The following is a 56633-nucleotide window of genomic DNA, read 5'->3' as shown; positions in this document are numbered from 1 at the left end:
CGAGCGTGACGCCGACCTGCCCCGCACCGAGACCGGCGACGACGTGGCCGTCGGCGCGTACGTGGCGGCCCGGCTCGGCCGCGAGGTCGTCGACCGCCTCGTGGAACCGCTGCTGGGCGGGGTGTACGCGGGCGACGCCTACCGCATCTCGATGCGCTCGGCCGTCCCGCAGCTCTTCCAGGCCGCCCGCGCCCACACCTCCCTCACCGAGGGCGTCCGCGAGATCCAGGCGAAGGCCGCCGCGAACCAGCAGGCCGGGCCGGTCTTCATGGGCATCGCCGGCGGCATCGGGCGGCTGCCGCTCGCGGTCGCCGAGTCGGTGCGCGCCCGCGGCGGCGAGATCCTCACCAACGCCCCCGCCCGCGAACTGCGCCGGGAGCCGGACGGCTGGCGGATCACCGCGGGCGAGCGCGTGCTGCGCGCCGACGCGGTGGTGGTCGCCGTACCCGCCCCGGCCGCCGCCCGGCTGCTGCGCGCGGAGGTCCCGGGGGCCGCCGCCGAGCTGGCCGCCGTCGAGTACGCCTCCATGGCCCTGGTCACCCTCGCCTACCGGCGCGCCGACGCGCGCCTGCCCGAGGGCAGCGGCTTCCTCGTGCCGCCCGTCGACGGCCGCACCATCAAGGCGTCCACCTTCGCCTCCCGCAAGTGGGGCTGGATCGCCGAGGAGGACCCGGACGTGCTGGTCCTGCGCACCTCCGTGGGCCGCTACGGCGAGACGGAGATCCTCGGCCGGGACGACGCCGGCCTGGTGGAGGTATCCCGGCACGACCTGCGGGAGGCCACCGGCCTGGACGCCGTCCCGCTGGAGACCAGGGTCACCCGCTGGACCGACGGCCTGCCCCAGTACCCCGTCGGGCACCACGCGCGCGTGGCCCGCGTCCGCGAGCACGTCGCCAAGCTCCCGGGGCTCGCGGTGTGCGGCGCCCAGTACGACGGCGTCGGCATCCCGGCGTGCATCGCGAGCGCCTACGCCGCGGTGGACCGGCTGGCGGGCGACGACGGGGGCGTCCGGGAGCTGACGGCCAACCCGGTGCAGAGCCTGCACGGCGGAGCGGGAGAATAGGGACCATGAGTGACGACGCCCCCATCACCGAGTCCGGCAGGATCCCGAACAAGGGCAAGCTGGCCAAGGACCTCAACGAGGTCATCCGCTACACCCTGTGGTCGGTCTTCAAGCTGAAGGACGCCCTGCCGGCGGACCGCGCGGGATACGCCGACGAGGTCCAGGAGCTGTTCGACCAGCTCGCCGCCAAGGACGTCACGGTCCGCGGCACCTACGACGTCTCCGGTCTGCGCGCCGACGCCGACCTCATGATCTGGTGGCACGCCGAGACCAGCGACCAGCTCCAGGAGGCGTACAACCTCTTCCGCCGCACCAAGCTGGGCCGCGCGCTGGAGCCGGTCTGGTCGAACATGGCGCTGCACCGCCCGGCGGAGTTCAACCGCTCGCACATCCCGGCGTTCCTCGCCGACGAGACGCCCCGGAACTACGTCAGCGTCTACCCGTTCGTGCGCTCCTACGACTGGTACCTGCTGCCCGACGAGGACCGCCGCCGGATGCTCGCCGACCACGGCAAGATGGCCCGCGGCTACCCGGACGTGCGCGCCAACACGGTCGCCTCGTTCTCCCTCGGCGACTACGAGTGGATCCTCGCCTTCGAGGCCGACGAGCTGTACCGCATCGTCGACCTCATGCGCCACCTGCGCGGCTCCGAGGCCCGCATGCACGTCCGCGAGGAAGTCCCGTTCTTCACGGGCCGCCGCAAGGACATCGGCGACCTGGTGGCAGGGCTGGCGTAGAACGCCCCCGAAGGGGCGCGGGGCTGTATCGAAATGCGGCTCCGCCGCGTGGGCGCGAGAAAGCCACGACGTCCCGCACCCGCCCGACGGGCATGACAGGGCACCCCATCAGGCGCCCTTACCCGGCCGGGCCGCCGGAGGCCGGCGCGGTGCGCACGACGCGTGCCGGGCCGGCACCCGGCCCTCCAGCAGGTACGCGTACAGGTGCCCGTTGACGCAGGCGTTGGGCCCGCCCGCGATCCCGTGCGTGCCCGCGTCCCGCTCCGTCACCAGCACGGACCCGGCCAGCCGCCGGTTCATCGACAGCGCCCCCTGGTACGGCGCCGCGGCGTCCCGCTCGGCCGCCAGGATCAGCACCGGCGGCAGCTCGCCCGGCCCGGTCCGCACGTCCGGCGGCTGCTGCCGGGGCGCCGGCCAGAAGGCGCACGGCAGGTTCGTCCAGGCGTTGTCCCAGGTCTCGAAGGGCGCCACCCGGGCGAGGCGGGTGTTGTCGCGGTCCCACACCGCCCAGTCCGTCGGCCAGGGCGCGTCGTTGCACTCGACGGCGGTGTACACGGCCGACGCGTTCTCCGCCTCGGCGGCCGTCTCCGGGCGCGGCGCGGCCAGCCGGACCAGCGGCTCCGGGTCACCGTGCAGATAGGCCGACAGGGCCGCGGCCCGGCTCGGCCAGTGGTCCTCGTAGTACCCGGCGGTCAGGAACGCGTTGTGCAGCTGGCCGGGGCCCACCTTCCCGCCCGCCGCCTTCCCGGCGAGCCGCTCGCGCGCGATGTCGTAGCCGCGCTGCACCCGCGCTGACGTGGTACCGAGCCGGTACACGTCGTCGTGCCGGGCGATCCAGTCCCGGAAGTCCGCCCAGCGGTCCTCGAACGCCGCCGACTGCTCCAGGTTGCTGCGGTACCAGATCTTCTCGGGGTCCGGGTCCACCGCCGCGTCCAGCACCATGCGCCGCACGTGGGAGGGGAACATCGCCGCGTACAGCGCGCCGAAGTAGGTGCCGTACGAGGCGCCCATGAAGGTCAGCCGGTCCTCGCCCAGCGCGGCCCGCAGCACGTCCAGGTCCCGGGCGTTGTTCAGCGACGTGTAGTGGCGCAGCCGGCTCCCGGACCGCTGGGCGCAGCCGCGCGCGTACGCCCGCGCCCGCGCGACGCGCTCCCGCTTGTACGCCTCGGAGGGGTGTACCGGCGCCTCGGTGGGTGCCTTGAGGAAGCGTTTCGGGTCCTCGCAGGACAGCGGCGCCGAGCGGCCCACCCCGCGCGGCGCGTAGCCGACCAGGTCGTAGACGGCACCGATCCGCTGCCAGCCCGGAACCGTGCCGATCAGCGGGAAGTACATGCCGGAGGCGCCGGGGCCACCCGGGTTGAAGACCAGGGCGCCCTGCCGGGGGACCTTCCGCTTGCTGTTGTGCGGGTCCTTCTGCGTGGCCCGGGCCCGGCTGACGGTCAGTCGGATCTGTTTGCCGTCGGGGTGGGCGTAGTCCAGCGGGACGCTCACCGTGCCGCACCGCACACCGGCCGGCGCCCCCGGCACCTCGGCCGCCGGGCAGGGGCCGAAGTCGATCCCGGTCGCCCGGGCGCGGGCCGCGGCCACCACGGTGCCGCGCAGTTCGGCCGTGCCGGGGGCCGCCGGGGCATGCGGGGCGTGCGGGGCATGAGAGGCCCGCGGGGTGCCGGGGATGCCGGGGGTGCCCGGGGTGCCGCCCGCCGGGGCCGCGCCCAGGGCGGTCAGCAGCAAGGACCCGGCGGCCGAGTAAAGGGCGGCAGCTCTCATCGCGTATCCCTCCGGTGCGCGGCGGCGGTGGCACGGCTGCCACGGCCCGGCGCGAACACAAGGGATATTTGGTACGGCCGTGGGGGAAGGCAAGGACCGCCCGGCCGGTGTCGGTGTCAATGCCCCCTGTGCGCCCCCGGCGTCTGCCGGGCCGCCGGGTTCCGGATGCCTCCGGTCACTCGCGCAAGGGCTGGTCGCGGTGGGTGAAGGCCGCGCGCAGCTCGGGCTCGCCGATCGCGTGGATGCCCCGTACGGCGACGGAGGTGAGGAACGACCGCTCGTCCCCGGCCGGCTTGCCGGTCAGCGCGCGCAGCAGCCGCTGCCCGGCGGGGGAGGCCCAGGGCGAGTAGGGGTGCACCTCGAACCGGGCGATGGCCAGGCTGCCCAGCGTCAGTATGAGGGGCAGCGCGAACCACGCGCCCAGCAGCGGGCGCGGTGTCCCGGTGTCGCCGGGCAGCAGCAGGGCCGTGATGCCGAGCGCCGCCACGGCGAGCGCGGCGGCGCGCACCTGACGGACGGCGGACGCCACCGTGTCCGAGCACTCGGGCACCGCGAGCCCGGCGTGCACCAGGCCGTCGGCCAGGCGGCGCACGGCCTCCGCGTCGGCCGCCCGCCTCCGCACCGGGGCGATCCGCGACTGCCCCCCGGGTCCTATGGCTTCTATGACGGACCGTTCGATCTCGTCGCGGCCCCGGGGGTCCACGACCGTGGCCCAGCCGGTGTGCGCGAGCAGCAGCCGGCGCTCGCGGGCCATGGAGACGAGGGCCACATCGGCGACCCGCGCGGGCCCGCCGGAGAGGAACGCCGCCTCGTACAGCGTCAGATCGCGCTCGGCGACCACCTGCGCGTCGGGCGCGTCCGGCGCGTCCGACGCGTTCGTGCGTACGGCCGCCAGGCAGAGGCGAGCACAGGCCGTACCGGCGAAGGCCCAGGCCAGGAAGAGGAGAAGGACCCAGAACATGAGCTGTTTGTATGCCAGGAGACTGGGCAGGCACCATGCTCTGTTCACTATCCGGACGCACTGTTGCCGGTATGTGACGTTCCGTTTGCCTCGCTGGTCAGGGCCCCGGCCGACCGGACCGGCTCAGGACGGCCGGCCGGTGCGCCGCCGCAGCAGCCGCTCCCACAGCCCCCGCTTCCGGGGCGCCGGGCCCGCCCGGTCCAGCCACCACTCCCGCAGGGCGCGGTGGGCGCGGGCGTCCCCGGGCCGGCCCAGTTTCAACAGGTGACCGGCGAAATCCAGCGCGTCCTGCCGGTAGCCGCCCCGCATCGGGCGCCGCCGCGCGTACTCCAGGAACGCCTCCCGGTACCCGGCCCCCAGGATCACCGGCAGTTCGGGCGCCACCTTCGCCACCACGCCCGCCCGCTTCGCGGCGAGCGCCCGCGCCTGCACTCCCGTCCGGACCCGGTCGAACCCCTCCGGCACCGGCGTCCCCGCCACCAGCGCCGACAGTACGGCGGTCTGCGCCACCCCGAGTCGCTCGCGCACACCGGCCACCGGCCGCGCCAGCACACCGACGCCCCCCGCCCCGGCACCGGCGGCCCCCCGCGCCTCCGTACGCTCCGCCGTCCGCTCCCCGGCGCGCTCGCGCCCGGCCGTCACCGCCTCCCGGATGGCCGTCAACTCACGTTCCAGTTCAGCTGGTTCGGGGAAGTTCTCGTCCCGCTCCAGCAGTACCCCGGGCGGTGCGACCCGGGTGGCGAGGCCGGTCAGGACGTCGAGCACCGGGCGGGGCACGGGGTGCGCGTGGCTGTCGTGCCAGACGCCGTCGCGCTCGAAGCCGCCCGCGACATGGACGTAGGCGATCGCCTCCACCGGCAGCGCGGCCAGCACCTCGGCGGGGTCCTCGCCCCGGTTGACGTGGTTGGTGTGCAGGTTGGCCACGTCGATCAGCAGCCGCACCCCGGTCCGTTCGACCAGCTCCGACAGGAACTGTCCCTCCGTCAGCTCCTCGCCCGGCCAGGAGAACAGCGCGGCGATGTTCTCCAGGGCCAGCGGTACCGGCAGCGCGTCCTGGGCGATGCGGACGTTCTCGCACAGCACGTCCAGCGCGTCCCGGGTGCGCGGCACGGGCAGCAGATGACCGGCCTCCAGCCGGGGGGACGCGGTGAGTTCGCCGCCCGCCCGGACGAAGGCGATGTGCTCGGTGACCAGCGGGGACCCGAGCACCTCCGCGCGCTCGGCGAGCGCCGTCAGTCGCCTGGCGTCGGGCCGGTCCGCGCCGCCGAGGCCGAGGGAGACGCCGTGCGGGACCACCGTCACGCCGCGCTCGCGCAGCCGCAGCAGCGAGTGGGGGAGATGTCCGGGGCAGACGTTCTCCGCCACGACCTCCACCCAGTCGATGCCCGCCATCGCCTCCACAGCGTCCGCGATCTCCGGCCGCCAGCCGATCCCCGTCCCCAGCCGCATGGCACCTCCCCCTCCTCGGCCTGTGCTTCGTGCGTCGAGTGAGGGGGATATGGCCCCGCCGGCCACCCACGAACCCCGCCCGGAGGCGTTCAGAGCAACATTTGAGGTTCGGGTGGCCACGGCGGCCCGGACGCGACCGGGCGCGCGCACCCGGTGCCTCGGGGGGTGCCCGGCAGGGAGCGTGGCCGGGGGGCCGCGTACCGGGGGACGGTGGTGAGGACCGCGCGCATGTCCCGGTTCGTCCGGAGGAACCAGGCCGGCGTCCAGAACCAGCGTGGGGGTGGGCGCGCCGGTGGCCTGGGCGAGATAGGCGATCACAGGAGAGTTCGTCCAGCTGTCCGTGGGGCGGGTGGACGCCGTGGTGCTGTGCGTCCGGAGCGGGTGCTCAGCCCGCCTTGCCGGCCAGCGGGCCACGCAGGCCGGTGGCGGCGACCACGGCGCCGAGCAGGGCCATGGCGCCGGTGGCGGCGAAGGTGGTCGTGAAGTCGCCGGTGCCGGGACGCGCGCCGAGGAGGATGACCAGGACGGCGAGCCCGAGCGCCTGGAAGACGTTCTGCGTGGTGGTCACCAGTGCCGCGCCGACGCCCTGGTTCTCCCCGGGGATCTCGGAGGTGGCCGCGATGAACATGGCCGGGAAGGCGATGCCGTTGCCCAGTCCGGACAGCAGCAGCCCGGGCAGCACACCGGTCGCGTAGCTGTCGCTGTGGACCCCGACCGCGAGCAGGCCGAGGCCGATCGCGGCGAGCAGCAGCCCGCCCGTCACCATGGTCCTTGGCCCGTGCCGCCCGACCAGCCGGTCCGTGACGGCGTTGCCGATGATCACGGTCACCGTCAGCGGCAGGAAGCCCAGCCCGGCGGCGAGGGGGCTGAAGCCCTGCTGGTCCTGCAGGAACAGCGTGACGAGGAAGAACTCCACGCCGATGCTGAGCACATAGCAGGCGTCCACCGCACAGGCCACCATCAGCGACCGGGTGCGCCACAGTTCGCGGGCGATCAGGGGGCTGGCGCTGGTCCGCTCGCGCACCACCCACAGGGCGGCCAGCACCACGAAGCCGGCCAGGCCGACGAGGGTGACGGTGTCGGACCAGCCCGCGTCCCCGAGGCGGGTCAGGCCGAGCACGAGCAGGAGGATCGCGCCGGTGCCGAGGATCCCGCTCAGCGCGTTCAGCGGCGTCGGCGCGGCCGCGTCGGTGCGGCGGCCGGGCAGCAGGAAGAGACCGGCGACGATGACCGCGGCGGCGATCGGTACGTTCACGAGGAACACCCACTGCCACGACACCGTCGTCAGCAGCCCGCCCAGGGCGACACCGCCGACCAGGCCGATCGCTCCCACGGCGCCCCATACGGCCATGGCGCGGTTCCGCTTGGGGCCGGGCGGGAAGACCTGCTGGATCAGGCCCAGGGTGGCCGGGTCGAGCAGTCCGGCCCCGATGCCCTGCAGCGCGCGGGCGACGACGAGCATGGTGAAGTCCTGGGTGAGCGCGGCCGCCAGTGAGCTGGCTCCGAAGAGCGCGGTGGCGCCGAGGAAGACCCTGCGAGCGCCGAAGCGGTCCCCGGTGCGCCCTCCCACCAGGAGGAACCCGGCGAAGAAGATGGCGTAGCCGCTGACGATCCACTGGAGCCTGATCTCGGGCAGCGCCAGATCCTCGCCGATGCTGGGCAGGGCCACGTAGACGATGGAGAGGTCGAGGGTGGCGAGGAACAGCCCGCAGCCCAGGACTGCCAGCGCCCATGCCTGCCGGCCGCTGATCCTGTTGTCGGCCGGCGCGGGAGCGCTCTGGGCGGCGGCCATCGCGCCGGTCGGGTTTCCCGACGTTGCTTCTGTGGTCATGACTGTGCTTTCTCCCGGTGTCTCGTGTCGTGCCTCAGGCACGGACCGGGTCGGCCGGGACGTGTTCCGACAGGGTTTGTACGACTTCGCCGAAGGACCGGCAGATCAGCGCGCCACCATCGGCGAGCTCCTCCTCGGCGCCGACGCCATAGGTGACCGCGACCGGCAGCAACCCCGCCCTGATGGCCATGCGCATGTCAGTACTGGTGTCACCGATACGGGCGCACCGCTCGACCGGCACACCCAGCTCGCTCGCCGCCCGCGGCCCCCTCTCCGGGTCGGGCTTGCCGCGCCGCACCATGTCGTTGCCGACGACCGGGCCGAACAGCTCACGGATACCGGTGGCGGCAAGGAGCTTCTCGGCGCTGCCGGAGATCTTCGACGTGCCCACGGCCAGCGGCAGCCCGCGCCCCCGCAGGTCCCGCAGCCCCTCGGCGACCCCCTCGTACGGCAGGGCGGGGCCCGCGCTGAGGACCTCGGCGTCGAACAGCTCTCGGTAGCGGGCCACCGCCCGCGCGGTGACCGGGTCGTCCACCGCCTGCCCCGGCAGCGCGGCGCCGGAGGGCTCCAGCGGCCTGCCGATGGTCGGTGCCACCTGCGCCTCGGTGACGTCCGCTCCGAACTCCGCGCACACCCGCGTCAGCAGGCGGCCGATCGCGGCCGGGGTGTCGGCGAGGGTTCCGTCCAGGTCGAAGACGGCTGCCTGGATGACCTCTTCCATGGCCTGCGCGTCGAGGGCGTCCGCCTCGGCGATCGGGTGGGTGACCAGGGCGCCGCCGCGGCCGTCCGCGATACCAATGGTGGCGGGCACGGCGCCGGCCGGGCGCACCGCCCGCTCGATGGCGCGGGCCGTCTCCACATTGCCCGGACAGCCCATTCCGCGGGCGATGACCGTGGATTCCAGCGCGACCACCGGGCGGTGCTCGGACAGCGCCGTGGCCACTTCTTCGCCGAGTTCGACCAATTCGTTCACGGTCTCGTTCACCGAGGCAACCTCCGACTCGCTGGGTGAATTCCGATCGCGTGGCAACAATCGTGTTCGGCCGGTGTGTCGCTTGTCCATCGAACGGGGTGGCGAAGAATCGCCTGGCGTTTTCCCGACAGATATCCATGCACGTCGAGCGAGGTGTCGACGGCGAGTGTCAATGGCGAGTACCCGCCTGTCCGGCATTGGCCAACAGGCATTCACGGAACTTACCCGAGTGTTTTTATGACACCGTGGGAAATCGCCTCGGTGAGGGAGCTCCTCCGCCCGGAAGGGATCACGGGGAAGAGTGAAAGAGGCTGTACCGGAGGAACGAGGCAGGAAAGGAGAGAGAAAGGAATGGAAACGGAGCAGGCAAAGAGCGAGGGGCTGGATGTGGGCCGTGCCCTGCGGATGCCGGGGGCGGCGGATTCGGCTTTCTCCTCCAGCCCGGGCAAGACGGAGCTGAAGAATCTCGTCTGGCATCTGCGCCAGGCTCTGCGCCAGGCCGTCGCCTCGGCCCCGGCCGGCGCCGAGGCGACACAGCCGCCCAGACCATGATCGGCCCAGGTCAGCTCAGCAGGCCGAGCTCGGCGGCGCGAGCCCCCGCCTCGAACCGGCTGCGGGCCTCCAGTTCCTCCATCGCGCGGGCCATCAGACGGCTCAGGGTCCGGGAGGACACGCCCATCAGCCGGGCGATCTTCTCGTCCTTCACACCGGAGTTCATCAGCCGCAGCATCGTCAGCTGCTCCGCCGTCAGCCGCTGCCGCGCCCGGGAACCGGGGTGCACCCGCCGCGCTGAGCACCAGGTCCGCTCGAACGACTGCCGCAGCAGGGCGACGTCCCGGGGCGCGCGGAAGACCGTCTCGCCCTCCTCGCCGGGGCGCAGGCCCGCGGCCATGAACACGAACTGCTGGTCGACCACGGCCGTGAAGATTTGTTGGATGTCCACCACGCGGCACTCCACACCGAGTTCCGCCGTCCGTTCCAGATGCTCCGCGCCGCCGTCGACGGCGAGGACGGTGCGCGGGTACAGGGCACGCAGCGCCACACCCTGGGAGGTCAGATCCGCGAACTGGGCCTCGGCGTCCTTCAGGCAAGCCAGCGAGGGAGCAGGGGCCAGCGCCACCCATACCTCGCGACGGGCGCTCAGCACCAGCTCGCGTCCCGGCTCCTCCGGCACCGGCGCGAGCCGGGGTGCCTCCGCGAGTTCGCGCCGCAGGCTGCGCGCGCGGGCGAGCTGTTCCTTCAGGGCCGCCTGGGCACGAGTGAGCGCCGCCTCGACGGCGTCCAGCTCACCCTCCAGGGACGACGGGCCGGCCGTCTCGACGCCGGTCGACGGCAGGGCGCCTCCCACAGTGCGGAGGGCCGTGGTCTGCCGGTGGCCACTGCGTACGGCGGCATCCTTACGCGCGATCCCGACTGAATGCACGAACACTCCCTCATCGACATCGAACGGGCACGCGGTCCGCCCGGGGCACACCACGGGCCGGCCAGCTGTGCGGACACGGCGTGGACAGCCGTGCGGAGAGCTACGCACTCAGAGAATAACAAACAGATCGGTCTGCCTGTTATTGGGCGGGCCACCTCAGCGAGCGACGGGAGACGAAACGAACTCCCCATGCCTGTGGTGACGATCGACTGGTGGCGCGGCGGGCCTGGCGGCTCCGGGGGCGGACTGACCGCCGCCGTTCCGAACCGACCGACCCGTATTGACAGGCCGACTCGGGGTCGCGGCCACCGGACCCGGAGCGCCCTGGTGCCGGCGGCCGCGTACGAAGCGGACCGAACCGGCGACGCCGGCATGAGGGGTGTCTGCCGCAGGGCGGGCGTCAGCCGGGGCGCCCTCAGCCATCACTTCTCCCGGCAAGCAGGACCTGCTGGGGCCCTGCGCGACGAGGCGCGGAGGCGCTGCGCCAGGACGTCGTGCTCCGATCCGGCCTGGCGCTCCTCTGTCGCCTGGTCTGAAGCGCTCGTTCCTGCGGCCCCAGTGCACTCCAAGATGCCTGTTCAAGTACAGACAGATCGGTCTGTATGTTACTGGCGGCAGGTCCGGTCCTGCCGCGATCCGGACCCCTTGCGTTGTCAGGACATAGATGTCAGGACAAAGGTCGAGGGAAGATCAAGGTGACGCTCCCCCCTGTTCCGTCCGTCGCCCGATCTGCCGGCTCTGGCCGCCACCGTGCCCCGCCAGTACGTCTACCGGGCAGCGGTCGCCGAGGTCTTCCTCACCGGCTGGCGGGCGGACGGCCCCGACACGTTCACCGTCGCCGCGCAGTGGCCCCGCGCCCATGCCTACTTCACACCCGTGGCAGGGCGCCTCGACCCGCTGCTGCTGGCCGAGACGGTCCGCCGGACCGGCGCCCTCCTCGCCCACGCCGAGTACCAGGTTCCGACGCGACGGGCTGCCCGGGGCCTGCTCCCGGGCCCTGATCCTGGTCCTGGGCCCTGATTCTGGTCCCGCGCCCTGATCCTGGTCCTGGGAGGGCCCGGGAGCCGTGTCCGCGCCGCACCGTGGCCGCTCGGACACCGGCTCGGCGCGGCGTCGACGTCCGGTCGGGGGAGCAGGTGACGATCAGCTACGCAGACGGCCGCCGCAGCGCCGGATGGTCCGCCACCACCGTGCAGGAACCCGGTGCGATCTCCGTGTAGCCGGCGTCGCGGACCAGGGGGAGTCCGGCGGAGGACAGCCCGGACCAGTCGGCGGGGGCGGCGGTGCGGACGGCCAGCGGGAAGCCCGCCTCGCGCCACGCGGTGCGCTCCGTGCCGGACAGCGCCCACCAGGCCAACTGCGCGCCGTGCCCGGCCTGGGCCATCGCCTTGCCCGCCGACATCTCCAGGTCCGGGTTGAGCCACAGCACCGGCTGCGCCGGGTCGGCGGCGACGGGGGGCTCCGGGTCGTCCAGCTCGGTGCCCGACACCTGGAGCTTCGCCAGGTCCTTGGGCCAGCCGTCCAGCGGGATCGGCGGGAAGACCCGGACCTCGGCCGACTTGCCGGTCAGCGTGATCCCGGGCAGTGCCTCGGCCCGCCGCCACTCGGCGCCCCGGGCCCGCCGGACCACCTTGCGGATCCGCGCGTCCTCCCAGTTGCGCACCGCCTCGGCCCACTCGCCGTCGCCGTGCGCCCGCTCGTCGGAGAGCAGGACGAGCACGGCCCGGGCGGCCGTCTGGAGCGCGTCGGTCCGGGCGGGCGGGGCTCCGCGCTCGATGCGTACGACGAGCGGCAGCACGTACTGCGGCGCCTCGTCACGGGGATCGGACCCGGCGCGGAACGGGCGGGCACTGGCGGGGGCGGGATCATGGCTCACGAGAGCCCAGCCTACGAACCCGCCGACGCACCGATCAACGCGCGGCCCCCGTCGCATCCCGGTCCCCGGCGGAGTCCCCGGCGGAGCCCGGTCCCCAGCGGAGCCCGGTCCCCGGCGCATCTCGGTCCCCGGCGGAGCCTGGTCTGCGGCGGACCCCGGCTCCCGGCGGACCCCGGCTCCTGGCGGACCCCGGCTCCTGGTGGAGCCCGGTCCCCGGCGGAGTCCCCGGCGGAGCCCGGTCCCCGGCGCATCTCGGTTCCCGGCGGAGCCTGGTCTGCGGCGGGCCCCGGCTCCTGGCGGACCCCGGCTCCTGGCGGAGCCCGGTCCCCGGCCGACCCCCGTTCCCGGCACAGCCCGAAGCCCGGCCGGAGAAACCGTGACCGCAGTCGGGGCCGCCGGGACAGAATGACCTCCATGCATCGAGGCCGTGAGCTGCGTCTGACCGCCGTGGGCCGTCGCTACGGTGTGCGCGGGCCCTGGGTGTTGCGCGGGGTGGACCTCGTCGTCGCGCCCGGCGCCCTGGTCCGGATCGAGGGGGCGAACGGCAGCGGGAAGTCCACGCTGCTGCGGCTGCTCGCCCGGCTCGACGCGCCCTCCGAGGGCCGTGTCACCGGCCGGCCGCGCACGGCGTACGTGCCCGAGCGGTTCCCCTCCGCCCTGCCCTTCACGGCCGTCGGCTATCTGACCCACCTCGGCACCCTCCACGGCCTCGGCCGCAAGGCCGCCGCCCGCGCCGCGCACGCCTGGCTGGAGCGGTTCGGCGCGGGCCCGTACGCCGGTACCCCGATGGCGTGGCTGTCCAAGGGCGGCAGCCAGAAGGTCGCCGTCGCCCAGGCCCTGCTCGGCGACCCGGAGCTGCTGGTGCTGGACGAGGCGTGGACCGGGCTGGACGGTGCGGCGCGGGCCGAGCTGGACCGGGCGGTGGCCGAGCGCACGGCAGCCGGGGGCGCGGTGGTGTTCGTGGACCACGACCCGCGCCGGCTCGCCGGGGCGCCGGACGCGACGTACACCGTGGCCGACGGCGGTCTGCGGAGCCGTACCGGAAGCGTGGGCCCGGCGGTGGACGGGCCGGTCACCGTCGTCGCCGTGCAGGGCCCGCCGGGCGGGCGGCTGCCCCCGGAGGTGGTACGGGCCGCCGTCGCCGTGGCGGAGACGGCTCCCGGCGGTCACCGCCTCACCGTCCCCGCGTCCCACTCCGACCTCGTCCTGCGCGCCCTGCTCACGGCCCGCCCGCCCTGGCACGTGGTGCGCGTCGAACCCGCCGACGCCCCGCCCCCCGACCCCGGAAGCCGCCCATGACCGCCCTGCTGCGCTACCAGGCCGACCTGCTGCTGCGCTCCCAGCGCTGGCTGCCCCCGGTGATCCTCTACGCCGCCTTCCTGGCCGTCGGCGTGCGCGGCGGGCAGCCGGTGCTGGACTCGCTCGGCTACACCGCCGCCGCCCTGCTGCCGGTGGCCGCCTGGCTGGTACGGATCTGCGTCACCGGTGAGCCGCCCGCGGCCCGGGCCTGCGTCGCCGCCGCGCGCGGCCCCGCCCGCGCGCACCTCGCCTGCCTGCTGACCGCGCTGCTCGCGGCCGCGCTGCTGGGCGTGGCCGCCGTCGTGGTGGTGACGCTGATCAGCGATCCCGCGAGCACCGGCCACCGGGTGCGCGTGCCGCCGACGCGGGCGCTGGCCGCCGGGCTGCCGGCCGCGCTCGTCTGCGCCCTGCTCGGCACCGCCGTCGGCGCGCTCACCGGCCCGCCGGTGCTGCGCTCCACCGGGCGCGCGGTGCCCGCGATGCTGCTCGGCGCGCTGCTCGCGGCGGTCGCCTCCGGCTCTCCAGCGCGGGCCGCCGTCAGCGGTCTGGTCACCGGCTCGCACAGCGGGCGGGCGCCGGTGCCGCTGCCGCCGCTGGCGGGCGCGGCCCTGCTCGCGGCAGCCGCCTGTGCCGCCGCGGCCTGGCTCACCGGCCGCCGGTCACCCTGAGCAGGCGGTGCGCTGGGCCTCCTGCCACTCGCACACCGGGCACAGCGTGATGCCCTTGTACGACTCCGGGTACTCGGTCGGCTCCCGGCACAGCACACAGTCCGCGTACGGCGGGCCGTCGGCCTTGGGCGGCCGTACCGCCTCGGCGATGGTGCAGTAGTCCTCGTCGCTCATGCCTTCAGCGTAGGACGGCGGTTGTCGGGCGTGGGTCAACGGCCGGTGCCGGTCTCGCCGATCAGCTCGGAGACCTTCACGAACCGGTAGCCGCGCCCGCGCAGCTCCGGTACGACCGTACGCACCACCTGCTCGGTGGTCGGGGCGGCGCTGCGGGTGCAGTGCAGGACGACCACCGAGCCCGGCCGCACCCCGTCGAGCACCTGCCGGGCCACCGCGTCGGCGTCCGTGGCGAACGCGTCACCGCTGACCACGTCCCACTGCACGGCGGTCACCCCGAGCCCGCTGAGCGCGCGCAGCGCCTGCTGGTCGTAACAGCCGCCGGGGAAGCGGAAGTACGGCATGGGGTGCGGCACGCCGGCCGCGCGCAGGGAGGCGTACGCCCGCTCGACGTCCGCCCGCATCCCGGCGGCGTCCACGGTCGGCAGGCCGTAGCAGTCGGCGGTGAAGGCGTAGTGGCTCCAGGAGTGGTTGGCCACCTCGAAGCGCGGGTCGCGGCCCAGGTCGCGGGCCTCGGCCGGGTACTGCTCGGCCCAGCTTCCGGTCATGAAGACCGTCGCCGGCACCTTCAGTTCGCGCAGCGCCCGGATCAGTCCCGGGTTGTCGAAGCGCTCGCCGGAGGCAGCGCGGGGCCCCTGGTCGGCGGTCATGTCGGCGTCGAAGGTGAGCGCGACCGTCTTGCCCCGGGTGCGCGGGCCGTGCTCGAAGACGGGGGTCAGCCCGCCGGGGCCAGGCGCGAGCACCGGCGTACGGGAGGGCGCGGGGGAGCGGGAGGCGGGGGCGGCGGGGTGCTCCTGTTCCGTGGTGCCGCAGGCGGTGAGCGCCGCGCCGAGGAGGCAGAGGGCGGTGAGTCGACGTGCTGGTGGGATCACCCCACGAAGGTAAGGCTTATTGTCCGTTTATATGTATATATGTGTTCGCGTCGCAGTGGTCTCACCCGCCCGGCGGGCCGCCTCCCGCCGGTCAGTCCAGCTCCCGCCGTTCCAGCGGCTTGACCGCCGGGCCCTGGAGCACCGAACCGTCCACCGCGAACCGCGAGCCATGGCAGGGGCACTCCCAGGCGCGCTCGGCGCGGTTGAAGGAGACCAGACAGCCGAGGTGGGTGCAGCGGGCGGACACCGCGTGCAGGGCGCCCTCCTCGTCGCGGTGCACGGCGAGCCGCTCGCCGCCGGAACGGACCAGCGTGCCGTCGCCGGGCGCCAGGTCCGCCACCGAGCCCGGCGCCTTCAGCCGGTCGCCGACGAAGTGCCGGGCCACCTCCGCCTGCGTCTTCAGCAGCGACGGCGCCTCGCGGACCACCGACTTCAGCCGGCGCGGGTCGTACAGCTCCCGCCACAGGCAGTCCCGGCCGGTGATCAGCGCGGTGAGCAGCAGCCCGGCCATGATTCCGTTGCTCAGGCCCCAGCCGCCGAAGCCGGTGGCGACATAGGTGTGCCGGGCGGCCGGGTGGAACGGGCCGACCAGCGGGACGGTGTCGGTGGACTCGTTGTCCTGGGTGGCCCAGGCGTGGTCCAGGCTCACCCCGGGAAAATGCTTCTCCGCCCAGGCGGCGAGCCGGTCGAACCCGGCCTGCGGGTCGCCGGTGCCGGGCGTGAAGTGCTCCCCGGTGACCACGAGCAGCCGCCGTCCGTCCGGGCCGTAGGGGGCGGTGCGCACCGAGCGGGTGTTCTCCTCCGGGGTGATGTACATGCCGTCCGGATCCGGGCCGTCGCCCAGCGGCCCGGCCACGACCAGCTCCCGGCGCGGGGAGAGCCGGGCGAACAGCAGCGCCCGGTCGAACACCGGGTAGTGGGTGGCGATCACCACGTCCCGGGCGGTCACCACGGGGCCCGCCTCGGTGGTCAGCCGGCACGGCTCGCCCTCCGCCAGCGCGGTCACCCGCGTGTGCTCGTACACCCGGCCGCCGAGCCGCAGCAGATCGGCGGTGAGCGCCCGCAGGTACTTGACCGGATGGAACTGCGCCTGCCCGGTCACCCGCACCGCGCCCGCCACCGGGAACGGCAGGCCGGTCTCCGTGGTGAACGACGCCGACAGCCCCGCCTGCCGGGCGGCGTCCGCCTCCGCTCGCACCTCGGCCACCCGCGACGGGTCCCGGACATAGGTGTAGGCGTCCCGGGTCTCCCACTCGCAGTCGATGTCCAGCTCCGCGACCAGCGCCGCCGCGTGCTCGATCGCCTCCGACTGCGAGCGGGCGTACAGCCGGGCGCCGTCCGGGCCCCGGGTGCGCCGCAGCCGGTCGTAGACCAGGGTGTGCTGGGCGGTCAGCTTGGCGGTGGTGTAGCCGGTGACCCCGGCCACCGCCCGCCCGGCCTCCAGCACCGCCACGCGACGCCCGGCCCGGGCCAGCGCGTGGGCGGTGCTCAGCCCGGCGATGCCCGCGCCGACGACGGCCACGTCCACGTCGAGATCCGCGTCCAGGGCGGGGTGGCCCGGCCCGGGAGCGGTGTGCAACCAGTACGAATCGGTGACCTTCCGCTGCTCACGCATGCCCGCCGAGTACCCCGGCCGTCCGGGCTCACATCAGAGGCGGGGCCGGTCGGCGGTCACGTGACCTGCGGCGTGCTGTCGGTGCTGGTCAAGGGGGTCTGTGGCGGGCCGCCGGTGTCGATGACAGGGTCCTGCGGTGGGCCGCCGGTGTCGGTCACAGGGTCCTGCGGTGGGCCGCCGGTGTCGGTCACAGGGTCCTGCGGTGGGCCGCCGGTGTCGGTCACAGGGACCTGTGGCGGGCCGCCGGTGTCGGTCGCCGGAAGCCGAGAGGTGCCGTCGGTGTGCCGCGATCCGGCGTCGGTTCGCTCCTGCGGTCCGCCGTCGGTGTGCCGGGGCGCGGGACCGCGGTCCTGGTCCGGTGGGGCGGGCCGGCCGCCGCGTTCCAGGAAGTGCAGCAGTTCCACCGGGATCGGCAGCACCAGCGTGGAGTTCTTCTCGGCCGCCACCGCCATCACCGTCTGCAGCAGCCGCAGCTGGAGCGCGGTCGGCGTCTCCGCCATCTGCTGGGCGGCCTCGGCGAGCTTCTTCGAGGCCTGGAGCTCGGCGTCGGCGTTGATGATCCGGGCCCGGCGCTCCCGGTCCGCCTCGGCCTGGCGGGCCATCGACCGCTTCATCGTGTCCGGCAGGGACACGTCCTTGATCTCCACCCGGTCGACCTGGATGCCCCAGCCCACCGCCGGGCTGTCGATCATCAGCTCCAGGCCCTGGTTGAGCTTCTCGCGGTCGGAGAGCAGGTCGTCCAGGTCGCTCTTGCCGATGATCGACCGCAGGGACGTCTGCGCCATCTGCGACACCGCGAACTTGTAGTCCTCGACCTTCACCAGGGCGCTCGTCGCGTCGACCACCCGGAAGTAGACGACCGCGTCCACCCGGACGGTGACGTTGTCCCGGGTGATGCCCTCCTGGGCCGGCACCGGCAGCGTCACGATCTGCATGTTGACCTTCTGCAGCCGGTCCACGAAGGGAATGACCAGGTTCAGGCCCGGCGGCCGTACGCCCCCGCTGACCCGGCCGAGCCGGAACAGCACCCCGCGTTCGTACTGCTTGATCACCCGAACCGCCGCCGCCAGATACACGACACCGGCGGAGCCCGCCGCCGCGACGGCCACCAGCAGGTCCTCGACCATGGCGACCTCCTCGCCCAGAGGTCGGTTTTGTCTGCTGTTGCCACGATAGGCCCGTGGGGCCGGGATGCCGAGAGGTTACGGCGTCCCGGCCCCACGGGAGGGCTGTCAGGCGGCTGTGACCAGCTTGACCGGGTCGGTCCCGGCCGTGCTGTGCCGTGCCGCCCAGTTGTCCATGGCCATGCGGCAGGCGTGGTCCACGTGGTGCAGCCCGGACAGGTCGAGCCGGACCGGACGGTCCTGCGGCAGCGACTCCAGGCTGTCCAGGATCTTCGGCAGCCGCAGGAAGGTGGCGTTGCCCGTCAGGCGCGCCTCTATCGGGCCGGTGCCCTCGTCCACGACGTCCAGCTTGACGTGCGAGGCCTCCCAGGCGGACTTCGCCACCGCCAGCGCCAGACCGATGAGCACGCCCTCGAACATGCTGACGGCGACGATGGAGACGGCGGTGACGGCGAGGACGACCGCCTCCCCCCGGTGCTCGCGCCACAGCGAGCCCAGCGACCGGACGGGGATCAGCTTGGCACCCGCGTGGATGAGGATGCCCGCGAGGGCCGGGATCGGGATGTACGCGAGCACGTCGGGCAGCAGCGCCGCGAACAGCAGCAGCCACGCGCCGTGCAGCACCCGGGAGGCCTTCGTACGGGCACCCGCCTGGACGTTGGCCGCGCTGCGCACGATCACCGCGGTCATCGGCAGCGCGCCGAGCGCCCCGCACACCATGTTGCCGGTGCCCTGGGCGATGAGCTCCTTGTTGTACTCGGTGCGCGGCCCGGAGTGCAGCCGGTCCACGGCCGCCGCGCTGAACAGGGACTCGGCGGACGCGATCAGGGTGAACGCGACGACCGTGCCCAGCAGTCCGATGCCGGCGAGTTCGCCGAAGGCGCTCAGCGGCGGCGGCTGGACGGAACCGAGCAGGCCCTGCACCTCGACCGTGGCCACGGGCATGTCCAGCGCGAACACGGCCAGCGTGGCGAGCCCGACCGCGGCGAGCGGGCCGGGCACCGTGCGCACCTTCTCCGGCGCGTGCTTCCACAGCAGCAGCACCGCGATGGTGCCCGCGGCCACCGCCAGGGAGGACAGCGCGCCGGTGTCACCGAAGGAGTCCACGAGCGTGCCGGGCAGTTCGGCGATCTTGTCCAGACCGGAGTCGGGGGCCTTGGCCGCCATCGCCGGGTAGAGCTGCCCGGCGATGATCACCAGGCCGATGCCGGCCAGCATCCCCTCCACGACGGAGACGGAGATGGCACGGAAGTACCGGCCCAGCCGCAGCAGGCCCATGGCTATCTGGATGGCGCCGGAGGCGAGCACGATCACGCCGAGCACCGGCAGGCCGAACTCCTGCACCGCCTCGTAGACGAGCACGGTCATACCGGCGGCCGGTCCGGACACCTGGAGGCTGCTGCCCCGCATCAGTCCGGTGACGAGGCCGCCCACGATGCCGGTGACCAGGCCGAGTTCGGCCGGTGCCCCGGAGGCGACGGACACGCCCACGCACAGCGGGACGGCGACCAGGAAGACGACGAGCGAGGCGGCGAAGTCCTGCTTCAGGTGCGGGAAGCGGGATGTGAGGGTGCGGTTGTCGGTCATGGGCGGACTCACAGGGCCTCGAAACTGTCGGTCTGCTGGCGGTGCGTCCGTACCGTGCCGGTGTGCACCTCGTAGTACCAGGCGTGCAGGCCCAGTTCGCCCTCGGCCACCTTCCGCTCGACGCAGGGGTAGGAGCGGAGCCGCAGCAACTGGGTGAGGACGTGGCTCTGCACGCCCTCGGCGACCTCCGGGTCCTCGGCCTTGCCGGACGGGCGAGGGGTGGCCGAGACCAGCCAGTCGCGCACGGCCGGCACGGCGGTGAGGTCGTCACCGCGCACCAGCGCGCCGACGGCGCCGCAGTGCGAGTGGCCGCAGACCACGATGTCCCGGACGCCGAGCACCTCCACGGCGTACTCGATGGTGGCCGCCTCGCTGGTGGGGTGCTCGGAGGCGTAGGGCGGGACGATGTTGCCCGCGGTGCGCAGCTCGAAGAGTTCGCCGGGGCGGGCGCCCGTGATGAGGGCGGGGACGACCCGGGAATCGGAGCAGGTGATGAACAGGACCTGCGGGGACTGGCCTTCGGCGAGCTTGGCGAACTCCTCAGGGCGTTGTCCGAACGTACGGGCGTTGTCGATGAGGGGCTGCATGTGTGTGGGTTCCTCCTGGCGCGCCTGCCTGGCGCGTCGGACTCGAACGATGGTCGTGGGGGGGTGAGAGCGCGAGGCGCCCGCTTCTCAGCAGCGGAAGACCTGAAGCACTGCCGGAGTGTGGGTTCTGGTGGCTCTCGGGGAAGAGTGGCGTGTTCCGTCGGGCGGTCCCGACGGGGCCTCTCCGGCCCCCCGGCCGGAGTCGAGGATGCTCTCTTCGGGCCATCCGGCCGCCTGGCCGCGATGCCGGTCGCGAAGGTGCGGGGTACCCAGGGGCGCGTCCGGGCTGCCGGGGGCGCGGACGGTGTCCGCTCCGGCACGCGCCGACAGCGCGGAGGGAACAATTCCGGTCTCCGCCTTGAGCAAAGTCTGGCCGAACGTGTGCGCGGATGCGAAGTTTTCGGCGCCCGCGCGCAACTGGAGCGCGAGCAGCACCGAGGCGAGGGCGGCGAGCAGGCCGCGTACGGCTGTACTGCGGAACATGAGCCCCCCCTCCGCCTTGTTCATGTTTCTAGTACGGACCAAGTCTTGGTCAATGGATGGTCAAGAAACACCTTAGCCTGGCAAAGACCTTTGCTGGGTTAACTGGAAGTTAACGGGCTGAGAGAGCGTAAAAAACGCGGGTCAAGTGGCGTGAAGTCGCCCTTGACCCGCGTCAGTTGATGGGTTATTGGATGGCGCCGACTACGCGCCGGTCAGCCCCTTTGCGTCCCGGGCCAGCGCGGTGAGCCGGGAGATGGCGCGGAAGTACTTCTTGCGGTAACCGCCGTTCAGCATCTCCTCGCTGAACAGCCGGTCGAACGGCAGCCCCGAGGCCAGCACCGGCACCTCGCGGTCGTAGAGCCGGTCGGCGAGGACCACCAGCCGCAGCGCCGTCGACTGGTCCGGCACCGGCCGCACGCCGGTCAGGCACACCGCCCGCACCCCGTCGGTCAGGGCGCCGTACCGGCTCGGGTGCACCTTGGCCAGGTGCTCCAGCAGGCTCGGGAAGTCGTCCAGCGAGGCGCCCTCGGTGGCGAACGCCGTCTTCATGACCTCCTCGTCGGAGAAGGGCGCCGGTGCCTCGGGCAGGCCGCGGTGGCGGTAGTCCTCGCCGTCGATGCGCAGGGTGCGGAAGTGGGCCGACAGACCCTGGATCTCGCGCAGGAAGTCGGCGGCGGCGAAGCGTCCCTCGCCCAGCTTGCCGGGCAGCGTGTTGGAGGTGGCGGCGAGCGCCACGCCCGCCTCGACCAGCTTGCCGAGCAGCGTCGACACCAGGACCGTGTCGCCGGGGTCGTCCAGCTCGAACTCGTCGATGCACAGCAGGCTGTGCCCGGACAGCGTGCGCACCGTCTGCTGGAAGCCGAGCGCGCCGACCAGGTTGGTCAGCTCCACGAAGGTGCCGAACGCCTTGCGGGACGGCTCCGCCGGGGCGGCGTGCCACAGGGAGGCCAGCAGGTGGGTCTTGCCGACGCCGTAGCCGCCGTCCAGGTACACCCCGCGCGGGCCGGCCGGGGTCTTGGGCGCCCTGGCCTTGCCGAACCCGAAGAAGCCGCGCCGGCCGGTGCCGGACGCCCGTGGCCCGCCCAGACCGGCGGCGAAGCCCTCCAGGACCCGGACGGCCTCCGTCTGGCTGGGCTGGTTCGGGTCCGGGAGGTACGTGGCGAAGCGGACCGAGTCGAAGCGCGGCGGCGGCACCATCTCGGCGACCAGTCGGTCCGCGGGCACGTGCGGCTCGCGGGCGCACAGGGAGAGGGGGCCCGCGTCGGTCAGGGGGCCGAAACCGGGGGCGGTGCTGGAGGAGGACACGGTTATCCATGCTAAGCGCCGTGTCACACTGCACGGATGCGACGCCTCTTCCCTGTGACCGAAGAAACAGCAGCCCAGGCCCGCACCGACGGGGGAGCACCGGCCGCCCCGGGGGCGGCCGCGGACCGGGAGTGGGGCCTCGCCGAGCTGGCCGCCGCCTACGCCTACCCGGATCCCGGGCCGGGCGCCCCGCGGCCCTGGCTGCGGGCCAACATGGTCTCCTCCCTCGACGGCGCCGCCCAGCACGAAGGCCACTCCAAGCCCATCTCCAGCGCCGCCGACATGCGGATCTTCGGCACCCTGCGGGCGCTCGCGGATGTCGTGCTCGTCGGTGCGGAAACGGTACGGCAGGAGGGGTACCGCCCCGCCCGGGCGCGCGCCGAGTTCGCCGGGGCGCGCGCGGCCGCCGGACAGGCCCCGGTCCCGGCGATCGCGATCGTCAGCGCGAGCCTGGACCTGGACTTCACGCTGCCCCTGTTCACCTCGCCCCTGGTCCCGACGCTGATCCTCACCGGAGCCGCCGCCGCGCCCGACCGGGTCGCCGCCGCCGAGAAGGCCGGCGCCCGGGTGCTGACCGCCGGGGAGGGCATGGGCGTGGAGCCCGCCCGCGCCATCGAGGCCCTCGCCGGCCTCGGACACACCCGGCTGCTCACCGAGGGCGGCCCCCGGCTGCTCGGCCAGCTGATCGCCGCGGAGGTGCTGGACGAGCTCTGCCTGACCGTCTCGCCGACGCTGACGGCGGGCGGCGCGCAGCGCATCGCCGGGGGGCCGGCGGTCGCCGTTCCGCACCGGTTCGCACTCGTGTCCCTGCTGGAGGAGGACGGATTCCTCTTCGGGCGCTACCGTCGGCCTTGAAATCAACGGAATCATCCGTTCCGGTTAGCTTCCGGCGGGCAGACTTAATGCGGCAGTACCCGTGCGATCACGGGGAAGGATGGTTTCCGCAGGGGCCCTGCCGGGCCCTCTAAGGAGAAGAGGCGCCTGGTGTTCACAAGCGTTCTGATGATCGAGAAGGCCATGACGTCCGCCGACGTGGAGTTCGTCACCACCTTGCACGGAGAGGAGCCCGTCTCCTTCCACGTGCTGCTCCAGCCGCGCGGCGAGCAGGCGGACCGGCTGCTGCGGGCCATCGACGACATCGCGCTCGGCGAACTCGACGAGGCGGTGCGGGAGGGCGAGACCCCGGAGGGCCATGAAGCGCGCAGCGTGGGACGGCAGGCCCTCGACGTGTCGCTCCAGGCGCTGCGCTCCGCGGGGAGCGAGGCGGAGGGGCGGCTGGTCGAGGACCACCCGCTGGACGCGCTGAAGGCGCTGGTCGCCGAGGTGGACGCGGACGAGGTGATCGTGCTGACCGATCCGCACTACGTGGAGGAGTTCTTCCACCGGGACTGGGCTTCGCGGGCGCGGCACAAGGTGGGGGTGCCGGTGCTGAAGCTGTTCTCCCACAGCAAGGCGTAGCCGGGGGCGGCGTGCGGCCGGGCGCGCCCGCCGCGACCGGTACGGCCCCTCCGCACGGGCCGGCCCGCGCCCCTTGCGGGGTGTCCGGTGCTCCAGCGCATAGGCTAGGCCTGCTCTAGCTCGTACCGTCTCTGGGGAGAAACGCATGGCACCCGGCCTTCCTACCGCCATGGACCGACCGCACTTCATCGGCATCGGCGGCGCCGGGATGTCCGGGATCGCGAAGATCCTGGCCCAGCGTGGGGCCCGGGTGGCCGGCAGCGACGCCAAGGAGTCGGCGACCGCCGAGGCGCTCCGGGCGCTGGGCGCCACCGTGCACATCGGACACGCCGCCGGGCACCTCGCCGACGACGCGAGCTGTGTCGTGGTGTCATCGGCGATCCGCGCGGACAACCCGGAGCTGGTCCGCGCCGCCGAGCTGGGCATCCCGGTGGTGCACCGCTCCGACGCGCTGGCCGCGCTGATGGCGGGCCTGCGGCCGATCGCCGTGGCCGGCACCCACGGCAAGACCACCACCACCTCGATGCTGGCGGTCTCGCTGACCGAGCTGGGCCTGAAGCCGTCGTACGCCATCGGCGGCGACCTGGACGCGCCCGGCTCCAACGCGCTGCACGGCGAGGGCGACATCTTCGTCGCCGAGGCGGACGAATCGGACCGCAGCTTCCACAAGTACGCGCCCGAGGTCGCCATCGTCCTCAACGTCGAGCTGGACCACCACGCCAACTACGCCTCCATCGACGAGATCCACGAGTCCTTCGAGACCTTCGTGGACCGGATCACCGAGGGCGGCACCCTGGTCGTCTCCGCCGACCACGAGGGCGCCCGGGAGCTCACCCGGCGGGTGCGCGACCGCGCGGTGCGTGTGGTGACCTACGGCGAGGCCGGGGACGCCGACGTGCGCGTGCTGTCGATCGTCCCGCAGGGGCTGAGGAGCCGGGTGACGGTGGTGCTGGACGGGCGGGAGCTGACCTTCGCCGTCTCCGTGCCGGGCCGCCACTACGCGCTCAACGCGGTCGCCGCGCTCACCGCCGGGGCCGCCCTCGGCATCCCGGCCGCCGAGCTGGCGCCCGCGCTCGCCGCCTACACCGGCGTCAAGCGCCGCCTCCAGCTCAAGGGCGAGGCGGCCGGCGTCCAGGTGATCGACTCCTACGCCCACCACCCGACCGAGATGACGGCCGACCTGGAGGCCATGCGCGGCGCCGCCGGCGACGCCCGGATCCTCGTCGTCTTCCAGCCGCACCTGTTCTCCCGCACCCAGGAGCTGGGCAAGGAGATGGGGCAGGCGCTGGCCCTCGCGGACGCCTCGGTGGTGCTGGACATCTACCCGGCCCGCGAGGACCCGATCCCCGGCGTGACCAGCGAGCTGATCATCGAGTCCGCGCGCGCGGCCGGCGCCGACGTGACCGCCGTCCACGACAAGGCGGACATCCCGGCGGTGATCGCGGGAATGGCGAAGCCCGGTGATCTCGTTCTCACCATGGGCGCGGGCGACGTGACCGACCTGGGCCCGCTGATCCTGGACCGACTCGCGCAGTAAAAGGGGCTGAGAGCTGATGGCGTACGACGTCGAGAAGCCGGACGAGCAGTGGCGCGCGGAGCTGACCCCGGCCGAGTACGCAGTGCTGCGCCGGTCCGCCACCGAGCCGGCCTTCACCGGTGAGTACACGGACACCAAGACCAAGGGGGTGTACTCCTGCCGGGCCTGCGGCGCGGAACTGTTCACCTCCGAGACCAAGTTCGAGTCGCACTGCGGCTGGCCGTCCTTCTACGACCCCAAGGACACCGACGCCGTGGAACTGGTCGAGGACCGCTCCCACGGCATGGTCCGCACCGAGGTCCGGTGCGCCCGCTGCGGCTCCCACCTGGGGCACGTCTTCGCGGGCGAGGGCTACCCGACCCCCACCGACCAGCGGTACTGCATCAACTCCATCTCGCTGCGGCTGACGCCCGCGGAGGACTGAGGACGGCACGGCGGCCCCGGTCCCGCTCGACCGGGGCCGGGCGGAGCCACCGCCGCCGACCCCGGCCGCGACGCGCCGTTTTCCCACCAAGCTGTCGCAACACCCGCGGTCTAGACTCTCCCCGCATCAGCCCAGAGCGGACGGACCGAAGGGTACGCGGCGTTTTGATACGGATAGATGCAGTCACCAAGCGGTACCCGGACGGCACGGTCGCGGTCGACCGGCTGTCGCTGGAGATACCGGACCGCGCGATCACCGTCCTCGTCGGGCCGTCCGGCTGCGGCAAGACGACGACCCTGCGGATGATCAACCGGATGGTGGAGCCGACCGAGGGCAGCATCCTCCTCGACGGTCAGGACATCCGGCAGCAGCCGGTCAACACCCTGCGCCGTTCGATGGGTTACGTCATCCAGAACGCCGGTCTCTTCCCGCACCGCACCATCGTCGACAACATCGCCACCGTGCCCCGGCTGCTCGGCAGCAGCAGGCGGCAGGCCCGGGCCCGGGCCGCCGAGCTGATGGAGCGGGTCGGGCTCGACACGGCGCTCGCGGGGCGGTACCCGTACCAGCTCTCCGGCGGCCAGCAGCAGCGCGTCGGCGTGGCCCGCGCGCTCGCCGCCGACCCGCCGGTACTGCTGATGGACGAGCCGTTCTCCGCGGTCGACCCGGTCGTCCGCAAGCAGCTCCAGGACGAACTCCTGCGCATCCAGGAGGAACTGGGCAAGACCATCGTCTTCGTCACGCACGACATCGACGAGGCGATCAAGCTCGGCACCCGGGTCGCCGTACTGCGCACCGGCGGCCGGCTCGCCCAGTACGCCCCGCCCGCCGAACTGCTCAGCGCGCCCGCCGACGCCTTCGTGGAGGACTTCCTCGGCGCCGACCGCGGCATCCGCCGGCTCTCCTTCTTCCCGTCCGCCGGGCTGGAGTTGCAGACCGCGCCCCTGGTGCCGGCCGACGCCGACGCCGGCACGCTCGCCGCCCGGGCCACCGCGGCCCCGTACCTCCTCGTCACCGACCCCGACGGCAGGCCGCTCGGCTGGAGTGAGCCCGGCCGGCTCACCGCCGGCGCCGTCGACCGGGACGAACTCCTCGACTACGGGCGGCCGTTCGTGCCCGGCACCGACTCGCTGCGGGCCGCGCTGGACGGGGCCGTGCTCTCGCCGACCGGATGGGCGGTCGCGGTGGACGGCGAGGGGCGCGCCGTCGGTGTCGTCTCCCAGCAGGTCATCGGCGAGGCGATCCGGGCCGCCCACGGCCGGGTGGCCGAGCGGGCCGGGGAGGCGGCCGGACGATGAGCGGTTTCTTCGACCTCCCGAGCGACCTCGGCCAGAGCTGGCTCGGTCTCGTCGGGCTGCACCTGCGCGAGGCCCTGCTGCCGGTGCTGGCCGGGCTGCTCGTCTCGCTGCCCGTGGCGCAGCTGTGCGTGCGCTTCCGCTGGATCTACCCGCCCGTCCTCGGCATCGCCACGATCCTCTACGCCATTCCCTCGCTCGCCTTCTTCGTGGTCCTCATCGACTACTTCGGCCAGAGCGAGACCACGGTGATGATCCCGCTCGCGCTCTACAGCCTGGTGGTGCTGGTACCGGCGATCGTGGACGGCGTCCGCTCGGTGCCGCCGGAGACCCTGGCCGCAGCCCAGGCCATGGGCTTCGGCGCCGTACGCCGGTACTTCCAGGTCCAGTTGCCCCTCGCCGTGCCCGCCATCATCGCCGGCCTGCGGGTGGCGACCGTGTCCAGCATCTCCCTGGTCAGCGTCGGCATGCTCATCGGCAACCAGGGCGCCCTCGGCAACATGCTCTACGCCGCCCAGACCTACGGGCGCCCCGCCCTGGCCGTGAACGCGGTGCTGACCATCGGGGTGCTGGGCATGCTCGCCGACGCCGCGCTGGTCCTGCTCCGTCTCCTGCTCACCCCCTGGATGCCGCGGAAGGGGGCCGGCCGGTGAACGTCCTCGACTTCGCGCGCGCCTTCTTCGCCGACAGCGCCCACTGGCACGGCTACGACGGCATCCCCACCCGGTTCGCCGAGCACATCGGGTACTGCCTCGAAGCCCTGGCGATCGCCGCCGTGATCGGTCTGCCCGTCGGCCTGCTCACCGGTCACACCGGCCGGGGCGGCAACGCCCTGGCGCTCCTCGCCACCGCCGGGCGGGCCCTGCCCAGCTTCGGCCTGCTGGTGCTGATGTTCATCTGGATCGGCCTGGGGCTGCTGCCGGTGATGATCCCGCTGGTCGTGCTCGCCGTCCCGCCGATCCTGGTCACCACCTACGAGGCGGTCCGCTCCGTCGACCCCTCGCCGGTGGACGCCGCCCGGGGCATGGGGATGCCCGAGGCGCGGGTGCTGTTCCAGGTGGAGGTGCCGGTCGCGCTCCCGCTGATCCTGAGCGGCCTGCGCACGGCGGCCGTCCAGATCGTCTCCACGGCCACCATCGCCGCCTACGTCAGTCTGGGCGGCCTCGGCCGGTACATCATCGACGGCCTGTACCAGAAGGATTACGCGAAGGTCGTCGGCGGCGCCGCCCTGGTCGCCGGGCTCGCCCTGGTGACCCTGGCGGTGTTCTGGGCGGTGGCGCGGCTCGCGGTGTCACCGGGAGTGCGCCGGGGCGGCCGGGGCTGACGGCTGTCGCCGCGACGACGCACGCGGACCGGCGGCGGTTTCCGGCCGACGGCACTTGACTGATCGAGAAGCGGCTGGCTTGGATCGACGGGTGACTTCAACGACCCATATCAGCAGGTCCATCCGGGGGAGCAGAGGCACGGCGGTGGTCGCCCTGGCGGCGACGGCTCTGCTGGCGGGCTGTTCCTCCAGCGCGGACAAGGCCGACAACCCCCTCGTGGGCGGCAAGGCGGACGGCGACAGCGTGGTCGTCGGTTCCAACAACTTCCCCGAGAGCACCCTGCTTGCCGACATCTACGGCGAGGCCCTCAAGGCCAAGGGCATCAAGGTCACGTACAAGCCGAACATCGGCAGCCGCGAGACCACTTACGGCCTGATCAAGAACGGCTCCCTCACGGTGATGCCCGAGTTCAACGGCGCCCTGCTGGCCCACCTCGACAAGAAGGCCACCCCGAAGACGCTTGAGGAGACCCAGGCCGCCATCAACGCCAAGCTGGACTCCCAGCTCACCCTGCTCGACCCGGCGCCGGCGCAGTCCAAGGACTCCGTCACGGTGAACGCGGCCACCGCCGAGAAGTACCACCTCACGGACAAGTCCTCCATCGCCGATCTGAAGGACATCGCGGGGGACCTGGTCATCGGCGGCTCGCCGGAGTTCCAGGCCCGGCAGCAGGGACTGGAGGGCCTGAAGTCCGTCTACGGCCTGGAGTTCAAGTCCTTCAAGGCGTTGGACAGCGGAGGCCCGCTGACGCTGGCGGCGCTGAAGAAGAACGCCGTCCAGGTCGCGGACGTCTTCACCACGGACCCGAACATCACCAAGGAGAAGTTCGTCGTCCTGCGGGACCCCAAGAATCTCTTCGGCTTCCAGAACGTCCAGCCGCTCGTCCGCAAGGGCGCGCTGCCCGAGAAGGGCGTCGACGCGCTCAACGCGGTCTCCGCGAAGCTCGACACCAAGACCCTGCTGGATCTGGACACCCAGGTGCAGGCGGAGAAGAAGGACCCGCTGGACGTCGCCCGGGCCTGGCTGAAGTCCGCCGGGCTCGTCTGACACACCGGCGGTCCATGGCGCCCGCCGCGGGCGTCCCCGGGTACGGGGACACCCGCGGCGGGTTTCCGGCTTGTGCTCAGAGGTCGAACTCGTGCGGCGGCAGGTCCAGCGCGTAGCACGCCTCACGCACCACGGCCTGTTCGCTCTTGTCGAAGTCGCCGTCCGCGCCGCCGATGACGATGCCGATCTGCACGACGGCCCGCGCCTCCGCGGGCTTCTTCTTGGCCTTGGCGATCTCCTGGAGCACGCTCACCTTTCCGAAGGCGAAGTCGGCCGTCAGCTTGTTCAGGTTGTCCTCGAAACGGCGCCGCAGGTCGTCCGCCGGGAAGTTCTGCAACACCTCGTTGGTGGCGATGAGCTGGGCCACCCGCTGCCGCTCCGAGGGATCCACCGTCCCGTCGGCAGCGGCCACCAGCGCGCACATCGCCATGCTCGCATCACGGAACGCGCCGCTCTTCAGGTCGTTCTTCTTCGCCACCAACTGGGTCTGCATCTGCGACGCCGACTCCTTGATGCGGTCCCACAGGGCCATGTCCACTCCTCGCAACAGCCGTCGGGTGCCCTCGCGGCACCCCACGGAATTTCTACAGCACTGTAGAAACTAGCGGACCGGCCGGGAAGTTCCGCGGATCGCCGTCGAGTCCGCGAACACGGCCGGCCGGACGGACCGCGGCGCCGCACGGCGGGAGGAGGGCGACAGCGGGTACGCTCCGACAGAGTTGTACAGTTGCGCAATGCGGCAACTGTTCGTTGCCTCACGCCGAGACGAAGAAGGGGCCGTCATGTTCCGTAACGCCATCGAGCCCTGGCACCTGCTGGTCGTCGCGCTCGTGTTCGTCGTGCTGTTCGGCTACCGCAAGCTGCCCGACACCGCCCGGGCGCTGGGGAAGTCCGTGCGGATCCTCAAGAGCGAGGCGCGGGCGCTGAAGGACGGGGACGGTACGGGCGGCTCGGCCGGCTGAGGTCAGGCCTCGTCCGCGTCGTCCTCCTCGCCCTCGAAGAAGTCCCCGATCTCGTCCACGACCTCGGCGGCCACCATGCCGCCGGCCACGCCCACGGCGAGGCCCGCCGCGCCCGCCGCCACGGCCGTGCCCAGGCCCGGACCGGAGCGATGGCCGGCCCCGGGCCCGCCGTCGTGGCCGTACGCCGTGTGACCGTCGTGGCCGTACGCCGCGTGGCTGCCGTAGGCGTCGTGGTGCTCGGTCATCCGGCGGATCCAGCCGTCCACCTCGGCCTGCCAGTCCAGACCCGGCGCGTCCTCGTGGCGCACCGTGAACCGGGTCAGCGCGTCGTGCCCCGCGGAGAACGGCCCGCCGCGCTTGTCCGCCTCCAGCACGACCTCGACGCCGGCGGGAGCGGCGAGGAAGGTCAGCTCCAGCTCGTTCATCGCGTGCGCGTACTGCGGGGCCGGGGTCAGCTCGATCTCCTGGTAGAACGGCAACCGCTGGCCGGTGCCGCCGATGTGGCCGTACTCCAGGTCGGCCGAGCGGAAGCCGAAGCCCAGGCGGCCGAATGCCTCCAGCACCGCCTCCTGCACGGGCAGGGGGCGGACGGCCAGCGGGTCCAGGTCGCCCTTGTCCCGGGCGCCCGCCACCGCGACCTCCGTGCGCACGCCCAGCACGACGCCGAGCGGCTGCCCGTGCAGCTCGGTCACCGGCGTCTCCCAGGGCAGCGGCACGCTGAACGGCAGTTCGCGCTCCTCCTCCTCGCCGAGCCGGAAGCCGCCGGCCACGGTGAACCGCTCGAAGACGACCGAGCCCTCGCTCTCGCCCTCCGCGTGCTCCGCCTCCACGCGCGCGATCAGCTCCAGGCCGATGTGCTCGATGTCCACGGCCGACCCGCCGCCCCGCAGCAGCACCCGGCCCGTCAGGGCGCCGCCGGGCAGCGCCGCGCCCCCGTCCAGCACCGTGTCCACGGAGGGGCCGCCGACCCCGATCGCACCCAGCAGCCTCTTGAACACCATGCCGCGACTCCCTTTCGCCTCGCCTCGTCCGGACGGCACTCCTCGTCCGTCCGCCTGCCCGGTGAACTCCCGGCAAGGACAGAGAAGTTCCCAGATCACCCGTTCGAAGGACCCGTGGCGTGACGGGGTGACGACAGGACGGGTGGCGGGGTGGGGCAACCGGCGTACGAGGAGCCGTATCTGGCTCCCGGGGACGTGAAAGCACCGACCGGTCCTGCCGTTTCGCCCTGCTCCCCACCCCGTTGAAGACCGGGCGTCCGCCTCGTATCGTGACGGATCAAGGATGCGGCTCCCGTCGCCCGGAGCCCGCCGAGCGCTGTCCTACCGCTGACACGGGTCATATCGCGTACGTGGGCCTCTGGACTCCCATTCCCGTGCGGTGAGTTATCGTATGCGGGGGGTTGAAAACAAACCGCATGTCCTGTTCTTTTGAGGCGCGAGGAGGGGTCCCGGGATGGCGAGGCAGTTACGCGCTGAACAGACCCGTGCAACCATCATCACGGCCGCCGCCGACCTGTTCGACCGGCACGGCTACGAATCCACCAGTCTGAGCGATATCGTCGCACATGCGAAGGTCACCAAAGGTGCCCTGTATTTCCACTTCGCGGCCAAGGAGGACCTCGCCCAGGCGATCCTGGAGCTCCAGGCCAAGGCGGCCCGGCAGCTCGTGGCCGACGTCGAGAGCCGTGGCTGCTCGTCGCTGGAGGCGCTGATGCGCACCACGTTCGGGATCGCCCGGCTCGCCGTGGAGGACCCCGTGCCGCGCGCCGGGCTCCGCCTCGCCACCGCCGACATCGCCGTACGGCCGCCGCTGCGGCACCCGTTCACCGAGTGGCTGGAGTTCGCCACCCGCAAATTCAGCGGGGCCGTCCGGGAGGCCGACCTGCACGGGGATCTCGACGTCGGGGTGGTCGCCCACTCCCTCGTCTGCTTCTTCGTCGGCACCCGGGTCGCGGGCCGTTCGCTGGAACCGGTGGGGCGGCTGCCGCGCAGGGTCGCCGAGATGTGGCACCTGGTGATCCGCGGTCTGGTCCCGGTGCACCGGCGCCCCCGCTACGTCACCCTCGCCACCCAGCTGGAACGGGAGGTCCTGATACCCACGACACGGTGACGGACATGACCCTCGGCCCCCTTCGCGCCCATGGTCCGTCACAGAGGCCGCAGCGGCAGTGACTTGACGCCGTTGATGAAGTTCGACACCAGCCGCCCGGCCGGTCCCGCGAGCACCGGCGGGCCCGGCAGGGCACGCGGCAGCTCCTCGAACAGCAGCCGCAGTTGCAGCCGGGCGAAGTGGGCGCCCAGACAGACGTGGGGGCCGTGCCCGAACGAGACATGCGGGTTGGGGGAGCGCGCCGGGTCGAGCCGGTCCGGGTCGGAGAACACGCGCTCGTCCCGGTTGGCCGAGGCGTGGAACACCACGACCTTGTCGCCCGCCCGGATCCGGCGGCCCCCCAGCTCGGTGTCTCGCACGGCCGTCCTGCGGAAGGTCAGCACCGGCGGATGCCAGCGCAGCAACTCGTCGACGGCCGACGGCAGGACGGCCGGCTCGGCACGCAGCCTCTCGTACACCCCGGGATGCTCCGCCAGTGCCAGCAGCCCGCCCGGGGCCGCGGCGCGCACCGTGTCGTTGCCCGCCACGGTGAGCAGGAAGAAGAACATCTCCCGTTCCGCGTCCGCCAGTCCGGCGTCATGGGCGAGCGTCGTCATGATGTCGTCGGCGGGATGCCGGCGCTTGTGCGCCGCGAGCTGCCCGGCGTAGTCGAACATGTCCCGCAGCATCGCCGGCGACCGGGGATCGACCGGCCTGCCCGCCCGGTCCAGCACCGGCGGGGCGGCCTCGTCCGGGTCCTGGTAGCCGATGACCCGCCGGGTCCAGTCCAGCAGCAGCCCCCGGTCGCTCTCCGGGACGCCCAGCAGATCCGTGAGGTTCAGCAGGGCGTACTCGTCGGTGACGGCGGCCACCACATCGACCGTGCCGTCCCCCTCCCGCGCCCGCGCGAGGGCACCCGCGAGCAGCGCCCGCGCCCGCTCACGGGCGACGGCCGCGAACCGCTCCACGCGCCCCGGCGTGAAGGCGCGGCTCACCAGCCTGCGCAGCCGCCCGTGCGCCGGCGGGTCCTGGTTGAGCATCATCCGCCGGATGAACGGCAGATCCTCCGGATCGGGGTCGCGGATCTGGGTGGCGCCCGCGTACGAGGAGTACGTCCCCACGTCCTTCAGTACGCGTACGACGTCCGCGTGCCGCGTCACCGCCCAGAACCCGGGCCCGGCCGGCCAGCCCAGCACCTCCGGCTCCTCCTGCCAGGCCACCGGATGGTGATCGCGCAGCACGCGGTAGTCGGCGTAGGGCACCCCGGCGGCGTACCGGCGCGGATCGAAGACGTCCGGGACCGGCAGGGGCTCGTGCCCGCTCACGCCCGCCCGCCCCGGCCGGCGCCTTCCGTCTCCTGAGCGCCCTCCGCCCCTTCGGTGTCGTCCGCCCGCAGGAAGTCCTCGACCACGCGCACCAGTTCCAGCGGGGTCTCGTCCATGGCGTAGTGACCGGCGCGGGGGAGCACCGCCAGCCGCCCACGCGGGTACCAGGACAGCCAGGTCCGCCGCATGACCTCCGGCGACAACGCCGGATCGAGCGCACCGGCCACGGCCAGCGCGGGCACCTCGCTGCCGGCGACCTCGGCGCTGAAGTCGTCGCCCGACCACGAGTCCAGCCAGGCCCGGAACGCCTCGGCGTCGCTCCGTTCCAGCGAGCGGGCGACCATCCGGTCCAGCCAGGCGGCGGGCCGGTCGCCCCCGGTGGTGAAGTCGATGATCGCGCGCCGGTTCTCCGCGCGGTGCGCCGCCTCGGCGAACAGCGCCGCCTGTTCCCCGGCCAGGGGCAGGCCCGAGGCGGGCACGGGCGAGACGCCCACGATCCGGCGCAGCCGGTCCGGGGCCACCGCGAGCAGCCGCTGGACCACCGCGCCGCCCATCGAGTGCCCGATCACCGAGAACCGCCGCCAGCCGAGCCGGTCCGCCAGCTCCACCAGGTCCGCTGCGGCCTCGGCGGTGGTGTACGCGCCGGTGGCGTCCCGGGCCTCGCCGTAGCCGCGCAGGTCGACCAGCGCGTAGGAGAAGGACGTGCGGTCGAGGTCCGGCAGCACGGGGGTGTACGCGGACCGGTCGGCGAACCAGCCGTGCACGGCGAACACCTTGTGGGCGCCGTCGCCGTGCACCTCATGGGGGAGCACGAAGGAGGTCATGCGCCTACCGTGGCCCCCGCGCGCGGGCACGGCAAGGCGGCCGACGCCACAACCCCCGCCGGAGTTCCCGGTTTCGCCCACGGTTCACGCGATGGTGTGATCATGTGCCCTGGTGCGGATGGGGTTTCGGGGGCACGGGTAGGGCCCCGGCCATGACGCAGCCGTTCGAACTCCCGCACTTCTACATGCCGTACCCCGCGCGGCTCAACCCGCACCTGGACGAGGCCCGCGCCCACTCGACCCGGTGGGCGCGCGAGATGGGCATGCTGGAGGGCTCCGGGATCTGGGACCAGGCCGACCTGGAGGCGCACGACTACGGACTCCTGTGCGCCTACACCCACCCCGACTGCGACGGACCCGCCCTCTCGCTGATCACCGACTGGTACGTGTGGGTGTTCTTCTTCGACGACCACTTCCTCGACATGTTCAAGCGCACCCAGGACCGCGCCGCCGGCAAGGCGCACCTGGACCGTCTGCCGCTGTTCATGCCGCTCGACCCCGGCACGCCCGTGCCCGAGCCGGAGAACCCGGTGGAGGCGGGCCTGAAGGACCTGTGGGCGCGCACGGTGCCGGCGATGTCCGTGGACTGGCGGCGCCGCTTCTCCGTCGCCACCGAACACCTGCTCAACGAGTCGATGTGGGAGCTGTCCAACATCAACGAGGGGCGGATCGCCAACCCCGTCGAGTACATCGAGATGCGCCGGAAGGTGGGCGGCGCCCCCTGGTCGGCCGGGCTCGTGGAGTACGCGACCGCCGAGGTGCCCGCCGCCGTCGCCGGCACCCGGCCGCTGCGCGTCCTCATGGAGACGTTCTCCGACGCCGTCCACCTGCGCAACGACCTGTTCTCCTACCAGCGCGAGGTCGAGGAGGAGGGCGAGAACAGCAACGGCGTGCTGGTCCTGGAGACGTTCTTCGAGTGCACCACCCAGGAGGCCGCCGACATCGTCAACGACGTCCTCACCTCCCGGCTGCACCAGTTCGAGCACACCGCGCTCACCGAAGTGCCGGCCGTCGCCCTGGAGAAGGGCCTGTCCCCCGCCGAGGTGGCCGCCGTCGCCGCCTACACCAAGGGGCTCCAGGACTGGCAGTCCGGCGGCCACGAATGGCACCTGCGCTCCAGCCGCTACATGAACGAGGGCGCGCGCACCGGCTCACCGTGGCAGGTGCCGAGCGGACTCGGCACCTCGGCCGCCGACATCGGCGCGCTCCTCGCCTCGGCCGCGCAGGACCGCCTGCGCTCCTACTCCCACGTGCCCTTCCAGAAGGTCGGCCCGTCCCGCGTCCCCGACCTGTACATGCCCTTCGAACTCCAGCTCAGCCCCCACCTGGACCAGGCCCGCGGCCACCTCGTCGACTGGTGCCATCGCATGGGCATCCTCCAGGAGGGCGTCTGGGACGAGGACAAGCTGGCCGCCTATGACCTCGCGCTGTGCTCGGCCGGCCTGGACCCCGACGCCACCCCCGAGGCCCTCGACCTCAGCGCGCACTGGCTCGCCTGGGGGACCTACGGCGACGACTACTACCCGCTGGTGTACGGCCACCGCAGGGACCTGGCCGCCGCCCGCCTCACCACGGCCCGGCTCTCGCAGTGCATGCCGGTCGAGGGCGAGCCGGCCGTCGTCCCCGGCAACGCCATGGAACGCGCGCTGATCGACCTGTGGGCGCGCACCACGGCCACCATGACCACCGACCAGCGGCGCACCCTGAGGTCGGCCGTCGACACGATGACCGAGAGCTGGGTCTGGGAACTGTCCAACCAGCTCCAGAACCGCGTCCCGGACCCCGTCGACTACCTGGAGATGCGGCGCGCCACCTTCGGCTCGGACCTCACCCTGAGCCTGTGCCGGATGGGGCAGGGCCCCGCCATCCCCGCCGAGGTGTACGCCAGCGGCCCGGTGCGCTCCCTGGAGAACGCCGCCATCGACTACGCCTGCCTCCTCAACGACGTCTTCTCGTACCAGAAGGAGATCGAGTACGAGGGCGAGATCCACAACGCCATCCTCGTGGTCCAGAACTTCTTCGGCGTGGACTATCCGTCCGCGCTGACCGTCGTGCACGACCTGATCACCCAGCGCATGCGGCAGTTCGAGCACGTGGTCGCCCACGAGCTGCCCGTCCTGTACGACGACTTCGCGCTGTCGGAGGAGGCCAGGGCCGCGATGGGCGCCTATGTGCTGGACCTGCGCAACTGGCTGGCGGGCATCCTGAACTGGCACCGGTCCGTCGACCGGTACAAGGCCGAGTGGCTGGGCCGCCGCGCGCACGGCTTCCTGCCCGGCGGGCCGCCCGCGGTGCCCGCCCTGTCGCTCGGCTGACGATCGCCGAATCTCCTCGTACGGAACAGGGCATTCATGGAACTTCGGTGACTCCTCGGGAGTCTTCAGGAGCAAGGGGAACAACAAGTCGCCAACACGGGGGGTGTTCGGCCTTGACCGAGATGATCGAGAGGCTCGCCGCAGACACCGGGCGCGTGCCCGCACCGACCACGAGGGAACTGACGCCGTACCTGGCGCCGTTGACCGTACCGCCGGTCCTGCGGCCCGCCACGGACGACGTCCTGCGCGAGACCGAGATCGCGCTGCGCCCGGCCTGGGTGCGGCTCCACCCGCAGCTGCCGCCGACCCTGATGTGGGGCTACGACGGACAGGTGCCGGGTCCGACCATCGAAGTGCGGCGCGGCCGGCGCGTCCGCATCGCCTGGACCAACCGCATCCCCAAGGAGAACGAGTACCCGGTCACGGCGGTGGAGGTGAAGCGGCGCGCGGAAGGGGCGCAGCCCACCACGGAGCCCGGCCGCGGGGGCGTCGAGCCCGACAAGAATGTCGCCGCCCTGCCCGCCTGGCTGGTGACCCATCTGCACGGCGCGCAGACCGGCGGCGGCAACGACGGCTGGACGGACAACGCCGTGGGCCCCGGCGACGCCCAGCTGTCGGAGTACCCGAACGACCACCAGGCGGTCCAGTGGTGGTATCACGACCATGCTATGAGCATTACCCGCTGGAATGTGATGGCGGGCCTGTACGGCACCTACCTGGTCCGGGACGACGAGGAGGACGCCCTCCATCTGCCGTCCGGGGAGCGGGAGATACCGCTGCTCATCGCCGACCGCAACATCGACACCGACGAGGACGGCAGGCTCAACGGCCGGCTGCTGCACAAGACGCTGATCGTCCAGGACCGCAACCCGGAGACGGGCAAGCCGGTCTCCATCCCGTTCACCGGCCCGTACACCACGGTCAACGGACGGATCTGGCCGTACGCCGAGGTGGACCCGGCCTGGTACCGCTTCCGGCTGGTCAACGCCTCCAACGCGCGCATCTTCCACCTGGTCCTGATCGACGAGGACGGCGAGCCGGTGCCCGGCATCGTGCACCAGATCGGCAGCGACGGCGGCCTGCTGCCGCGCCCGGTACCGGTCGACTTCGACGCGGAGCTGCCCGACCTGACCGCCGCGCCGGCCGAGCGGTTCGACCTGCTGATCGACTTCCGCGCCCTGGCCGGCCGGACCCTGCGCCTGGTCAACAAGGGCCCCAATGAGCTTCCCGGGGTGGCCGACGCGGCCGGGGACGTGCCGTATCCGGACGTGCTCCAGTTCCGGGTCCGGGACAGCGGTGAGGAGGACACCTTCGAACTGCCCGAGGTGCTCTCCGGCTCCTTCCGCCGCCTCACCCACGACATACCGCACGGCCACCGCCTGATCCTGCTCACCCCGCCCGCCACCAAGGGCGGCGGCGGGCACCCGGAGATCTGGGAGATGACCGAGATCGAGCGTCCGGCGGGCCTCAGGCTCCCGGCCGACGGCATCGTGCAGGTCACCGGGCCCGACGGCACCACGAAGACGTACCGGCGCACCGCGCGCACCTTCAACGACGCCCTCGGGTTCACCATCGGCGAGGGGAGCCACGAGCAGTGGAGCTTCCTCAACCTCTCCGCCGTCGAGCACCCGATGCACATCCACCTGGCCGACTTCCAGCTGCTGGGCCGGGACGCCTACGACGTCTCCGGCTTCGACCCGGCGGTCGGCGGCACCCGCACCCCGGTCCGGTACGACGCGAGGACGTCGATACCGCTCGCACCCAACGAGCGCGGCCACAAGGACGTCTTCCGGGTGCCGGGCAACCAGATGCTGCGGATCATGGGCCGTTTCGACGGCGCGTACGGCCGGTTCATGTACCACTGCCACCTGCTGGAGCACGAGGACATGGGCATGATGCGGCCCTTCGTCGTCATGCCGCCCGAGGCCCTGAAGTTCTCCCATGACGGGGCGCACGACGGCCACGGGCACACGGGCTGAGCGACGGCGGCCCCGCCGGCCGGACGGCCGGGGCGGCGGTCAGGCGGTGCGGGCGGGCCGGGAGGCCGCGTGCCCGACCGCCGCGCGGGCCAGCGCCCGGACCATCGGGTGCGGGTCCGAGCCGTCGCCCGCCAGCTCCGGCTGGAACAGCGACGCCAGGAAGAACGGATGGCCGGGCAGCTCGGCCATCCGGACCCGGCCGTCCTCGTCGTGGCCGGAGAACCGCAGCCCGTGGGCGCCGAGCGGGTCGAGACGGCGGGCGGGACCGTAGGCGCAGAAGTACCGCTCGACCGTGCGCGTCGCGCCGATCACGGACGCGGCCAGCGAGTCCGGTGTGATCGTCACCGCGGCCGAGTGGCCCACCAGCGAACAGGCCAGCGGCTCGATGAGCGGGTCCGCGGCGTCCGGGTCGGTCTCGGCGTGCGCGGCCCCGGTCAGCCCGCACACGTTCCGGGCGAACTCCAGCAGCGTGTGCTGGAAGCCGCCGCACGTGCCCAGGAACGGGATGCCCTCCTCCCGGGCGGTACGAATCGCCGCGAGGACGCCCGCCGCGCTGCGGTACGGGCTGCCCGGCAGCACCCACACGGCGTCGAACCCGCGCACCGCGTCCCCGGCCTCGGCGTCCTCGGAGGGGATCCAGTACGCGTCCAGGACCAGCCGGTCGCGTGCGGCAAGGGCCTCCAGCAGGAGCGGTACGCGCGTGTGCGAGGCGACGTGCGGGGAGTGGTCGCCGACGAGGGCGAGCGTGGCGGTGTGTGTCATGGCCACCATCCTCCGCACCGCCCGGTGTTCACGTCCAACGATGGTTTCCGCACACTCCATAAGCAATGCTGATGCGGTGGGATGCTGGACGGCATGGACCCGCATCTGCTGCGCACCTACGTCACCGTGGCGCGTCTCGCCTCCTTCTCGCAGGCCGCCCGCGAGCTGGGCTACACCCAGTCCGCGGTCTCCCAGCACATCGCCGCCCTCGAACAGGACCTGGGCGCGCCCCTGCTGACCCGCCGACCGGTGGTGCCCACCCCGGCCGGCGAACGGCTGCTGGAGCACGCGGGACCACTGCTGCTGCGCCTGGACGCGGCCCGCGCCGACGTCGTCCGCATCGCCGCCGCACCCCGGCACGGCCTGACCCTCGCCACCACCCCGACCGCACTCGCCCCCGCCGTCCTCGCGGCCCTTCCGCCGGCCGGCGTCGTCCTGCGCGTCCTCACCCGCGCCGAGATACCCGCCGCCGTCGCCACCGGCGCCGCCGAACTCGGCCTCGTCGACGGGCTGGCCGCGCCGAGCGATCCGCTCCGGCTGCCCGACGTGGCACCGCTGACCACGCACGGGATCGCCGAGGAACCGGTCAGCGTGCTGCTGCCCGCCCGACACCCGCTCGCCGGACGGACCGGCCTGCGCCTCGGCGATCTGCGCGACGCCCGCTGGCTGGACGCCCCCGACGCCGCCCTGCCGCTCGCCCAGGCGCACCCCGCGACCGCGGGCGGCGCCTTCCGGCCCGCCCTGCGCTACGAGGGCACCGACCTGCGCACCCTCACCGCCCTCGTGGCCGCCGGGCACGGCCTCGCCCTGCTGCCCCGCTCGGCGGCCACGGGCGCCACCGGCACGGTCGCCGTCCCCCTCACCGCCCCCCGCGTCGTGCACCGCACGGAACTCCTCCACGGCGGCGCCCCGGCGGGAGCGGCGGGGGAGGTGGTGCGCGGGCTGCTGAGCGGGGGAACCGGGCGCGGATGACAGACGGGGGCGCCGCCCCACCGGCCGTGGCCGGCCACGGTCAGGCATGACTACCGTCGCCACCCTCCGGCCAGTCTCACCCTTTCGTGTCTCGTCACGGCCCGCCGTACCGGGTAGAGCACCAGCCGGAGGCGAGCGAACCATGGAACAGACTGTGTTGCGTCCCAAGCCGATGCCCGGACAGAGCCCGCGGGAAGCGGGCGGCGGCGAGGGCCCCGTCCGCCGCCCGCACGCCGCGCCCCGGCGCGCACGGCGGTCGCGGACGCTGCTGATCGGCCTGGGCGCCGGCACGGCACTGCTGCTCTGCGGCATCGCCATCGGCATCGCCGCCGCCACGGTGACCGGCGTCGGCGCACCGGCCGGGCCGTCCCGTCAGGCCCCGTCGCCCGCGCCCACGGCCGCCCCCGCCCCGCCCGGCGCGACCCTCGGCGTTGAGGTGGCCGACGGCGCGAAGGCGGGCGCACTGGTGGTGGCCGTCCACGTGCCCGGCCCCGGCTACACGGCAGGACTGGTCCGGGGCGACATCGTGCTCCAGCTCGGCGCGGACCGCGTCGACAGCGCCGCCGACCTCGCCCGCGCCGTCAGCCGGTCCCGCCCCGGCAGGGCGGTACTGCTCACCGTGCGCCACGACAGCGGGGCGTACCAGCAGTTGACGGTGACCCCCGGACTGGTCACCTGACGGCTCCGCGACCGGCGCAGTGCCCCACCACACCCCGCGAAACCGCTGGTCACCATCCGTCCCACGCGTCATCATGGGCCCATGCCGAGCCGTTTCGCCGCGTACCGCGGGACGCCCCTTCCGGGCATCCGGTCGCGTGGGTCCGGCCGGACGGGCAGGATGCTGCCCGAGACGTCAGCGCCCCCTCTCCCCAGCAGCGCCCGGAGGCCCGGATGACCGGTACCACGCCCGCGCCCTTCACCGCCGCCGACTACCGGGCCCGCATGGACCGCGCCGTGCGCTCCGCGGCCGACGCCGGCCTCGCCGGACTGCTCGTGGCCCCGGGCCCGGACCTGGTGTGGCTCACCGGCTACACCCCCACCGCGATCACCGAACGGCTGACCGTGCTGGTCCTCGCCCCCGGGCGCGACCCCGTCCTCGTCGTGCCCACCCTGGAGGCCCCGGACGCCGAGCAGGCACCCGGCGCCCCCGCGCTGACCCTGCGCGACTGGACCGACGGCACGGACCCCTACGCCGTCACCGCCGGCCTCCTCGACGGCCGCGGCCGGTTCGGCATCAGCGACAACACCTGGGCGATGCATCTGCTGGGCCTCCAGCGGACCCTGCCCGGCACCTCCTACGCCGCCCTCACCGACGCCCTGCCCATGCTGCGCGCGGTGAAGGACAGGGCCGAGCTGGACCTCCTGGCCGCCGCGGGGGCCGCCGCCGACCAGGCGTTCGAGGAGATCCGGAAGCTTCCCTTCGCCGGCCGCCGCGAGTCCGACGTCGGCCGGGACCTGGCCGCCCTGCTGCGCCGCTTCGGCCACGAACAGGTCGACTTCACCATCGTCGGCTCCGGCCCCAACGGCGCCAACCCGCACCACGAGGTCGGCGACCGGGTCATCCGGCCCGGCGACATGGTCGTCCTCGACTTCGGCGGCCTGAAGGACGGCTACGGCTCCGACACCACCCGCACGGTCCACGTCGGCGAACCCACCGAGGAGGAGCGCCGGGTGCACGACGTCGTACGCGCCGCCCAGGAGGCCGGCTACCAGGCCGTACGCCCCGGCGCCGCCTGCCAGGACGTCGACCGGGCCGCCCGCGCGGTGATCGCCGACGCCGGGTACGGCGCGTACTTCATCCACCGCACCGGGCACGGCATCGGCGTCACCACGCACGAGCCGCCGTACATGATCGAGGGCGAGGAGCAGCCGCTCGTGCCCGGCATGTGCTTCTCCGTGGAGCCCGGCATCTACCTGCCCGGCCGCTTCGGGGTGCGCATCGAGGACATCGTCACGGTCACCGAGGACGGCGGCCGGCGCCTGAACAACACCACCCGCGAGATGGTCACAGTGGACTGAGGCATCCCGCGAGACCCCACCCCGACGACCCCGGAACGGCGACGCGCGCACCCATGACCCAGGCACCGGCACCCACCGCGGACACCGTCCGCAGACTGGTCCGTTCGCTGCTCAAGGAGGGCCGCGACGGCACCGGGGGACCCGGCGTGCGGCCGGTGACGCCGGAGCGGGAGTACACCTGGTGGATCGGCGACCGCCACGTGCTGCGCCTCGCGCCCGACCGGGAGGCGTCCACGCGCCGCCGCCGGGAACTGCGGCTGCGCGACCTGGTCCGCCCGCACCTGCCGGTCGCCGTCCCGGTCAGCGTCGCGCACGGCGACTGGGCACCCGGGCTCGCCTACACCCTCGACACACGGGTGCCCGGCGGCACGGCCGACGAGCACGACGTCTCCGCCGTCGGGGAGGCCGATCTGGCCGGGCTGCTCGGCGGGCTGCGCGCGGTGCCCGTACGCCAGGCCGAGGCGCTCGGCGTGCCCCGCGCCGCGCCGCGCTCGCTGGAGGCGCTGCGCCGGATGGCCGTGCACGCGGCCGAACGGCTCGCCTCGGCCGACGAGTTCGACGCCGCCCGGCTGCACCAGTTCTCCCCGGCGAACGCGGCCCAGCTCGCCGCCCAGCCCGGTGCCGCCGTCCTCACCCACCACGGGCTGACCGGCGCGCATGTGGTGGTCGGCGCCGACGGCCGGGTGCGGGGCGTCCTGGACTGGACGCGGGCGGCCCTCGGCGACCCCGCCGAGGACATCGCCGGGCTGGCCGTCGCCGTCGGCTCCCCGGCGGCCGTCCGCGCCGCCACCCTCGCCGGCTACGGCGCCCGCCCCTGCCTGCGCGGTCTGTGGCTGGCCCGCTGCGACACCGTCATCCGGTTCGCCGACCACCTGGAGGGCCGCGCGGCCGGCTCCCCGCCGGTGCTGCGCGGCCGGCTGCTGCGCGCCTGGGAGCCGATCCTGCTGGAGCGGGTCACCGACTTCCCGGAGAAGGAACCGGAACCCTGACGGCGGGCGGGGCCCGCGTGCCTCAGGGCTGGGACAGGACCACGCAGGACTCGCCGGGGACCTGGAGCAGCCCGTCCGGGCCCGGTGCCGGGACCGGCTCCCAGGCCGCCAGGACCTCCACCCGGCCGGTGCCCAGCGGGATCGCCGCGGTCTGCTTGCCGAGGTTCACCGCCACCCGTACGTCCCCGCGCCGCAGGGCCAGCCAGCGGGCCTCCTCGTCGTAGGCCACCCGCGTGGCGGCGAGGTCGGGGCCGGTGAGGTCGGGCTGGGCGTGGCGCAGCGCGATCAGCCGCCGGTACCAGGCCAGCACGCGCGCGTGCGGCTCGCGTTCCGGTTCCGACCAGTCCAGGCACGACCGCTCCCGGGTCGCCGGGTCCTGCGGGTCCGGTACGTCCTCCTCGGCCCAGCCGTGCGCCGCGAACTCCCGTCGCCTGCCCCGCCGTACCGCGTCGGCCAGCTCCGGATCGGTGTGGTCGGTGAAGAACTGCCAGGGCGTGCCCGCCGCCCACTCCTCGCCCATGAACAGCATCGGCGTGAACGGCGCGGTCAGGGTCAGCGTGGCCGCGCAGGCCAGCAGGCCGGGCGAGAGCAGCGCGGCGAGCCGGTCGCCCTGGGCGCGGTTGCCGACCTGGTCGTGGGTCTGGCTGTAGCCGAGCAGCCGGTGCCCGGCCACCCGCGTGCGGTCCAGCGGACGGCCGTGGTGCCGGCCCCGGAACGACGAGTACGTGCCGTCGTGGAAGTAGCCGCCGGTGAGCGTCTTGGCGAGCGCGGCGAACGGCTTCCGTGCGAAGTCGGCGTAGTATCCCTGGGATTCGCCGGTCAGCGCGGTGTGCAGGGCGTGATGAAAGTCGTCGTTCCACTGCGCGTGCAGCCCGAGCCCGTTCTCCGCGCGCCGCGTGATGAAGCGCGGGTTGTTCAGGTCCGACTCGGCGATCAGGAACAGCGGCCTGCCCACCTCCCCGGCCAGCGCGTCCACGGCCGCCGACAGCTCCTCCAGGAAGTGGCACGCGCGCGTGTCGTACAGCGCGTGCACCGCGTCCAGCCTCAGCCCGTCGATCCGGTAGTCCCGCAGCCACGCCAGCGCGCTGCCGATGAGGAACGCCCGCACCTCGTCCGAGCCGGGCGCGTCCAGGTTCACCGCCGAGCCCCAGGGAGTGGTGTGCGTGTCCGTGAAGTACGGCCCGAACCGCGGCAGATGGTTGCCCGACGGGCCCAAGTGGTTGTGCACGACGTCCAGGACGACGCCCAGCCCGAGTTCATGCGCCCGGTCCACGAACCGCTTCAGCGCCTCGGGTCCGCCGTACGGCTCGTGCACCGCCCACAGCGACACCCCCTCGTAGCCCCAGCCGTGCCGTCCCGGGAAGGGGCACAGCGGCATCAACTCCACGTGCGTGACACCTAGTTCCACCAGGTGGTCCAGCCGGGCCGCGGCGGCGTCCAGGGTGCCCTCGCGGGTGTACGTGCCCACGTGCAGCTCGTACAGCACCGCGCCCGGCAGCCCGCGCCCCGCCCACCGCGCGCGCCACTCGTGGCGCCCGTGGTCCACGACCGCGCTCAGCCCGTCCGGGCCGTCCGGCTGGCGGCGCGAACGCGGATCGGGCAGCACCGGCCCGTCGTCCAGCGCGAACCCGTACCGCGCGCCGTCCGCCGCCTCCGCCTCGCCCGTCCACCACCCCTCACGCGCGGGATCGCGCGCCAGCGCGCGCGTGGTGCCCTCACAATGGAGCGTCACCCGGTCTGCCTTCGGTGCCCACACCTCGAACTGCACGGACGGTTCCCCTTCGTCTGCTCACCGTGATGCTCAGCGGTCCCCATCGTGCCGCCTGGAACGATCAATCCGCTCGTCAATTCGCCCTCGGCGGGCTGGTGTCGCGGAAGTTCCGGTGCGGCGCCACCGGTTCCGCGTTTCCTGGACACCCGGAGTTCACTGCCCGACAATCACCAGCGTGACGTCGTCCTTCGAGTTCTCCACCTACCCCGCGCGCCTGTCCGACGCGGAGCGCGACAAGGTGCTGCGGGTGCTGCGCGAAGGCGTCGCCCTGGGCCGGCTCTCGCACGACACGTTCGTCCGCCGCATGGAACTGGCGCTCGCCGCGCGCCGCTCCGACGAACTCGCCGTCCTCGTCGCCGACCTGCCCCAGGAGAACCGCTTCTCCCGCGCGGTCCTCGGCACTGTGGGGGCCGTGTCCGGGTTCACCGTACGGCTGCGCCGCGCCTGGCAGGCCGAGCGGCTGCCCAAGCTGCTGCTGCCGCACCCGGACCACACCCATCCGCTGCGCATCGGCCGCGATCCCGCCAACGGGCTGCGCCTGACCCACGAGACGGTGTCCCGCGCGCACGCCGAACTCCGCCGCCAGGGCGGCCTGTGGGTGCTCAGGGACCTGGGCTCCACCAACGGCACCACCGTCAACGGTCGCCGCGTGACCGGCGCGGTCGTGGTCCGCGAGGGTGACCAGGTCGCCTTCGGCCGGATGGCGTTCCGGCTCGCGGCGGGCCAGGACACGGCGGGCCGTTTTTGAACGGGTGAACGACCACGCGGGTGTGCCCTCCCGAACGGTGAACGACCACGCGGGTGTGCCCTTCCGAGGGGAGAGCGACCACGCGGGTGCGCCGTCCCGAACGGGTGAGCGGGTCAGCGGGTGTGCCGTCCCGATCGGGTGAGCGGCGCTCGGGAAGACGGGCCGTCGTGCCGATGCAACCGGCATGACTCACCTCACCAGAGCGACAGCGGTGGCCGGTGCCCTGCTGGCCGTCGCAGCCCTCCTCACCGCCGGGCCGGCCCGGGCGGCCACCCGGGAAGCCCGCGCCGACACCTGGCTCTATCTGACGGTCACCAAGGGCAGTGCCCGGACCGGTACGGTGCGCGGCACGCTGCTGCGCTGCGATCCGCCCCGCCTGCACGCGCGCGCGGCCGAGGCCTGCGCCGAACTCGGCGCCGCCGGCGGAGACATCGGGCGCATCCCGGCCGAGAACGTCTTCTGCCCGATGATCCACGCCCCGGTGACCGCCCGGGCACTCGGCCGGTGGAACGGCCGGCCGGTCGGCTTCCGGGAGACCTACACCAGCGCGTGCGTCATGAAGGCACGCACCCGGCACGTCTTCGCCTTCGACGACTGAGAGCTGAGCGTGGGGCCGGGCCACGGTCCGTGACCTGGCGGCGGACGGGCGACCGGGCGGTGCGCCGGGCGCACCCGCTCACGCCACCCGCTCCCGGGCCTGCTGCGCCGCCACCAGCACCGTCCGCGACTGGTGCTCCACCTGGTGCTCCAGCGGCACCCAGCGGGCCCGGAACCGCTGCGCGAAGGCGTCGCACCAGGCGGCCACGAGCCGCTCCAGGCGCGGCGCCGCCCGGTCGTCCGCCTCCCGCAGCACCCGCAGCAGCATCGCCGCCGCCCGCAGCGGCAGCCGCCGCCCGAAGGCGTCCACACTCCCGACGTACGCCATCGTGGTGCCCGCCGGAGAGGTGTGCGCCCAGTCCTCGGCCAGGCCCGGGATCAGCTCCAGCGCCCACCGCGCGGCCCGCAGCAGCGGTCCGTCCACGCCCTCCAGCCGGGGCAGCGCCTCGGTGAGGACCCGCTCCACCTGCCGCGCGTCCCGCAGCAGCCGGGCGGCCAGGCCGCGCAGGGCCGCCTCGGGCTCCGGGTGCGGGGCCGGGTCGTCCACCAGGTCGCTGGCCCACATCGGCACCTCCACCACGGCCGTCAGACCGCCGTACCGGTGCGCGTGGTACCAGGTGCTGTGCCGGGCGTCGTCCGGCATGCTCGGATAGGGCACGCCGCTGTCCGGGCCGGGCATCACATGCACCCCGGGGCCGGAGGCCGGCCAGCCCGCCGCGTCCGAGGCCCCCGTCTCCACCGGGATGTGCAGCTCCGCCGCGGACTTGGCGAACGGCTCGGCCAGACCCGGCACGTCCTTGGTCAACTGCACCCAGCTGCCGCCCAGGTCGGTCCCGTGCAGGGTCACTTGCAGGTACGGCCGCAACTCGTCTATCACCCTGGTCAGCGTCCGGGTCTCGGGCGGCAGCCGGTCCGGCGGCAGCACCGACGGCGACCACTCCGGCTGCTCCGCGCCCGTCGGCCGGTAGAAACCGAGGTGGTAGTCGAGCAGGCTGCGCGGCGCCGGGGTCACATGCAGGCTCGCGCCGTCCGGGTCCGCGCACAGCAGGAAGTGCCAGGAGGTGCCGGTCCGCAACTCCCGGTAGGACAGCACGCGTTCGGCGAGCACCAGCAGGGTGGAACCGCCCGTCGGCTCATTGGCGTGCGCTCCGGCGACGACCAGCACCGCGCGGGGGGAGTGTCCCACCGACAGCAGGTGCAGGGGTCTTCCCGCGCGCGAGGCACCCACCTGGCGCAGTGCGCACAGCCCGGGTTCCCGGGCCGCCAGCGCCTGGGCGCGGGCGATCATTTCGGGAACGCTGGGGTAGCGCAGCTCCGGCAGAGGACTCACCCCCGACTTGTCCGCCCGGCTTCGCCCTCCCAGTCCCGCACGCGACGGAGGAACTGTCAAGCAGTCGGCGCGGGAGGCGCCCGGGGCGTGCGGGGGCGCGGAGCCGACGGGAAGCGGGCCGCTGTGTGCCACGAGCGCACTACCGGTACGACACGAGACCCGTGAGCGCACCACCGGTATGACGTACGTCCGGTGAGCGCACCACCGGCGCGGGCGGTGACCCGGGCGCGTCGCGGGTGCGGCGGGAACCGCCCGTGGGACCCGTCCCGTTGCCTCAGTGCCAGTGCCAGTGCCAGTGCCAGTGCCAGTGCCAGTGCCAGTGCCAGTGCCAGTGCCAGTGCCAGTGCCAGTGCCAGTGCCCGTGCCTGTGCTCGTGCCTGTGCCCGTGCCGGCCCTCGGCTCTCAGTCGGTCCTCAGTCCTCCGCGACGCGCTCCAGCAGGGCCACCGGGGACCGGTCCAGCAGGTCCGCCACGCGCGTGTGGCCGGTGAACTCCCGGCCGGGGGCGAGCACATCGGCCCAGCGGCCGGGCGGCAGCGGCAGCGATGTCCCGCGCCAGCCGCCCGCCTCGGCGAGCCGCAGCGACAGCCGGGTCACCACCGTCACGACCTCACCGGAGCGCGCGAACGCCAGACAGTGGCCGGCCGCCGGACCCTCGGCGTCCAGCGGCTCGTACGACGCGTCCGCGCCGAACGCGTCCGGGCGTCGGGCACGCAGCCGCAACGCCGCCGTCGTCAGCGCGTCCTTCTCGCCGGGCGCCTCGGGCGGGAACGCCACCGGCCGCCGGTTGTCCGGATCCACCAGTGCCCGGTACTCGCCCTCCGTGCCCTGGTACACGTCCGGCACCCCCGGCATCGTCAGGTGCACCAGCGCGGTGCCCAGGACATTGGCCCGCACCTGCGGGTCCAGCGCCTTGCGGAACGCGGCCACCCGCTCGCCGGGCGGACCGCACGGTCCGGCGGAGACGAAGGCGGCGACCGCCTCCTCGTAGGGCGGCTCCTGCTCCGTCCAGCTGGTGTACATGCCCGCCTCGCGCGCGTGCTTCAACAGCGCCTGCTGGATGCGGTCCTCCTCGGCCGGGCCCAGCCCGAACACCGTCTGCCAGGCCGCCCAGGCCAGCTGTCCGTCCGGCGCGCCCTCCTCGGCCAGGCTCACCTCGGCGAGCAGCTGCGCCCAGCGGTCCGGGCACTCGGTGAGCACGGCCAGCGCGGCGCGCACGTCCGCGCTGCGCTTGGTGTCGTGCGTGGAGACGACCGTGCCGGTCAGCGGCCGGTCGCGCTGCACGCGCGCGCAGTACGCGTGGAACTCCTCCGGGGACACGCCCGGGCTGCCCGGGTCGCCGCCCACCTCGGTCGCCGACAGCAGCGGCACATAGCGGTAGAAGGCGGTGTCCTCCACCGACTTGGCCCGTAGCGCCGACGCGGTCTGCGCGAACCGGGTACGGAACTCCACCCGGTCGGCGTGGTCCGGCGCCGACGGGTCGCCGGGGGGCTCGACCAGCAGCCGGCGCACCACGGAGACGGCCTCGGCCTCCTCCGGCACCACGAACGCCAGCCGGGCCTCCTCGGCGTCCTCCTCGGTGATCACGGCGGAGGCGTCACCGGAGGCGTACGGCCGGTAGACCCGCATCCGCACCAGCAGCTCCTCCACGGCCGTGCGCAGCGCCCAGGGGGCGCGGTCGCGCAGCGAGAGGTCGGGCGAGGTGGCGCACAGCCGGGCGGCCACCCGGGTGAGCCGGTCCGTCTCCGTGGCCAGTTCGTGGGTGAGCACCTTGTACGCGGCCCGCCGGACCGTGGCCTCCCAGTTGCCGCCCCGGTCCGTCTGCGGGGCCGCGAACGCCCGGTAGCGGCCCAGCAGTTCGTACGCCCCGGTGCGGTCCGTGAACAGGCCGTCGACGTGTCGCAGGGCGTCGTATCCCGTGGTGCCCGCGACGGGCCAGGAGGCCGGCGGGTGCTCGCCGTCGGCCAGGATCTTCTCCACGACCGTCCAGCGCCCGCCGGTCGCCTCGTGCAGCCGTGCGAGATAGCCGTCGGGGTCGGCGAGGCCGTCGGGGTGGTCGATCCGCAGCCCGTCGAACACACCCTCGCGCAGCAGCCGCAGGATCGTGGCGTGGGTGGCGTCGAAGACCTCGGGATCCTCCACCCGCAGCCCGATCAGCTCCGAGATGCTGAAGAACCTCCGGTAGTTCAGCTCGGTACGGGCCAGCCGCCACCACACGGGGCGGTACCACTGCGCGTCCAGCAGCTCGGGCAGCGGCAGCCGCTCGGTGCCCGGACGCAGCGGGAAGGCGTGGTCGTGGTAGCGCAGCACGTCGCCGTCCACCCGCAGCCGCTCCAGCTCCGCGCCGACCGGGCCGCCGAGCACCGGCAGCAGCACCCGGCCACCGTGTGCCGCCCAGTCGATGTCGAACCAGCGCGCGTACGGCGACTCGGGCCCGTCGCGCAGCACCTCCCACAGGGCGCGGTTGTACCGGGGCACCATCGCCATGTGGTTGGGCACGACGTCCGCCACCAGGCCGAGGCCGTGCTCCCGCGCGGTGCGGGCCAGCGCGCGCAGGCCCTCCTCGCCGCCCAGTTCCTCGCGCACGCGCGCGTGGTCCACCACGTCGTAGCCGTGCGCGGAGCCCGGGACGGCCTCCAGGACCGGCGACAGGTGCAGGTGCGAGACGCCGAGCGACGCCAGATACGGTACGGCCGCCGCGGCGGCGGCGAACGGGAACGCGGGCTGAAGCTGTAGCCGGTAGGTGGCCGTGGGCACCCCCGGTCCGGGACGCGCAGGAGTCATGGGAACCTACGTACCCCGCCCGCCGTCTTTCGTGTCATCGGCCGGTGCCCGGATCACGCCCGCGTGTCCAGGTTCGGCGGAGGGCGCGCTCGCGCTCGGCGCGCCGGCCGGGCCGCCGTACTCACCCATCCGGCCTACGCGGCGTCTCTGCCGGCCCCTCGCGACCGGCGCCGCGGTTGACACGCTCCACGCGCGCGTGGCGGACACGCGGCCCCGCCAGGGGGCCGCGCGCCTTACTCCACGCGCCTTACTCCGCGCGCCCTACTCCGCAGGCCGTCGCAGCACCGTCAGGCTGCGGTCCGGGAGGGTGAGGCGGTCGCCGGCCGCGACCTTCTCGCCCGTCCCCGGCTCCACCCCGTCCGGGCGGGCCGTGTCCACCACCACCTGCCACTGCCGGCCGTGGTCGACCGGCACCACGAAGTCCAGTGGCTCGGGGGAGGCGTTGAACATCAGCAGGAAGGAGTCGTCGGTGATGCGTTCCCCGCGCGGGCCGGGCTCGGAGATGGCGTTGCCGTTGAGGAACACCGTCAGCGCCGAGGCCCGCGCCGAGTTCCAGTCCCGCTGGGTCATCTCGGTACCCTCGGGAGTGAACCAGGCGATGTCGGACAGCTCGTCGTGGGTGCCCTCCACCGGACGGCCGTGGAAGAAGCGGCGCCGCCGCAGGACGGGATGGTCCCGGCGCAGCCACACCATCGCCCGCGTGAACTCCAGCAGTTCGCCGCCGTCCGCCGGCCAGTCGATCCACGACAGCTCGTTGTCCTGGCAGTAGGCGTTGTTGTTGCCGCGCTGGGTGCGCGCGAACTCGTCGCCGTGGCTGATCATCGGCACGCCCTGGGACAGCATCAGCGTGGCGATGAAGTTCCGCATCTGCCGGGCGCGCAGCCGCAGCACCCCGGGATCGTCGGTGTCGCCCTCCACCCCGCAGTTCCAGGACCGGTTGTGGCTCTCGCCGTCCCGGTTGTCCTCGCCGTTGGCGTGGTTGTGCTTCTCGTTGTAGGCCACCAGGTCGTGCAGGGTGAAACCGTCGTGGCAGGTGACGAAGTTGATCGAGGCCAGCGGGCGGCGGCCGTCGTCCTGGTAGAGGTCGGAGGAGCCGGTCAGCCGGGAGGCGAACTCGGCCAGCGCGCGCGGCTCGCCCCGCCACAGGTCCCGCACGGTGTCCCGGTACTTGCCGTTCCACTCGGTCCACAACGGCGGGAAGTTGCCCACCTGATAGCCGCCCTCGCCCACGTCCCACGGCTCGGCGATCAGCTTCACCTGGGAGACCACCGGGTCCTGCTGCACCAGGTCGAAGAACGACGACAGCCGGTCCACCTCGTGGAACTGCCGGGCGAGGGTGGCCGCGAGGTCGAAGCGGAAGCCGTCGACGTGCATCTCGGTGACCCAGTACCGCAGCGAGTCCATGATCAGCTGGAGCACGTGCGGGGACCGCATCAGCAGCGAGTTCCCGGTGCCCGTGGTGTCCATGTAGTAGCGCGGGTCATCGGCGAGCCGGTAGTACGAGGGGTTGTCGATGCCCTTGAAGGACAGCGTCGGGCCCAGGTGGTTGCCCTCGGCGGTGTGGTTGTAGACCACGTCCAGGATGACCTCGATCCCGGCCTCGTGCAGCGCCCGGACCGCCGACTTGAACTCCAGCACCTGCTGGCCGCGGTCGCCCCAGGAGGCGTACGCGTTGTGCGGGGCGAAGAAGCCGATGGTGTTGTAGCCCCAGTAGTTGCTCAGGCCCATGTCGGCCAGGCGGTGGTCGTTCACGAACTGGTGGACGGGCATCAGTTCGAGCGCCGTCACCCCGAGCTTGGTCAGGTGTTCGATGACCGCCGGGTGGGCGAGGCCCGCGTAGGTGCCGCGCAGTTCCTCGGGCAGCTCCGGGTGGCGCATGGTCAGGCCCTTGACGTGGGCCTCGTAGATCACCGTGTGGTGGTACTCGGTGCGCGGCGGGCGGTCGTCGCCCCAGTCGAAGTACGGGTTGATCACCACCGACGTCATGGTGTGCGGCGCCGAGTCCAGGTCGTTGCGCCGCTCCGGTGCGCCGAAGTGGTAGCCGTACACCTCCTCGCCCCACCGGACCGACCCGCTGACCGCCTTCGCGTACGGGTCGAGCAGCAGCTTCGCCGAGTTGCAGCGCAGCCCGCGCCCGGGGTCGTACGGGCCGTGCACCCGGAACCCGTACCGCTGCCCCGGCATCACTCCGGGCAGGTACGCGTGCCGCACGAACGCGTCGCTCTCGCGCAGTTCCACCGCCGTCTCCGAGCCGTCGTCGTGCAGCAGACACAGCTCTACTCGGTCCGCGGCCTCCGTGAAGACCGCGAAGTTGGTTCCGGCGCCGTCATAGGTGGCGCCGAGCGGATACGCCTCTCCAGGCCAGACCTGCATGGATACGACTCTCCCAGGTGTGCCGTCCGCCCGGGGCCGCGTCGGCCCCGAGTGTTGTCCGAAAGTGAGGCAACCTCCTGTGGCCCGCCCGGCCTCTTGTGAGGTGACCAGTGCGTGTGGCGGTTCTGGTACCCGCCACGCGCCGAACCAGTGGGGCAGAAACGTACTCCCGGGAACCAAGGGGGAGTAGGGGGAAGACGTGCGCGAGAAAGTGCACCGCCATCTGGGCAAAGTACTGACCGGTGCGGCCCTGGCGGCGGTGGGGACCGCCGCCATGGTCGCGATCACCCTGCCGGGCACGGCGGGCGCCGGCGAGTCCGGAGGGGCCGGCGGCGCCACGCGGGCCGCGCGGCAGGCCGGGCAGGGCCCGGACGCCGCGCCGCCCGGCGTCGTGGAGCGGGCGCCCGCCGAGGCGGAGCGGGGAACGGGCCGCGACCCGCTCACCGACGACGAGCTCGGCCGGGTGGAGAAGGCCGCGCTGGCCGGGCGGCTGTCCGCCCTGGGCGAGAACGTCGCCGGGGAGCGCGGACCACAGCGGCTGAGCATCGACCTCGCCGAGCCCGAAGCCGGCGAGACGGACGACCCGGACGCACCGCGCCGGGCCGACGTGGCCTTCTACGACTACAAGAACGACACGCTCGTCACCAAGACCGTCAACCTGGGCACCGGGAAGGTCGAACGGACGACCACCCAGCGCGGCGCGCAGCCGCCGCCGAGCCGCGCCGAGAACGCGGAGGCGGCCCGCCTGCTGATCGCGAGCCCGCTCGGCGCGGGCCTCAAGGCGGACTACAAGGACGCCACCGGCAAGGACCTCACCTCCCCGGACCAGCTGGAGCTGAGCGGCGGCATCTACCGGGCCGCGCCCGGCGCCCAGCCCGCCGTCCTCGACGCCTGCGGGACACACCGGTGCGTACGGCTGTTCTCCAAGGTCAGGAACGGGCCGTGGATCGACACCAGGGACCTGGTGATCGACCTGAGCGCCCGCACGACCGCCGCCCTCGACCGCGGCTGACCGCCCGCACATCCCTGACCTCGGCAAGGAGTCGTCCCACCATGCCCGAACAGCACCTGCCCGAACAGCGTCTGTCTGCGCAGCACCTGTCTGAACAGCACCTGTCTGAACAGCGCCTGCCCGAACAGCGTCTGTCTGCGCAGCACCTGCCCGAACAGCGCCTGCCCGGCGGCGCCCGGCCGCGCGCCCTCGGCCGCGCCGCCCGCAAGACCGCGGCCGTCGGAGTGTCCCTGGCCGCGCTGGCCGCCGCCGCGACGGCCGGCGCGGGTCCCGCCGCGGCCCGGCCGCGCACCGCCCCCGCCGCGGCCCCGGGCTGCAGCGCCGCCTACACGATCGAACAGAAGCTCACCACCGGCACGACCTGGCGGATGTGCTGGCGCTACGACAGCAAGGCCGGCCTCGTCCTGGAGAACGTCTCCTACCAGCCCAAGGGCGAGACCAAGCCGATCAAGGTCCTCAACAGCGCCAGGCTCGCCCAGGTCCACGTCCCCTACGACGACGGCAAGCACGAGTACTACGACCTGACGGGCCAGGGCTTCGCCCAGGAGCTGATGACACTGTCGCCCGGCGAGTGTCCCGGCGGCACCATCAAGACCGTCAAGGTCCCGGACGGCGACCCGAGGAACCCGAACGTCAAGGGGCTGTGCACGACCACCCGTTCGCGTGGCCACGCCTACCGGATGCACGACATCGTCCAGTCGGACAAGACCTACCAGCAGCAGGGCAAGGACCTGCTGGTGTACACGGTCAACCAGGTCGGCTGGTACGAGTACATCACCGAGTGGCGCTTCCAGGACGACGGCACGGTCAACATGAACGTCGGCGCCACCGGCAGTCTCTCCTGGGAGGACTACAACGCCCAGGACGGGCGCGGCTGGCCCATCGGCAAGAACGCCAAGGACTACGCGACCAGCCACAGCCACAACGTCTTCTGGCGGCTCGACTTCGGCCTCGACGGCTCCTCCGGGACGAAGGTCGAGCAGTACGACTCCACCGTCAGCGCCCCCTCCGGGCGGCAGGAGGGCCCGACCGCCAGGACCACCCGCACCAGGCCGGCCAAGGAGTTCGCGGGCGACTACAAGAACTACCGCTGGTGGCGGATGGTCAGCGCGACCGGCAAGAACAAGGACGGGCACGCCCGTTCGTACGAACTGGTCCCCGGACCCACCACCAAGTACCCGGGCCGCCCCTTCACCCGGCACGACCTGTACGTCACCCAGTACGACAAGTGCGAGCTGTTCGCCAACGACAACCCCAAGTGCGCGACGGGCCACCCGAAGTCCGTCGACAAGTGGGTGAACGGCCAGACCCTCACCCATCCCGTGGTCTGGGTGAACGTCGGCTTCCACCACATCGCCCGGGACGAGGACCAGCAGCCCATGCCCGTGCACTGGCAGGGCTTTTCCATCGCCCCCCGGGACGTCACGGCTATGAATCCGCTCACTCCCAAGGAACTGGCATGGCAGAACGGGCACTGGGAATGGCGTAGTTGAGCAAAGCAGCCGGGACACCGACCTGTCCATCCGGCTGCACCGCCGGCCGCTCCCGGAGTAGGCTTCCTTGATCGTTGAGATGGGAAGCCCCGGGAGCGGAAGGCGGTGCACGGGTGGGCTCGGGAGGGCTGGAGCTGCCTCCTGGTGACGAGGGTCACGAGGGGAACTCCGCAGACGTCCCGCCCGGCGCGGTGTCCCTGGCCCGGCCGATGGACGCGGGGTCCATCGGCCCGGAGCTGGACTGGGACGCCGACGCCTGGCGCGAGGTGCGCACCCGCGCCCAGCGGGCCGGCCGGGCCTACATCTGGCTGAACCTCGTCGAACAACGGCTGCGCGCGGTCGTGGCCGCCGTGCTGCGGCCCGTCTACGAACCCGTCCACGGCGACGAGTGGGTGGTGGCCGCGGCCGGCCCGGCCGGACAGGAGTGGGTGCAGCGGGCGGTCGCCGTCCGCGAGGTCAGCCGCCGCAAGGGCTACCTGCTCGACCCGGCCGACGACAACGTCCTCAGCTTCCTCACCCTGCCGCAGCTGCGCGAGCTGGTGGTGCAGCACTGGCCGTGCTTCGAGCCCTACTTCGACGAGCGCCGTGACCTCGAACTCGCCCTGGACGAGCTGGAGGTGACCCGCAACGTCGTCTCCCGCAACCGGGCCCTGTCCGAGGCGGTACTGGGCCAGGCCGAGCGGGCCTCGGCCAGGCTGCTGGAGATGCTCGGCGCGGGCGGGGACGTGCCCTCGGCGCGCCGGCTGCCCGTGGACGCGGTCGAGGACCTGGTCGGTGACCGGTACGCGGACGTCGTCGCGGTCCACTCCGACCGGGTGCGGCTGCTGCGCCAGTTCCCGGCCGAGGACATCTTCGGCGGCGCCCGCCGGCTCGACGCCATCGGCATCGGCCTCAACCTGCTGGTGCAGAACTTCTCCGGGCGCCGCCTGGTCCGGCTCGCCGAGTCCGGCTGCCGGGTGCGGCTGCTCTTCCTCAACCCGGCCTCCAGCTCGGTCAAGCGCCGCGAGCGCGAACTGGGGATGAAACGGGGCGAACTGAGCCGCTCGGTGGAGATGAACATCCTGCACATGCGCCGGGTGCGGTCCCGGCTGCGCGACCCGGGCGCATTCGAGATCCAGGTGTACGACGAGACGCCCCGCTTCACCGCCTACCTGGTGGACGGCGACGGGGCGGACGGCGTCGCGGTGGTGCAGTCCTATCTGCGGGGGGCGCGCGGGATGGAGTCCCCGGTCCTGGTGCTGCGCAACGGCAGCCGGCTGGTCACGTCCGACGATGCCGGAGAATCCGGTCTTTTCCCGACATACCGCGAGGAATTCGAGCTGGCTTGGGCGGATTCGCGCCCGGTGTCCTGACCCGCCGGAGCCGGGCGGGGCGAGGCCGTCGGCGGATTGTCAGTGCCGCGTGCGAT

At 73.2% G+C, this 56633-nt stretch carries 51 protein-coding genes (1 of these 51 only partly in view); 27 read left to right on the top strand and 24 right to left on the bottom strand.

What is annotated here, in order from left to right:
- Together hemG and hemQ are read left to right on the top strand one after the other, a co-directional pair.
- Positions 1 to 1063: the 3' portion of a protoporphyrinogen oxidase gene (gene hemG, locus Srubr_RS21605; RefSeq protein ID WP_189990119.1), read on the top strand. Its footprint begins 389 nt before the window's first position; the window shows 1063 of its 1452 coding nt (coding positions 390–1452); its start codon lies beyond the left edge, outside the window; it ends in the stop codon at positions 1061 to 1063.
- Positions 1064 to 1068: 5 nt separating this feature from the next.
- Positions 1069 to 1800: a hydrogen peroxide-dependent heme synthase gene (gene hemQ / locus Srubr_RS21600; RefSeq protein WP_189990121.1), complete on the top strand. Its 732-nt coding sequence runs from the start codon at positions 1069 to 1071 to the stop codon at positions 1798 to 1800.
- 108 nt (positions 1801 to 1908) lie between these two features.
- Here the strand turns inward: hemQ and Srubr_RS21595 are convergent, their stop codons facing one another.
- The 5 genes from Srubr_RS21595 to Srubr_RS21575 all read right to left on the bottom strand — a co-directional run bounded on the left by Srubr_RS21595 (position 1909) and on the right by Srubr_RS21575 (position 8793).
- Entirely contained in the window at positions 1909 to 3567 is a 1659-nt protein-coding gene (locus Srubr_RS21595; protein WP_189990123.1) for an alpha/beta hydrolase, read from the bottom strand.
- Positions 3568 to 3742: 175 nt separating this feature from the next.
- Entirely contained in the window at positions 3743 to 4528 is a 786-nt protein-coding gene (locus Srubr_RS21590) for a TIGR04222 domain-containing membrane protein (RefSeq protein ID WP_189990125.1), read from the bottom strand.
- 123 nt (positions 4529 to 4651) lie between these two features.
- Positions 4652 to 5977: an MbnB/TglH/ChrH family RiPP precursor modification enzyme gene (locus Srubr_RS21585; RefSeq protein WP_189990127.1), complete on the bottom strand. Its 1326-nt coding sequence runs from the start codon at positions 5975 to 5977 to the stop codon at positions 4652 to 4654.
- Positions 5978 to 6362: 385 nt separating this feature from the next.
- The gene (locus Srubr_RS21580; RefSeq protein WP_189990129.1) at positions 6363 to 7808 is read right to left on the bottom strand and encodes an MFS transporter; all 1446 of its coding nucleotides are present in this window, start codon (positions 7806 to 7808) and stop codon (positions 6363 to 6365) included.
- 34 nt (positions 7809 to 7842) lie between these two features.
- A complete protein-coding gene (locus Srubr_RS21575; RefSeq protein WP_189990131.1) occupies positions 7843 to 8793 on the bottom strand; it encodes an HAD family hydrolase in 951 nt (316 codons plus the stop codon).
- 339 nt (positions 8794 to 9132) lie between these two features.
- Between Srubr_RS21575 and Srubr_RS21570 the strand changes: the two genes are divergently transcribed.
- Positions 9133 to 9333, top strand: a complete 201-nt coding sequence (locus Srubr_RS21570; protein ID WP_189990133.1) for a hypothetical protein — start codon at positions 9133 to 9135, stop codon at positions 9331 to 9333.
- A gap of 10 nt (positions 9334 to 9343) precedes the next feature.
- On the opposite strand, the gene Srubr_RS21565 is transcribed toward Srubr_RS21570, so the two are convergent.
- Complete coding sequence (locus tag Srubr_RS21565; protein ID WP_189990134.1) at positions 9344 to 10204, bottom strand: LuxR C-terminal-related transcriptional regulator; 861 nt, start codon at positions 10202 to 10204, stop codon at positions 9344 to 9346.
- Between the two features lie 750 nt (positions 10205 to 10954).
- Here Srubr_RS21565 and Srubr_RS21560 point away from each other — a divergent pair.
- Positions 10955 to 11224: an AfsA-related hotdog domain-containing protein gene (locus Srubr_RS21560; RefSeq protein WP_229926443.1), complete on the top strand. Its 270-nt coding sequence runs from the start codon at positions 10955 to 10957 to the stop codon at positions 11222 to 11224.
- 127 nt (positions 11225 to 11351) lie between these two features.
- Here Srubr_RS21560 and Srubr_RS21555 read toward each other — a convergent pair whose 3' ends face one another.
- Positions 11352 to 12080, bottom strand: coding sequence for a peptidyl-tRNA hydrolase (locus Srubr_RS21555; protein WP_229926444.1), 729 nt, complete (start codon positions 12078 to 12080; stop codon positions 11352 to 11354).
- Between the two features lie 414 nt (positions 12081 to 12494).
- Here Srubr_RS21555 and Srubr_RS21550 point away from each other — a divergent pair, with 414 nt between their 5' ends.
- Positions 12495 to 13379, top strand: coding sequence for an ABC transporter ATP-binding protein (locus Srubr_RS21550; RefSeq protein ID WP_189990139.1), 885 nt, complete (start codon positions 12495 to 12497; stop codon positions 13377 to 13379).
- Positions 13376 to 14047 (top strand): ABC transporter, encoded by a 672-nt coding sequence (locus tag Srubr_RS21545; protein ID WP_189990141.1) that lies wholly within the window; start codon positions 13376 to 13378, stop codon positions 14045 to 14047. Before Srubr_RS21550 ends, Srubr_RS21545 begins: the two co-directional genes overlap by 4 nt.
- Here Srubr_RS21545 and Srubr_RS21540 read toward each other — a convergent pair.
- The 8 genes from Srubr_RS21540 to zapE all read right to left on the bottom strand — a co-directional run bounded on the left by Srubr_RS21540 (position 14039) and on the right by zapE (position 21794).
- Entirely contained in the window at positions 14039 to 14221 is a 183-nt protein-coding gene (locus Srubr_RS21540; protein WP_189990143.1) for a hypothetical protein, read from the bottom strand. The two genes, Srubr_RS21545 and Srubr_RS21540, sit on opposite strands and share 9 nt — an antisense overlap.
- A gap of 35 nt (positions 14222 to 14256) precedes the next feature.
- The gene (locus Srubr_RS21535) at positions 14257 to 15093 is read right to left on the bottom strand and encodes a polysaccharide deacetylase family protein (RefSeq protein ID WP_189990145.1); all 837 of its coding nucleotides are present in this window, start codon (positions 15091 to 15093) and stop codon (positions 14257 to 14259) included.
- A 91-nt stretch (positions 15094 to 15184) separates the two neighbouring features.
- Positions 15185 to 16708, bottom strand: a complete 1524-nt coding sequence (locus Srubr_RS21530; RefSeq protein WP_189990148.1) for an FAD-dependent oxidoreductase — start codon at positions 16706 to 16708, stop codon at positions 15185 to 15187.
- 56 nt (positions 16709 to 16764) lie between these two features.
- Positions 16765 to 17835, bottom strand: coding sequence for a slipin family protein (locus Srubr_RS21525; RefSeq protein ID WP_229926445.1), 1071 nt, complete (start codon positions 17833 to 17835; stop codon positions 16765 to 16767).
- Positions 17836 to 17940: 105 nt separating this feature from the next.
- Complete coding sequence (locus tag Srubr_RS21520; protein WP_189990150.1) at positions 17941 to 19419, bottom strand: SulP family inorganic anion transporter; 1479 nt, start codon at positions 19417 to 19419, stop codon at positions 17941 to 17943.
- Positions 19420 to 19427: 8 nt separating this feature from the next.
- Positions 19428 to 20006: a carbonic anhydrase gene (locus tag Srubr_RS21515; protein WP_189990152.1), complete on the bottom strand. Its 579-nt coding sequence runs from the start codon at positions 20004 to 20006 to the stop codon at positions 19428 to 19430.
- 87 nt (positions 20007 to 20093) lie between these two features.
- Positions 20094 to 20489 carry a hypothetical protein gene (locus Srubr_RS21510; protein WP_189990153.1) on the bottom strand — a complete coding sequence of 132 codons (396 nt, stop codon included), beginning with the start codon at positions 20487 to 20489 and terminating at the stop codon, positions 20094 to 20096.
- Positions 20490 to 20690: 201 nt separating this feature from the next.
- Complete coding sequence (gene zapE / locus Srubr_RS21505; protein ID WP_189990156.1) at positions 20691 to 21794, bottom strand: cell division protein ZapE; 1104 nt, start codon at positions 21792 to 21794, stop codon at positions 20691 to 20693.
- A 36-nt stretch (positions 21795 to 21830) separates the two neighbouring features.
- Here zapE and Srubr_RS21500 point away from each other — a divergent pair, with 36 nt between their 5' ends.
- The 8 genes from Srubr_RS21500 (at position 21831) to Srubr_RS21465 (ending at position 28880) form a co-directional block, all read left to right on the top strand.
- On the top strand, positions 21831 to 22649 hold the full coding sequence (locus Srubr_RS21500; RefSeq protein ID WP_189990158.1) for a pyrimidine reductase family protein: 819 nt from the start codon (positions 21831 to 21833) through the stop codon (positions 22647 to 22649).
- 129 nt (positions 22650 to 22778) lie between these two features.
- The gene (locus tag Srubr_RS21495; RefSeq protein WP_189990160.1) at positions 22779 to 23252 is read left to right on the top strand and encodes an indole-3-glycerol phosphate synthase; all 474 of its coding nucleotides are present in this window, start codon (positions 22779 to 22781) and stop codon (positions 23250 to 23252) included.
- Between the two features lie 145 nt (positions 23253 to 23397).
- Positions 23398 to 24789, top strand: a complete 1392-nt coding sequence (gene murC / locus Srubr_RS21490) for a UDP-N-acetylmuramate--L-alanine ligase (protein ID WP_189990162.1) — start codon at positions 23398 to 23400, stop codon at positions 24787 to 24789.
- A 16-nt stretch (positions 24790 to 24805) separates the two neighbouring features.
- Positions 24806 to 25213, top strand: coding sequence for a peptide-methionine (R)-S-oxide reductase MsrB (gene msrB / locus Srubr_RS21485; RefSeq protein ID WP_189990164.1), 408 nt, complete (start codon positions 24806 to 24808; stop codon positions 25211 to 25213).
- 164 nt (positions 25214 to 25377) lie between these two features.
- On the top strand, positions 25378 to 26511 hold the full coding sequence (locus tag Srubr_RS21480) for an ABC transporter ATP-binding protein (RefSeq protein ID WP_189990166.1): 1134 nt from the start codon (positions 25378 to 25380) through the stop codon (positions 26509 to 26511).
- Complete coding sequence (locus tag Srubr_RS21475; protein ID WP_189990169.1) at positions 26508 to 27161, top strand: ABC transporter permease; 654 nt, start codon at positions 26508 to 26510, stop codon at positions 27159 to 27161. Before Srubr_RS21480 ends, Srubr_RS21475 begins: the two co-directional genes overlap by 4 nt.
- Positions 27158 to 27832, top strand: coding sequence for an ABC transporter permease (locus Srubr_RS21470; RefSeq protein WP_189990172.1), 675 nt, complete (start codon positions 27158 to 27160; stop codon positions 27830 to 27832). Before Srubr_RS21475 ends, Srubr_RS21470 begins: the two co-directional genes overlap by 4 nt.
- 91 nt (positions 27833 to 27923) lie before the next feature.
- Positions 27924 to 28880 (top strand): ABC transporter substrate-binding protein, encoded by a 957-nt coding sequence (locus Srubr_RS21465; RefSeq protein ID WP_189990174.1) that lies wholly within the window; start codon positions 27924 to 27926, stop codon positions 28878 to 28880.
- Between the two features lie 76 nt (positions 28881 to 28956).
- Here Srubr_RS21465 and Srubr_RS21460 read toward each other — a convergent pair whose 3' ends face one another.
- Positions 28957 to 29412: a tellurite resistance TerB family protein gene (locus Srubr_RS21460; RefSeq protein ID WP_189990176.1), complete on the bottom strand. Its 456-nt coding sequence runs from the start codon at positions 29410 to 29412 to the stop codon at positions 28957 to 28959.
- Between the two features lie 250 nt (positions 29413 to 29662).
- On the opposite strand from Srubr_RS21460, the gene tatA reads away from it, so the two are divergent.
- Positions 29663 to 29842, top strand: coding sequence for a Sec-independent protein translocase subunit TatA (gene tatA, locus Srubr_RS21455; RefSeq protein WP_189990178.1), 180 nt, complete (start codon positions 29663 to 29665; stop codon positions 29840 to 29842).
- A 2-nt stretch (positions 29843 to 29844) separates the two neighbouring features.
- On the opposite strand, the gene Srubr_RS21450 is transcribed toward tatA, so the two are convergent.
- Positions 29845 to 30843: a sporulation protein gene (locus Srubr_RS21450; protein ID WP_189990181.1), complete on the bottom strand. Its 999-nt coding sequence runs from the start codon at positions 30841 to 30843 to the stop codon at positions 29845 to 29847.
- 454 nt (positions 30844 to 31297) lie between these two features.
- On the opposite strand from Srubr_RS21450, the gene Srubr_RS21445 reads away from it, so the two are divergent.
- Positions 31298 to 31954: a ScbR family autoregulator-binding transcription factor gene (locus Srubr_RS21445; RefSeq protein WP_189990183.1), complete on the top strand. Its 657-nt coding sequence runs from the start codon at positions 31298 to 31300 to the stop codon at positions 31952 to 31954.
- Between the two features lie 38 nt (positions 31955 to 31992).
- Here the strand turns inward: Srubr_RS21445 and Srubr_RS21440 are convergent, their stop codons facing one another.
- Both Srubr_RS21440 and Srubr_RS21435 read right to left on the bottom strand, forming a co-directional pair.
- Positions 31993 to 33258: a cytochrome P450 gene (locus Srubr_RS21440; protein WP_189990185.1), complete on the bottom strand. Its 1266-nt coding sequence runs from the start codon at positions 33256 to 33258 to the stop codon at positions 31993 to 31995.
- The gene (locus tag Srubr_RS21435; protein ID WP_189990187.1) at positions 33255 to 34082 is read right to left on the bottom strand and encodes an alpha/beta fold hydrolase; all 828 of its coding nucleotides are present in this window, start codon (positions 34080 to 34082) and stop codon (positions 33255 to 33257) included. Before Srubr_RS21435 ends, Srubr_RS21440 begins: the two co-directional genes overlap by 4 nt.
- A gap of 152 nt (positions 34083 to 34234) precedes the next feature.
- Here Srubr_RS21435 and cyc2 point away from each other — a divergent pair, with 152 nt between their 5' ends.
- Together cyc2 and phsA are read left to right on the top strand one after the other, a co-directional pair.
- Entirely contained in the window at positions 34235 to 36397 is a 2163-nt protein-coding gene (gene cyc2 / locus Srubr_RS21430) for a germacradienol/geosmin synthase Cyc2 (protein ID WP_189990188.1), read from the top strand.
- 122 nt (positions 36398 to 36519) lie between these two features.
- On the top strand, positions 36520 to 38376 hold the full coding sequence (gene phsA / locus Srubr_RS21425; protein ID WP_189990865.1) for an O-aminophenol oxidase PhsA: 1857 nt from the start codon (positions 36520 to 36522) through the stop codon (positions 38374 to 38376).
- Between the two features lie 39 nt (positions 38377 to 38415).
- On the opposite strand, the gene Srubr_RS21420 is transcribed toward phsA, so the two are convergent.
- Complete coding sequence (locus Srubr_RS21420) at positions 38416 to 39138, bottom strand: CTP synthase C-terminal region-related (seleno)protein (protein ID WP_189990190.1); 723 nt, start codon at positions 39136 to 39138, stop codon at positions 38416 to 38418.
- 93 nt (positions 39139 to 39231) lie between these two features.
- On the opposite strand from Srubr_RS21420, the gene Srubr_RS21415 reads away from it, so the two are divergent.
- The 4 genes from Srubr_RS21415 (at position 39232) to Srubr_RS21400 (ending at position 43118) form a co-directional block, all read left to right on the top strand.
- Positions 39232 to 40110, top strand: coding sequence for a LysR family transcriptional regulator (locus tag Srubr_RS21415; RefSeq protein WP_189990192.1), 879 nt, complete (start codon positions 39232 to 39234; stop codon positions 40108 to 40110).
- Between the two features lie 142 nt (positions 40111 to 40252).
- Positions 40253 to 40789 (top strand): PDZ domain-containing protein, encoded by a 537-nt coding sequence (locus Srubr_RS21410; RefSeq protein WP_189990194.1) that lies wholly within the window; start codon positions 40253 to 40255, stop codon positions 40787 to 40789.
- Positions 40790 to 41001: 212 nt separating this feature from the next.
- Positions 41002 to 42129 carry an aminopeptidase P family protein gene (locus Srubr_RS21405; RefSeq protein WP_189990196.1) on the top strand — a complete coding sequence of 376 codons (1128 nt, stop codon included), beginning with the start codon at positions 41002 to 41004 and terminating at the stop codon, positions 42127 to 42129.
- A 53-nt stretch (positions 42130 to 42182) separates the two neighbouring features.
- Positions 42183 to 43118, top strand: coding sequence for an aminoglycoside phosphotransferase family protein (locus tag Srubr_RS21400; RefSeq protein ID WP_189990198.1), 936 nt, complete (start codon positions 42183 to 42185; stop codon positions 43116 to 43118).
- Positions 43119 to 43140: 22 nt separating this feature from the next.
- Here Srubr_RS21400 and treZ read toward each other — a convergent pair whose 3' ends face one another.
- Entirely contained in the window at positions 43141 to 44886 is a 1746-nt protein-coding gene (treZ, locus tag Srubr_RS21395; RefSeq protein WP_189990200.1) for a malto-oligosyltrehalose trehalohydrolase, read from the bottom strand.
- A gap of 178 nt (positions 44887 to 45064) precedes the next feature.
- Here treZ and Srubr_RS21390 point away from each other — a divergent pair, with 178 nt between their 5' ends.
- Both Srubr_RS21390 and Srubr_RS21385 read left to right on the top strand, forming a co-directional pair.
- Positions 45065 to 45637 carry a DUF1707 and FHA domain-containing protein gene (locus Srubr_RS21390; RefSeq protein WP_189990202.1) on the top strand — a complete coding sequence of 191 codons (573 nt, stop codon included), beginning with the start codon at positions 45065 to 45067 and terminating at the stop codon, positions 45635 to 45637.
- Between the two features lie 184 nt (positions 45638 to 45821).
- A complete protein-coding gene (locus Srubr_RS21385; RefSeq protein ID WP_189990204.1) occupies positions 45822 to 46235 on the top strand; it encodes an SSI family serine proteinase inhibitor in 414 nt (137 codons plus the stop codon).
- 78 nt (positions 46236 to 46313) lie between these two features.
- On the opposite strand, the gene Srubr_RS21380 is transcribed toward Srubr_RS21385, so the two are convergent.
- The 3 genes from Srubr_RS21380 to glgX form a co-directional block, all read right to left on the bottom strand.
- Positions 46314 to 47564: a M14 family zinc carboxypeptidase gene (locus Srubr_RS21380; protein WP_189990206.1), complete on the bottom strand. Its 1251-nt coding sequence runs from the start codon at positions 47562 to 47564 to the stop codon at positions 46314 to 46316.
- 413 nt (positions 47565 to 47977) lie between these two features.
- Positions 47978 to 50347: a malto-oligosyltrehalose synthase gene (treY, locus tag Srubr_RS21375; RefSeq protein WP_189990208.1), complete on the bottom strand. Its 2370-nt coding sequence runs from the start codon at positions 50345 to 50347 to the stop codon at positions 47978 to 47980.
- A gap of 261 nt (positions 50348 to 50608) precedes the next feature.
- On the bottom strand, positions 50609 to 52720 hold the full coding sequence (gene glgX / locus Srubr_RS21370; protein WP_189990210.1) for a glycogen debranching protein GlgX: 2112 nt from the start codon (positions 52718 to 52720) through the stop codon (positions 50609 to 50611).
- 199 nt (positions 52721 to 52919) lie between these two features.
- On the opposite strand from glgX, the gene Srubr_RS21365 reads away from it, so the two are divergent.
- From Srubr_RS21365 to Srubr_RS21355, 3 genes are all read left to right on the top strand, one after another.
- A complete protein-coding gene (locus Srubr_RS21365; protein WP_189990212.1) occupies positions 52920 to 53732 on the top strand; it encodes a Tat pathway signal sequence domain protein in 813 nt (270 codons plus the stop codon).
- A gap of 146 nt (positions 53733 to 53878) precedes the next feature.
- A complete protein-coding gene (locus Srubr_RS21360) occupies positions 53879 to 55225 on the top strand; it encodes a copper amine oxidase (protein WP_229926482.1) in 1347 nt (448 codons plus the stop codon).
- 113 nt (positions 55226 to 55338) lie between these two features.
- Positions 55339 to 56577: an SAV2148 family HEPN domain-containing protein gene (locus Srubr_RS21355; RefSeq protein WP_189990216.1), complete on the top strand. Its 1239-nt coding sequence runs from the start codon at positions 55339 to 55341 to the stop codon at positions 56575 to 56577.
- Positions 56578 to 56633: the final 56 nt, after the last annotated feature.

This window comes from Streptomyces rubradiris, from assembly GCF_016860525.1.
Classification (GTDB): Bacteria; Actinomycetota; Actinomycetes; order Streptomycetales; family Streptomycetaceae; genus Streptomyces; species Streptomyces rubradiris.
The sequence above is the reverse complement of the archived record's forward strand: the minus strand, read 5'-3'. Positions and strand labels throughout refer to the sequence as shown.

Excerpts from the sequence above, each read along its gene's own strand:
- Srubr_RS21525 (WP_229926445.1), bottom strand. The coding sequence starts at position 17,835 with ATGGTCGAGGACCTGCTGGTGGCCGTCGCGGCGGCGGGCTCCGCCGGT.
- Srubr_RS21475 (WP_189990169.1), top strand. The coding sequence starts at position 26,508 with ATGAGCGGTTTCTTCGACCTCCCGAGCGACCTCGGCCAGAGCTGGCTC.
- Srubr_RS21595 (WP_189990123.1), bottom strand. The coding sequence starts at position 3,567 with ATGAGAGCTGCCGCCCTTTACTCGGCCGCCGGGTCCTTGCTGCTGACC.
- Srubr_RS21420 (WP_189990190.1), bottom strand. The coding sequence starts at position 39,138 with ATGACACACACCGCCACGCTCGCCCTCGTCGGCGACCACTCCCCGCAC.
- treY (WP_189990208.1), bottom strand. The coding sequence starts at position 50,347 with ATGACTCCTGCGCGTCCCGGACCGGGGGTGCCCACGGCCACCTACCGG.
- cyc2 (WP_189990188.1), top strand. The coding sequence starts at position 34,235 with ATGACGCAGCCGTTCGAACTCCCGCACTTCTACATGCCGTACCCCGCG.
- Srubr_RS21515 (WP_189990152.1), bottom strand. The coding sequence starts at position 20,006 with ATGCAGCCCCTCATCGACAACGCCCGTACGTTCGGACAACGCCCTGAG.
- Srubr_RS21510 (WP_189990153.1), bottom strand. The coding sequence starts at position 20,489 with ATGTTCCGCAGTACAGCCGTACGCGGCCTGCTCGCCGCCCTCGCCTCG.
- Srubr_RS21540 (WP_189990143.1), bottom strand. The coding sequence starts at position 14,221 with ATGAGCGACGAGGACTACTGCACCATCGCCGAGGCGGTACGGCCGCCC.
- Srubr_RS21435 (WP_189990187.1), bottom strand. The coding sequence starts at position 34,082 with ATGACCTCCTTCGTGCTCCCCCATGAGGTGCACGGCGACGGCGCCCAC.
- Srubr_RS21580 (WP_189990129.1), bottom strand. The coding sequence starts at position 7,808 with ATGACCACAGAAGCAACGTCGGGAAACCCGACCGGCGCGATGGCCGCC.
- murC (WP_189990162.1), top strand. The coding sequence starts at position 23,398 with ATGGCACCCGGCCTTCCTACCGCCATGGACCGACCGCACTTCATCGGC.
- phsA (WP_189990865.1), top strand. The coding sequence starts at position 36,520 with ATGATCGAGAGGCTCGCCGCAGACACCGGGCGCGTGCCCGCACCGACC.
- Srubr_RS21590 (WP_189990125.1), bottom strand. The coding sequence starts at position 4,528 with ATGTTCTGGGTCCTTCTCCTCTTCCTGGCCTGGGCCTTCGCCGGTACG.
- Srubr_RS21585 (WP_189990127.1), bottom strand. The coding sequence starts at position 5,977 with ATGCGGCTGGGGACGGGGATCGGCTGGCGGCCGGAGATCGCGGACGCT.
- Srubr_RS21500 (WP_189990158.1), top strand. The coding sequence starts at position 21,831 with ATGCGACGCCTCTTCCCTGTGACCGAAGAAACAGCAGCCCAGGCCCGC.
- Srubr_RS21550 (WP_189990139.1), top strand. The coding sequence starts at position 12,495 with ATGCATCGAGGCCGTGAGCTGCGTCTGACCGCCGTGGGCCGTCGCTAC.
- Srubr_RS21410 (WP_189990194.1), top strand. The coding sequence starts at position 40,253 with ATGGAACAGACTGTGTTGCGTCCCAAGCCGATGCCCGGACAGAGCCCG.
- Srubr_RS21520 (WP_189990150.1), bottom strand. The coding sequence starts at position 19,419 with ATGACCGACAACCGCACCCTCACATCCCGCTTCCCGCACCTGAAGCAG.
- Srubr_RS21405 (WP_189990196.1), top strand. The coding sequence starts at position 41,002 with ATGACCGGTACCACGCCCGCGCCCTTCACCGCCGCCGACTACCGGGCC.
- hemQ (WP_189990121.1), top strand. The coding sequence starts at position 1,069 with ATGAGTGACGACGCCCCCATCACCGAGTCCGGCAGGATCCCGAACAAG.
- Srubr_RS21530 (WP_189990148.1), bottom strand. The coding sequence starts at position 16,708 with ATGCGTGAGCAGCGGAAGGTCACCGATTCGTACTGGTTGCACACCGCT.
- Srubr_RS21415 (WP_189990192.1), top strand. The coding sequence starts at position 39,232 with ATGGACCCGCATCTGCTGCGCACCTACGTCACCGTGGCGCGTCTCGCC.
- Srubr_RS21450 (WP_189990181.1), bottom strand. The coding sequence starts at position 30,843 with ATGGTGTTCAAGAGGCTGCTGGGTGCGATCGGGGTCGGCGGCCCCTCC.
- Srubr_RS21400 (WP_189990198.1), top strand. The coding sequence starts at position 42,183 with ATGACCCAGGCACCGGCACCCACCGCGGACACCGTCCGCAGACTGGTC.
- glgX (WP_189990210.1), bottom strand. The coding sequence starts at position 52,720 with ATGCAGGTCTGGCCTGGAGAGGCGTATCCGCTCGGCGCCACCTATGAC.
- Srubr_RS21460 (WP_189990176.1), bottom strand. The coding sequence starts at position 29,412 with ATGGCCCTGTGGGACCGCATCAAGGAGTCGGCGTCGCAGATGCAGACC.
- Srubr_RS21570 (WP_189990133.1), top strand. The coding sequence starts at position 9,133 with ATGGAAACGGAGCAGGCAAAGAGCGAGGGGCTGGATGTGGGCCGTGCC.
- Srubr_RS21445 (WP_189990183.1), top strand. The coding sequence starts at position 31,298 with ATGGCGAGGCAGTTACGCGCTGAACAGACCCGTGCAACCATCATCACG.
- msrB (WP_189990164.1), top strand. The coding sequence starts at position 24,806 with ATGGCGTACGACGTCGAGAAGCCGGACGAGCAGTGGCGCGCGGAGCTG.
- Srubr_RS21545 (WP_189990141.1), top strand. The coding sequence starts at position 13,376 with ATGACCGCCCTGCTGCGCTACCAGGCCGACCTGCTGCTGCGCTCCCAG.
- Srubr_RS21385 (WP_189990204.1), top strand. The coding sequence starts at position 45,822 with ATGACTCACCTCACCAGAGCGACAGCGGTGGCCGGTGCCCTGCTGGCC.
- tatA (WP_189990178.1), top strand. The coding sequence starts at position 29,663 with ATGTTCCGTAACGCCATCGAGCCCTGGCACCTGCTGGTCGTCGCGCTC.